Source organism: Nocardia donostiensis, from assembly GCF_002081715.1.
GTDB classification, from domain to species: domain Bacteria; phylum Actinomycetota; class Actinomycetes; order Mycobacteriales; family Mycobacteriaceae; genus Nocardia; species Nocardia donostiensis.
On sequence record NZ_MUKP01000015.1, the window covers coordinates 1 to 57,481 of the forward strand.

Genomic DNA, 57,481 nt, shown 5'->3' on the forward strand with positions numbered 1-57,481 from the left:
CTCGGCCTGCCCGACCGGGTGCTCGACCAGGCGCTGCGCACCCTGTCCGGTGGTCAGCGTCGCCGAATCGAATTGGCACGCATCCTGTTCGCCGCCTCCGACGGCAGCGGCGGCCGCTCCGATACCATTCTGCTGCTGGACGAGCCGACCAACCACCTCGACGCCGACTCCATCACCTGGCTGCGCGGGTTCCTGCAAAACCACGACGGCGGTTTGATCGTCATCAGTCACGATGTCGAGCTGCTCGCCGATGTGGTGAACAAGGTGTGGTTCCTCGACGCGGTGCGCGGCGAGGCCGACGTCTACAACATGGCTTGGCACAAGTACCTCGACGCCCGCGCCACCGACGAACAGCGCCGCCGTCGCGAGCGCGCCAACGCCGAGAAGAAGGCGTCCGCGCTGCGCGCTCAAGCTGCCAAACTCGGCGCCAAGGCAACGAAAGCCGTTGCCGCACAGAACATGGTGAAACGCGCCGACCGGATGCTTGCCGAACTGGACGAGGTGCGGGTGGCCGACAAGGTCGCCAAGATCAAATTCCCCGAACCCGCAGCCTGCGGCAAAACGCCGCTGATGGCCGAAAACCTCACCAAGTTGTACGGCTCGCTGGAGATCTTCACCGGCGTCGACCTGGCGATCGACCGGGGTAGCCGGGTCGTGGTGCTCGGCCTCAACGGTGCGGGTAAGACGACCCTGCTGCGGCTGTTGGCCGGAGAGGAGCAGCCGACCAGCGGAATCCTCGTGCCGGGGCACGGTCTGAAGGTGGGGTATTTCGCCCAGGAACACGACACCCTCGACGACAACGCGTCGGTGTGGGAGAACATCCGCCATGCCGCCCCTGATGCCGGTGAACAGGATCTGCGTGGGTTGCTGGGCGCGTTCATGTTCAGCGGTCCGCAACTGGACCAGCCCGCGGGCACCCTGTCCGGCGGTGAGAAGACCCGCCTCGCGCTCGCGGGCCTGGTGTCCTCAGCCGCGAATGTGCTGCTGCTGGATGAACCCACCAACAACCTGGACCCGGTCTCGCGTGAGCAGGTGCTCGACGCGTTGCGCACCTACGCGGGCGCGGTCGTGCTCGTGACCCACGATCCCGGCGCGGCCGAGGCGCTGTCGCCCGAGCGGGTGATCCTGCTCCCCGACGGCACCGAGGACCACTGGTCGGCCGACTATCTGGAATTGATTCAGCTCGCGTGAGTTTCATCACAAGATTCCGTTGCCGACGGCCCGCAGAGTGCTTAGCCTGAGAGGGACGCTGCTCGGCGACTCGGAGGAAGCCATGGGCGACAGGCCGGCACAGACCAAGGCCACATTGAGTAAAGGCACCCGCGTCACAGGAAAGTCACGCGACCGCCTGCAATCTCAGTTGAAGAAGCAATACGAGGCGGGCGCGAGCATCCGCTCGCTGGCCCGGGCCACCGGACGCTCGTACGGGTTCATTCACAACGTGCTCGTGGAGTCGCATGTGCAGCTCCGCAGCCGGGGCGGGGCAAACCGCCGCAAGGCCCGCTGACCGGCTTCGGTCGGTGATCCGGCGCCGGTCGCTCGTACCGGCGCCGCGATGATTTCCGCCCGTTCATCCCGTCTCTGTCGGTAGGACGAACGTAGGAAGGGACCGGACGGTGCGGGAATTGATCGTGCAGATGATGGTGACCGTGGACGGCTACGCCGCGGGCGCCGACGGCGGCTTGGACTGGATCGAGGTCGACGACCCGGAACTCGACGACTATCTGGCCGGCCTGCTCGGCAGTGTGGGCGGCCAAATCTTCGGACGTACCTCCTACGACCTGCTCGCCCAGTACTGGCCCGATGCCGAACACCGCCCGGCAACACCCGGCGACGCCCGTCTGGCGCCCCTGGTGAACGGACTGCCGAAGATCGTCGTCACTACCCGTAGAGAGCCCGAGCTGCCCTGGCAGCCCGCGACGAGCATCGGCACCGACTTCGCCGAACAGGTGGCCCGCTTGAAGGCGGCCGAGGGCAAACCGCTGGTCGTCTTCGCCGGCATCACCACCGCCCGCGCCTTCTTGCAGCTGAACGCGGTCGACGAACTGCGCCTCCTCGTCTTCCCACTACTGCTCGGCGCCGGCCAACGGCTCTTCGAAGACGGCCCCCGCATCCCCTTGCACCTGATCGAAGCCCGCCCGTTCCCCACCTCCGGAGTGGTCCTACAGCGCTACCGCCACTGACTCAGGTAGCCGCCTGCACCTCGTGCCCAGTCCGCGACCCGCACAGGTGCCCACGCTCTGCACGGCCCGGTTCGCGTTTCCTGCCCTCGCACCACATCCGCCGAAGGCGCGGCCATAAATACAGCCATAGATACAATCCCTACACATTCCCGTCACCGTGGACGAGGAGGTTTCCGAGGCTGGTGAAAATGGGTAGTCCGGTTTTGATCTCCAGGTAGGCGAACTGGCCCTGCGGGTTGACTTCCAGGAAGTAGTACTCGCCGTCGCGGCCGAGTCGCAGGTCGAGTACGCCGAAGCTCAGGCCTAGTGCGCCCATCAGGGTGGCGAGGGATTTGCTGACCGAGGCGGGCAGGTGGGCGGGAGTGAAGTCGACGGAGGTATCGAGCCGGGAGTCGACTCGGCCGACGCCGGCTTGGGAGTCGATGCGTACCACCCATTCGACTCCGTCGACCCATACCACGCGTAGGTCGCAGTCGGCGTCGATGTAGTCCTGGAATGTGGTGGGCGAAGCACGGATACCGGTGAGCCGGTTCAGGTCGGTGGGGCCGACGATTCTGGTTTCGGCGAATTCGGCGCGGCTGGTGCCGGTCCGTTTGAACACCACGGGGCCGGGCCGGGATTCGATGAAGCCACGCGCCTCGGCGGGGTCGTTGGTGATCAGGGTTTCCGGGATCGCGAAACCGGCGCGGTAGGCGGTTTCCAGTTGCACGATCTTGCGGTTGGCGGTGCGGTCGCTGCCGGGATCGTTGACCCAGTGTGCCGGCATCGACCACAGCAGCCCCTGGAGGAACCCGTCGCATTCGGCCTGCCGGTAGGCGTCGTCATCGGCGCGCACCCCGGCGGGCACCGCGCTCGGGTGCGGACGGCGCCACCACACCGACCGCACATCGTCGAGCCCGATCAGATGCGACAACGATCGGGTGGTGCCGACCCGGTCGAGGCGGAAACTGCCGGTTTCCCGGGGGAAGTCACGCAGGTCGAGGTGGAGTGGGTTGACCCCGTGGTGTTCCCGCAGGGTCACCGCCATGGCGGTGGCGTGTAGATCGTCGGACTCGGAGACGATCAGTACCGAACTGGTCCGCGGGGCGGCCATTCGTCCGGCCGCTCAGTCGAGGCTGTCGCAATTGATGCCGTCGTCGCTGCCCGCGAGCGATTTGGTCTGGCAGTAGGTAAATGTGGCGCCGGTGTCGGGGGAGTCGATCAGCTGCAGCTGATCGGCCCACGACGCGGTGAGCTGTCGTAGCAGTTCGTCACCGAGTGCGGGGGAGGGGGGACCGGCCAGGGTCATCGGCCGGTCCACCACATCGATGCGCAGGGTGCGGGTGAAGTCGGCGGTGGCGCCGGGGCGGATATCGATCAGCACGGGTCGGCCGGGGGCCGGGGCGTTGCTGTCGGATTCGAGGACACGGAGCACGTCGTCGCGCCGGAAAGTCCATGTCCCCTCGGCGACCCGCACGGTGATATCGCGTTCCGATTCGGCGACGAGCATTCCGCGAAGTGCGGGAATCCGGTCGCCGACGCGGGTGGTGCAGGGGACGTGGATGGCATCGATCATGGTGGTTTCTCCGATCTGCTACGAATCTGCTCGCGATTTGCCAGAACCCCCGAGCGTGCGGTGAATCATATCGCGGGGGGTTGCCGTAACGGTCCGGATCGACGGATTTCCGGGCTCCGGCCTATGGCTCCAGAGCCCGGGAAGTGCTAGCGCCGAAAGATTTTCGGCGATCTGCCGATCGCCGATGCGCTCTCGGAGAGTTATCCGCCGGGAAAGCGGGAACGGCTCATTGCCGGATGTTGGCGGCGAGTGCGCCGCTGAGTTCCGATCCGAGCAGGCGCGGATCGTCGGCAAGCCCGCGGAAGCGGGAGTGTGGATCGGGGACGAGTTTACGTGCGTCGAGGTCGAGCAGGCCGCCGACTGCGTCGATCTCGGCCGACAGGGTGCCGTCGAGGGTACGGATCTGCTGGTGGACTCGGAAGGTCTTGCCATCGCCCCAGACGAATTCGCAGGTAACGCGCGCCTCGTCGCCGCCACGCAGTTCGCGTCGGTATCTGATCGTTGTTTCCAGCACCACCGGACCTACTCGGGCGGCGAGCAGTTTGTCCGGGTTGATCCCGGCCGCCCGCAGCAGTTCCCATCGCGCGTGCTCGGCATACTGCAGATACACCGCCTGGTTCAGGTGGCCCTGGACATCCAGTTCGTAGCCGCGGACCGTGACGGGGATTGAGAAGGTCATGTCTTGGGCGAACCCTCGGCGGACTCCGATTGTTCCCGGAAACGTGCGTTGGAAGCGGGTTTCTCGGTTCCGCATCATGAACTCATAGCTTATCGCCATAATTAAAGGATTAGTCAGGTGATCGCGCTGCGGCGAGTGAGGAGGACACGATGATCGATGTCATCACACTCCGAGGCACCGGGGAGCCGCGCGATTCCAGCGGTTCACCCACCGGAATGCTGCGCGAGGTGACCCGGCTGCTCGACCCGCAGCGTTTCCGCTGTTACGAACCGGACTGGCCGGCTTCGATCGGCCCCGTACCGCAGGTGTGGGGTCCCTCGCTGGAGACCTCGGTACGGATCGGTGTGGCGGCAGGAATCCGCGCGATTCGGGATTCCCCGAACGTGTGTGGCCTGCTGAGTTATTCGCTCGGCGGGATCTGCGCAAGCCGCATCCTCGAAGGTGTGCACCGCGGCGAATACACCGATACCGACGGCAGCCCGCTCGAGATCGCCTTCACCGTGAACATCGCCAATCCGCTGCGCCGGGCCGGGCAGTCGGTCGGGGATCTGTGCCCGCCATCGACGTTCGGGCTGCACGGCCAACGCGGTGCCTGGCCCGCGATCGACATACAGGAATACGCCAATCCCGGCGATATCATCACCGCATCGCCCGCGGACTCGCCGCTGCGCATCATCGACGTCGGAATATCGCCGTTCTCGTTCCTCGAAGGAGCGCGCTTCGGTGACGCCACCCCGTTGATCTTCGCCGAACTGCTGCGATTCCTGCTGCTGAACCCGCTCGCCAACACGCGGCGCTACGCCGAAACCGTGCACGGAGTGATCGGGTATCTGACCCCGTGGCCGGACGGCCAGCATGTGCTGTATTCCGGGCATCGGATGCCGGGGACGGACGTGCTGTGGACCACGCATGCCGCCGAGTACCTCAACGCCACATATTGATTCGACTCGGTGCCGAGAGCCGGTGCGGCCGCTGCGCCGGTGCCGGTCGCTCAGATGCGGCGGCGTACCGATGCTTCGACCAGATCCAGGACGGCGGAAAGGTTCTCGTTGGTGTGGCCCGACGCGATCCGGGCGATCAGCCCGTCGAGGACCAGATCCAGATAGCCGAGCAGCACGTCGGTCGGTACGTCGTCGCGCAACGCGCCTGCGGCTTTACGGCGTTCCAGCCGGGCCAGGGTGGCAGTGGTCAACTCCGCCGAACGCTGAGTCCAACTGGCCCGGAACTCCGGGTCGGTGCGCAGTCTGCGGGCTATCTCGAGCCGGGTGCCCAGCCAGTTGAACTGTTCGGGATCGGCGAGCATATCCCGCATCACCTGCACGATGCCCTCGTTGGCTGCTACCTCGGCCATCCGCCCGGCATCTTCTTGGGCCAGAGCGAGGAACAGTGCGTCCTTGTCCCGGAAATGATGAAAGATCGCGCCGCGCGACAATCCGATGGCCTCTTCCAGCCTGCGCACGGTGGCGCCTTCGTACCCGTATTCGGCGAAGCAGCGGCGGGCGCCGTCGAGTATCTGGCTGCGCCGGGCGGCCAGGTGATCGTCGCTGACCTTGGGCATGCGAACTCCTGTGGAGAGGGCGGGGTGGCGAGAACTGTAGATGCCGCACGTGTGGCCGCGTACCGGTGCCCGGTGCGGCGGAGTCGCCGCCCGGGCGGGATAGAGTCCGGCGGCGTTGCGCGCCGCCGGACTCACCGGTTTCAGCTGCGAATCATATTCCGCAGCACATACTGCAGGATGCCGCCGTTGCGGTAGTAGTCCGCCTCACCGGGGGTGTCGATGCGGACGATCGCGTCGAAGGTGATCGGCTCGGCGCCGTCCTTCGTGGCGGTGACCTTCATGGTCTGCGGGGTGGTGCCCTCGTTGAGCGCGGTGATCCCTTCGATATCGAAGGTCTCGGTGCCGTCGAGGCCCAGTGTTCCGGCGGTCTCGCCCTCCGGGAACTGCAGCGGGATGACGCCCATGCCGATCAGGTTCGACCGGTGGATCCGCTCGAACGATTCGGCGATCACCGCGCGCACCCCCAGCAGGCGGGTGCCCTTGGCGGCCCAGTCACGCGAGGAGCCCGAACCGTACTCCTTACCGCCCAGCACGACCAGCGGGATGCCCGCGGCCGCGTAGTTCTGCGCGGCGTCGTAGATGAACGCCTGCGGGCCGCCGTCCTGGGTGAAGTCGCGGGTGTAGCCACCGGAGACATCGTCGAGCAGCTGGTTGCGCAGCCGGATGTTGGCGAAGGTGCCGCGGATCATCACCTCGTGGTTGCCGCGGCGCGAGCCGTAGGAGTTGTAGTCCTTGCGCTCGACACCGTTGGCCTCGAGGTACTGCGCGGCAGGGGTGCCCGGCTTGATGTTGCCCGCAGGGGAGATGTGGTCGGTGGTGACCGAATCGCCCAGCAGTGCTAGCACCCGCGCGCCGGTGATATCGCCGACCGGCTCCGGTGTCCGCGGCATGCCGTCGAAGTACGGTGGCTTGCGCACGTAGGTGGAGTTCGGGTCCCACTCGAAGGTCTTGCCTTCCGGGGTGGGCAGGCTGCGCCAGCGTTCGTCGCCCTTGAAGACGTCGGCGTAGTCCTCCAGGAACATGTCCCGGCTGATGACCCGGTCGATGGTGTCCTGGATCTCCTGCGGCGAGGGCCAGATGTCTTTCAGATAGACATCGTTGCCGTCTTTGTCCTTGCCCAGCGGGTCGTTTTCGAAATCGAAGTCCATTGTGCCCGCGAGCGCGTAGGCGATGACCAGCGGCGGCGACGCCAGGTAGTTCATCTTCACGTCAGGGGAGATGCGTCCCTCGAAGTTGCGGTTACCCGACAGCACCGCGGTGACGGTCAGATCGTTGTCGTTGACCGCCTGGGAGATCTCCTCCGGCAGCGGGCCGGTGTTGCCGATGCAGGTGGCGCAACCGAAGGCAACCAGGTGGAAGCCGAGCTTCTCCAGGTACGGCCACAGGCCTGCCTTTTCGTAGTAGCCGTTGACGACCTGGGAACCCGGCGCCATGGAGGTCTTCACCCACGGTTTGGAGGACAGGCCTTTGTCGACGGCGTTGCGGGCCAGCAGCGCGGCGCCGAGCATGACCGACGGGTTGGAGGTGTTGGTGCACGAGGTGATCGAGGCGACCACCACCGCGCCGTGGTCGAGCACGAACTCGCCGCGCTCGGAGCTGGTCACCTTGACCGGCTTGGACGGACGGCCCTCGGCGTGCTCGGCGGCCGAATGGATGTTCACCGCATCGTCGTCGGCGAACGAGAGCGCGGCCGGGTCGCTGGCCGGGAAGGACTCTTCGACGGCCTCGTCCAGCTGGCTGTGCGGTGTGGCGACGGTGTCGTCGGTGTAGTCGCAGATGTCCTTGCGGAAGGCGACCTTGGATTCGCTCAGCAGGATCCGGTCCTGTGGGCGCTTCGGGCCGGCGATCGAGGGCACCACGGTGCTCAGATCGAGCTCCAGGTACTCGGAGTACTCGACTTCACGCTCGGGGTCGTGCCACAGGCCCTGCTCCTTGGCGTAGGCCTCGACCAGGGCGATCTGCTCGTCGCTGCGGCCGGTCAGGCGCAGGTAGTCGACGGTCACCTGGTCGATCGGGAAGATGGCGGCGGTGGAACCGAACTCGGGGCTCATATTGCCCAGGGTGGCGCGGTTTGCCAGCGGCACCTCGGCCACGCCCTTGCCGTAGAACTCGACGAACTTGCCGACCACACCGTGCTTGCGCAGCATATCGGTGACGGTGAGCACGACGTCGGTGGCGGTGACACCCGGCTTGATCTCACCGGTCAGTTTGAAGCCGACCACACGCGGGATGAGCATCGAGACCGGCTGGCCGAGCATGGCGGCCTCGGCCTCGATACCGCCGACGCCCCAGCCGAGCACCCCGAGACCGTTGACCATGGTGGTGTGCGAGTCGGTGCCTACACAGGTGTCGGGGTAAGCCTGCCCGTTACGGACCATCACGGTGCGGGCCAGGTGCTCGATGTTGACCTGGTGCACGATGCCGGTGCTCGGCGGTACGACCTTGAAATCGTCGAACGCGCTCTGACCCCAGCGCAGGAACTGGTAGCGCTCACCGTTGCGCTGGTATTCGATATCGACGTTGCGCTCGAAGGCGTCCTCGCGGCCGAACACGTCGATGATGACGGAGTGGTCGATGACCATCTCGGCCGGAGCAAGCGGATTGACCTTGTTCGGGTCGCCGCCGAGGGTGGCGACGGCCTCGCGCATGGTGGCCAGGTCGACGATGCAGGGCACGCCGGTGAAGTCCTGCATGATGACGCGGGCCGGGGTGAACTGGATCTCGATGCTCGGCTGAGCTGAGGCATCCCAGTCGGCGAGGGCCCGGATGTGGTCGGCGGTGATGTTGGCGCCGTCCTCGGTGCGCAGCAGGTTCTCCGCCAGAACCTTGAGTGCGTAGGGCAGCTTCTCGGTGCCTGGCACGGCCGAGAGCCGGAAGATCTCGTAGGAGTTGCTTCCGACCTCGAGCGTGCTCTTGGCGCCGAACGTATCAATACTTGTCGTCACGTCAGCTCCACTCGTCGGTGTGGGCCGCCATCGGCGGGCTGTGCCGACAGCGGTACGTTTTCGGAGGGCTCCGGCGCCGGTGAGGTGCCGGTTCCTCGCAGCTTCGACTCTAACAGTACGCTTGTCCTGTGAACCGTGTGGGGCAGTGCAGGCGTTGCCGGTTGTCACGGCGTGGCCTCGCCGGAGATGAGGCCGTCCCGGTGTGACGTGTCCGAGGCTACCGAGCCGGGCTGTGGTGTGGCGCGTGACATCGGTTTGCCACCGAGTCGCGTACTGTGCCTGTCGAGCTATCGCAAGTGGCCGGTTTTCGAAGCTCGACCGTGCCGCCGTAGCTCATCGCAGTTGTTGGATGCCCCGTCGCCTCGCGTACCGATGCGGCTCGACAAGACCGGATGGAAGATGACCGTCTCGCACACCTCGGCTTTCCCCCCCATGGCCGCAAAGCTGCCGCCGAACGTCGACGACGACGCGCTGCAGGAGCTGCGGGAAGATCTGGCCGACAATGCGGTGGCCACCCTGGAGGACACCGACCAGTCTGATCTGGCGAAGATTGTCGCCGAGGCACGCGACCACGGTATTCCGCTGAGCATCGTGGTGATTCCGGGCAATCCCGGACATGATTCCGAGTTGCGTGACCTGGCCACCGAGGTCGCGAAATTCCAGCACGGCACCATCGCGGTGTTCAGCGACGATTGGATCGGCACGACCAGCGATTCGATCAGCCGGGTGCGGCTGGAGTGGGCCGAAGACACCGCCAAGTGGAAAGGCGGCCGCTCGGAGGAGGCGGCGCAGATCTTCGTCGACCGGCTCGAACAGCCGGAGGCGGTGTCGTGGACTGCGATAACCAGCGTGCTGCTGGCCGGTACCGCCCTGCTGGTCGCCGGTCTCTACTGGGTCAAGCGCAAGCGCTCGGTGTCCGCCGTGGCCGGCGCGGACACGACCGCGTCATCGGTGCGACGGTAACGGTTCGCCCGCGATTCTCGGGTGAATCTTTTCCTCTCCGAGACCACTTCGGGCTCTCGATTCGGCAAATAACAGGCAACTGAGAAATTGTCCTCTGTGTAATTCTGTTACCTGTGTTCTTTTTGTGACCCAAGTGTCGTACGGTTCCCGTGAGCACTGCTGTGGAATGAGTGTTTGCAGTGATGCCAGCCGACTGTGGAGCCACATGGTTCGGCTGGTGTTCGTGATGCGAAGCCACAGTCGGATCCGCTGGAGGTGCGATGCGCGTCGCTCGGCAAACCGGTCACCGTCCGCCGCTGTGGGTCGCCCTGGGTTTGCTGATCAGCGCGACCGTCCTCGTTTCCAGTCCCTCGGCCGCTGTGCCCCCGCCGCCGGCGAACCCCAGTGACAGCGATATCGCCGCCGCGGGCGCCCAGGCCGATGCCAGGCTCGGTGAAGTCGGCGCCTTGATCAACCAGGTCGCGGTCGTCGACCAGCAGATACAGCACCTGGACGACACCGTCGCGCGCACCCGTGAGCAGGTGAACAAAGCGCTCGTCGACCTGCAGAACGCGCGTGCCGCCGCCGATGCCGCGGCCGCGTATGTGACCGCGACCACCGCCGAATTGGCCAGCGCCGGAACTCGAATCCAGCAGGCCCGTCATAATTTCGACCGCTTCGCCGTCGCGGCCTACACTCGGCCCGCCTCCGATTCGGTCCTCACCTACCTCGCGCCCGGCGGACCGGACGTCGCGCTCGACCGCGCCCAACTGCTCGGGCTGACGACGAAGAACCAGCAGCACGTCCTCGACCAACTGCACCGCGCGCAGATCGAGCAGGGCAACAAGAACTCCGCCGCACGCCGAGCCGAAGCCGCCGCCGATGCCGCCGTCGACGACGCCGAACGACAGCAGGCCGCCGCCGAACAGGCAGTGCGGACAGCCACCGACGAACTGCACCGCCACGCCGCCCGCCGCGACGATCTGCTGCGCAGCCGCGACGACGCCCAGGCCAGACTGGACGCGGCCCGCAGCCGGGTAGCGGGTCTGGAGCAGCAGCGCGACACCTATTCGGCCTGGGACCGCCAGCGCCGGGCTGAACAAGCCGCGCTCGCCGCTGCGGCTTCCGCTGCCGCCGCGCGGGCCGCCGCCGACCGAGCCGCGCGGGAACGGGCGGCGCAATTGGGCGAGGGCACTCGCCCGCATACCCAGCTGGAGAATTCGCCGCCGCGTGCGGGGAAGGTGAAGCCGCTCCCGCGCGCGGGCAGCGACGAGGAAGGCAACCGCGGGGACAGCGGCGATGCGCAGACCCCGTCGGTCACCGGAGCCGCCGCCGTCGAGATCGTCGTCGACCGCGCCCTGTCCCAGCTCGGTGTCACCTACGCCTGGGGCGGTGGCGACGAAGCAGGACCGACCCTCGGCATCCGCGACGGCGGCGTCGCCGACCGGCACGGCGACTACCGGAAGGTCGGCTTCGACTGCTCCGGACTGATGGTCTACGCCTTCGCCGGGATCGGGGTCCTGCTGCCGCACTACAGCGGCTATCAGTACAACGCAGGCATCCGGGTGCCCGTGTCCCAGCGGGCCCGCGGCGACATGCTGTTCTGGGGCCCCGGCGGCAGCCGCCATGTGGCGCTGTACCTGGGAGACGGCGCAATGGTGGAGGCACCGCAGTCCGGTGGTGTGGTCCGGGTTTCACCGGTCCGGGAAGCGGGCATCATGCCGTATGCGGTGCGTATCGTCAGCTGATACCGGGTGATACCGGCAAAACGGAATTCCCACGTCAGGCGATCGCGCGCCCACGGCGGCCCCGGCGGATTCCCGTCAGGGCGGAGCCGGTTGCGGCGGATGCGGCCATTACCTGGAATAGTTGTGGCAACACGCACAGGACCAAGGCGAAAGCGGGGATGTTGGTGACTTCGACGGACGGTGTCAGCGGGGCGGATGTGGCGAAGAAAACGCCTGCGCCCAACCCCGACACCCTCGAGCGTGACGTCCAGACCCTGGAAAAGGCGATCTACGAGGTCAAGCGGGTCATCGTCGGACAGGACCGGCTGGTCGAGCGGCTGCTCGTCGGCGTACTCGCCCGCGGCCACGTACTGCTGGAAGGCGTTCCCGGTATCGCCAAGACGCTGGCGGTGGAAACCTTCGCCAAGGTCGTCGGCGGCACGTTCTCCCGCGTCCAGTTCACCCCCGATCTGGTGCCCACCGACCTGATCGGCACCAGGATCTACCGGCAGGGCCGCGAGGAGTTCGACACCGAACTCGGCCCCGTGGTAGCCAATTTCGTGCTCGCCGACGAAATCAACCGCGCCCCGGCGAAGGTGCAGTCGGCGCTGCTCGAGGTGATGGCCGAACGGCATGTCTCGATCGGCGGCAAAACCTACAAGATGCCCGATCCGTTCCTGGTCATGGCAACCCAGAACCCGATCGAAAGCGAAGGCGTGTACCCGCTGCCGGAGGCGCAGCGCGACCGCTTCCTGTTCAAGGTGGTCGTCGACTACCCGTCGGTGGAAGAAGAACGCGAGATCATCTACCGGATGGGTGTCGCCCCGCCGGAGCCCAAGCAGATCCTCGAACCCGCCGAGCTGCTGCGCTTGCAACAGCTCGCCTCGACTACCTTCGTGCACCACGCGCTGGTCGATTATGTGGTCCGAGTGATCTCGGCGACCCGCGCTCCCGCCGAATTCGGGATGCCCGATGTGGCCGGCTGGATCTCCTACGGTGCCTCGCCGCGCGCCAGCCTCGGCATCATCGCCGCGGCCCGTGCCGTCGCACTGATCCGCGGCCGCGACTATGTGGTGCCGCAGGACGTGGTCGAGGTGATCCCGGATGTGCTGCGTCACCGCCTGGTGCTGTCCTACGATGCGCTGGCCGACGAGGTGAGCCCCGAGGATGTGATCAAGCGCGTGCTGCAGACCGTCGGCCTGCCGCAGGTCGCGCCGCAGGCTGTCGCGCCGGGCGCGCCCGCGCCCGCGAGCGATAACGGTGCCGGTCAGCAGCCGCCCCAGCTCCAGCAGCCGCCCCAGCAGCAGAGCAGGCCCGGGCCGCAACCCGCGCAGCGGCAGGCGCCGCAGCCGCCTGTCGGGCAGATGCCGCAGGCCGCCGTGAACAACCAGTCCAAGTGACCCGGCCACCGGAGCCGGGCGCGTCAGAACCGATGCCATCACACGCACCACCGTCGTTCCGTTCAGGAGAGCTGTCCGACCCGCGATTGTCGGCGGCACTGAAAACACTGGAGCTCACCGTGCGCCGCCGCCTCGACGGCGTGCTGCACGGCGACCATCTGGGCCTGATCCCCGGCCCGGGCTCGGAGCCGGGGGAGGCGCGCGCCTATCAGCCCGGCGACGATGTGCGCCAGATGGATTGGTCGGTCACCGCCCGCACCACGCATCCACATGTGCGGCAGATGATCGCCGACCGCGAGCTGGAAACCTGGATGGTGGTCGACCTGTCGGCCAGCCTCGATTTCGGGACAGCAGCCTGTCAGAAACGCGATCTGGCGATCGCGGCCGCCGCGGCCATCACCCACCTCACCAGCGGCGGCGGCAACCGGATCGGCGCCGTGGTCGCCACCGGCGAACACCTCGTCCGTATCCCGGCGCGTACCGGCCGAGTACATGCCCAGTCGCTGCTGCGCAGTATCGCCACCACCCCGCATGCCCGCGACGGTGTGCGCGGCGACCTGCGGGGGGCGATCGAATCGCTGCGGCGTCCCCAGCGTAAACGCGGGCTGGCAGTGGTCATCAGCGATTTTCTCGGCGATATCGACTGGCAGCGTTCGCTGCGTGCCATCTCGGCCCGCCACGACCTGCTGGCGGTGCAGGTGCTCGACCCGCGCGATCTGACGCTGCCCGATATGGGCGATGTGGTGCTGCACGATCCGGAGACCGGGCGCACCCGCGAATTCAGCGTGACGCCCGCACTGCGCGCCGACTACGCCGCCGCCGCCCAGCGGCACCGCGAACAGGTCGAACAGGCCCTGCGCAACTGCGGCGCACCGGTGCTGACCCTGCGAACAGATCGGGACTGGATCGCCGATGTGGTCCGGTTCGTGTCCACCCGGCGCCACAGCCTCGGCGCCTCGACCGGGCGGGTGCCACGTCAGTGAGTATTTCGCATTTCACCGCACAGATCTGGCTCGGATTCCTCGCCGTCATCGCGCTGATCGCGCTCGGCTACATCCTGGTCCAGCGCAGCAGGCACCGCCATATGCTGCGGTTCAGCAATATGGAGCAGCTCGAGAAGGTCGCCCCGTCGCGGCCGAGCCAGTTCCGGCATGTACCGGTCGCGCTGATGCTGGTCGGCCTGGTGTTCCTGACCATCGCCGCGGCAGGTCCCACCTCGGTGCAGAAAGTGCCGCGCAACCGGGCGACGGTGGTGCTGGTGATGGACGTGTCGCTGTCCATGGAAGCCACCGATGTCCCGCCGAGCCGCCTGGAAGTGGCGCAGGAGGCGGGCAAGGATTTCGTCGACGGCCTCACCCCCGGGATCAACCTCGGGTTCGTGACATTCGCAGGTACGGCATCGGTGATGGTGTCCCCGACGACGAACCGGGAAGCCGCCAAGGCCGCCATCGACAACATCAAACTGGCCGAACGCACCGCCACCGGTGAGGGCATCCACACCGCGATTCAGTCCATCGAAACCCTGGCCAGCGTGCTGGGCGGGGCAGAAACACCGCCGCCCGCGCGGATCGTGCTGATGTCCGACGGCAAGCAGACCGTGCCCGACGACAAGGACGTGGACAATCCGCGGCACGCGTTCACCGCCGCCCGGCTGGCCAAGAGCAAGAACATCCCCGTGTCGACCATCTCGTTCGGCACCGAATGGGGTGCGGTCGAGATCCCAGACGAGGAAGGCGGCGGTTCCCAGCGGGTCCGGGTGCCCGTGGACAACGATTCACTACGCGAGATCGCGAAACTGTCCGGCGGTGATTTCTACACCGCGGCCAGCCTCGCCGAACTCAAGGCCGTTTACGACACCCTCGAGGAGCAGATCGGTTACGAGACCAGGCGCGGCGACGCCAGCAGACCGTGGCTACTGCTCGGCATGCTGCTCGTCGCCACCGGTGTGGTCAGCGGTCTGCTCTATCGTCAACGACTGCCCTGACACTGCTTGACACTGTCCTGCCATGGCGTTGCTGTGGGATCACACAAGGCGCGTGGTCCCCGCATGCCCGATGAACTCGAACAGATAGGTTGGTTCTCATGTCGAACTTCACAGCCCGCTCGGTCCTGGTGACCGGTGGTAACCGCGGCATCGGTCTCGCGGTCGCGCAGCGTCTGCTCGCCGACGGTCACAAGGTGGCCGTCACCCATCGCGGTTCCGGGGTTCCCGAGGGGCTTTTCGGAGTGAAGTGCGATGTCACCGACACCGAGTCGGTGGATCGTGCGTTCTCCGAGGTCGAGGCCCATCAGGGTCCGGTCGAGGTCCTGGTGGCCAATGCGGGCATTACCGACGACACCCTGCTCATGCGGATGACCGAGGAGCAGTTCGAGAAGGTCGTCGACGCAAACCTCACCGGCGCGTTCCGCTGCGCCAAGCGCGCCAACCGAGCCATGCTGCGCGCACGATGGGGCCGGATGATCTTCCTGGGTTCCGTTGTCGGTATGGCCGGTCAGGCCGGTCAGATCAACTATGCCGCATCGAAGGCCGGTGTTATCGGCTTGGCCCGTTCGGTCACCCGTGAGCTGGGTTCGCGTTCGATCACCGCCAATGTCGTCGCGCCGGGTTTCATCGAGACGGATATGACCAAGGATCTGCCGGATGATCTGCGGGACATGGCCAAGAAGTTCATTCCGCTGCAGCGTCTCGGCAAGGCCGAGGACGTGGCGGCGGTTGTCAGCTTCCTCGCCTCCGAGGACTCGGCCTATGTTTCCGGCGCAGTGATCCCCGTCGACGGCGGTATGGGCATGGGCCACTGACCCGCACCTAGTCACCCGACCACACGAAAGCCGCGCTGACGGCCGTAGTGCGCGGGCCGGCGATCTTGCCGGACGCGGCACACATTCACACTCGAGGGAGAACCGAGAACTCATGAGCGGACTGCTCGACGGCAAGACCATCCTGGTCACCGGCATCATCACCGACGCGTCGATCGCGTTCCACGCGGCGGCTATCGCGCAGGAACAGGGCGCGAAGGTGATCATCACTGGTATCTCGGAGCGTCTGCGGCTGATCGACCGTATCGCCAAACGGCTACCGAAAGAAGTGCCGCCCGCCATTGGGCTCGATGTCACCAGCGACGAGGACCTGCGTAAGCTTCCCGACGAGATCCGTCGCCTCGCGCCCGAGGGCCTCGACGGGGTGCTGCATTCGATCGCGTTCGCTCCCAAAACCCTGATGGGTCCGGACGCGCTGCCGTTCCTTGACGGCCCGAGCGCGGACGCGGCGAAATCGTTCGAGATCTCGGCGTGGAGCTATGCGGCGCTGGCCCGCGCGGTGCTGCCCGTGATGAACGAGCGCGGTTCGATCGTCGGTATGGATTTCGATCCTCGGACCGCCATGCCGTACTACAACTGGATGGGGGTGGCCAAGGCCGCTCTGGAATCGGTGAACCGATACGTGGCACGGGAAGTCGGGTACGCGAAGAAGATCCGGTCCAACCTGATCGCCGCCGGTCCGGTCAAGACGCTCGCTGCCAAGGCGATCGCCGGCACTGCCACCGATGACGCGAAGCAGCTCAAGCAACTGGACACCTACTGGGACGGTGCCTCGCCGATCGGCTGGGACGGCGGTGCCGAGGTGGTCGGTAAATCGATCGTCGCGCTGCTGTCGGACTGGTTGCCCGCGACTACCGGTTCGATCATCTACGTCGACGGCGGCGCAAGCCACAACACCTGGTTCCCCGAGAACGCGCCGCTGGACTGACCGAATCGACCGAGGAGGAGACATCGTGGCCCGCGCGGCCCATGCGTTACTGCTGCTGTCGTTCGGCGGGCCGGAACGGCCCGAGGATGTGATGCCGTTCCTGGAGAACGTCACCCGCGGCCGTGATGTGCCACCCGAACGCCTCGCCGAAGTCGCCGAGCACTATCTGCACTTCGGCGGGGTGTCGCCGATCAATGCCCTCAACCGCGACATCCTCGCGTCGGTGACGGCAGAACTGACGGCTGCGGGGATCGATCTGCCGGTGTACTTCGGCAACCGCAACTGGCATCCGATGGTGGAGGACACCGTCGCGCGGATGGCTGACGACGGTATCGATTCTGCACTGGTGTTTCCCACCTCGGCCTGGGGCGGCTATTCGGGGTGTCGTCAATACGACGAAGATATCGCCCGCGCCCGCGATGCGGTGGGCGCCGCCGCCCCGGAAATGGTGAAGCTGCGCCATTATTTCGACCACCCGTTACTGATCGAAGCGTTCGCCGACGCGATTCGCGCTGCGCGGCAACGGCTTCCGCAGGAGCGCCGCGACAGCGCGCGATTGGTGTTCACCGCGCATTCGGTGCCGATATCCGCCGACGCTGCTGCTGGGCCGCCCGCAGACGGCGGTGGTCTGTACAGCCGTCAGGTCGCCGAGGCTGCCCGGTTGTGTGCCGCTGCGACCGGTGCCGCCGACTACGATCTGGTGTGGCAGTCTCGGTCGGGTCCCCCGCAGGTGCCGTGGCTCGAGCCCGATATCGTGGACCATCTTGCGGCGCTGTCGGCGCGGGGCGTCGATGCGGTAGTGCTGTGCCCGGTCGGTTTCGTCTCCGACCATCTCGAAGTGATCTGGGACCTCGACAACGAAGCCGCCGATAAGGCCGAGGAGCTCGGTATGGCCTTCGCCAGGGCAGCCACACCGGGCACCGACCCCCGGTTCTCCCGGATGGTGGTGGAACTGATCAGCGAGCATCTCACCGACCAGCCGGTGCGCCGGCTCGGGCAGGTCCCCGGTTACGGCTGCACCGTCAACGGCGCACCGTGCGCACCCGGCTGCTGCGCACCGCCCGCCCGCACCCGGCCACGATAGGCGGTCGGCGGATCCACCACACTGGGATCGCGGCGGGGAGGCGTCGCGTCACAGCTGGTTCCGATGGACGCAACGAGCAACGGCGACAGGGAACGCCGTGCCGGTCAACAGGTGTACTCGTCCTCAGCTCAGGCCGCGGGCGGCGCTGCGAACGGCGACAAGGCGGGCGGCGCGAATAACGTCCCACAGTGGGCGCAGCAGGGATTCTTGGGCGGTGGCTGCGCTGGCCGAGGTCGGGGAGGAAGCCGGTTCCCGTTGCGCGACCGTGAGTATCGCCGCCACATGATCGGCGGTGTCGAGGATGCGCTTGGCGCGTAACGGAATCGAATCCGGATAGCTGTGCCGGCAGTAGGCGGCGAGTTCGGCTTCGATGAGTTCGCGCGGGTCGGCCTCGCCGGTGCCGATACCGGTGGTATGCAATCGCATCAGGGCATCGGCGGCGTCGCGGACGGCTTCGCGCATGGCGTATTCGGCTTCACCCAGCGTCATATCGGGGCCGGGCATAGGCGGGATCGGGGCGGTGTAAACGGTCCACTGCAGGGTCTCGTCATCGACCCGCTGGGGAATGAGCCCGGTGCCTTCGGTGCCTGGAACCCCGATGAGCAGACCCTCCCCGGCCTCCACGGCATCGGCGGCGAACGCGGTGCCCACCGGCAGGCCGCGCACATCACCGGGAACGGGCAGCACCAGCCGCAGTTGCGCACCGGGCACCGCCATCGTTTCCCGAATCACTTTGAGCAATGACATGACCGCGGTGCTCGGCGGATTGCTGTGCGATGACCACGGCAGATCGGTGCGTCCCCCGGTGATCGGGTCGCCCGCTGCAATGGTGTGCCGCGGCGCCCAGGCGTGCATGGCCTCGAGAATATCGTCGGGCGCGCTGCAGCCGGCCAGCCAGGAACCGGCCCACACCGTCAACGTGGCACTGGGAGAGCACATAATCTTCGAGCATAAAGGCTCGCGGCTACTCGCGGGCAGCCTCGTGCCCAGCAGGCTCGGTGACGAAGTCGATGAGCCGTTCCACCGCACCGATGAGCGGTGACTCGATATCGCGGAACGATTCCACCGCTGTGTACACTCGCCGCCACCCGTCCTGCGGCGTTCCCCAGCCCAGACGCTCGCACACCCCGGTTTTCCAGTCCTGGCCGTGCGGGATTTGCGGCCACTGCGCGATCCCGACCGTCGCGGGCCGCACCGCCTGCCAGATATCGACGAACGGGTGCCCGGTCACCAGCACGTGCGGGCCGAGACCGGTGGTGAGCTGGGTTTCCTTCGACCCGGAGACCAAATGGTCCACCAGCACCCCGACCCGCCTGCCCGGCCCGGGCACGAACTCGGCGAGCCGGGAACCGAGGTTGTCCAGACCCTCCAGATACTCCACCACCACCCCTTCGACCCGCAGGTCATGGCCCCACACTCGCTCCACCAGTGCGGCGTCGTGCACACCCTCCACCCAGATGCGGCTGGCCGCGGCCACCCGGGCCCGCAGACCCGCGACCCGGGTGGAACCGGACGCCGACCGGGCGCTCGGCTTCGCAGCGGTAGCCTCGGGCCGGACCAGGGTCACCGGTTCACCGTCGATCAGGAAGGCCGCCTCCCGCATCGCGAACAACCGCACCAGCCCGCGCGCATCCTCCAGCTTCACGAAATCACCGTCGTAGCTGCGGTCGAACCCGACCACCGCCCCGCAGAAACCGCTGGCCGCATCCTCGGCTACCAGATCACGCTCGGCTACCACCCGTGGCACCTGTCTACGCTGGGTGCGCGGATGCCCGGAGAAGATGTCGCTGCCGTACCTGTCGCCAGAGCTCATGCGCCGAAACTACTGCACCGACCGGTGTTCGGCCGATCGCGACGCAGGTGCGGGCACTACGCAGGTCCGAAAGCGTCCCGCGAGAAGTGGCGTAGACCGTTAGAGTGGAGGCGTGGCCGCAATTTTCTGGCTCGTCGCCGGCATTCTGCTGACGGCGGCCGAGATGTTCGTCGGTGAGCTGACGCTGCTGATGCTCGGTGGGGGCGCGCTGATCACCGCCGGAATCAGTTTCGCGGCAGACACCTCGGTGGTGCTCGATGCGGTGATTTTCGCGGTCGTTTCGATAGCACTGATGTTGCTGGTGCGGCCGATGTTGTTGCGCCGCTTCGCCACTCCGCCGCCGACCCCAACCAATGTCGACGCGCTGACCGGCAAAACCGCACTGGTGCTGGAACCTGTCGCCGCGCACAGCGGGCAGGTCAAACTCGACGGCGAGGTCTGGACGGCGCGGCCGTTCGACCCGGCTGAAGAGTATCCGGAGGGAACCACGGTGTACGTGATGAAGATCGACGGCGCGACAGCCGTCGTCTGGAAAGGGCCGTAATGGCTGTTCTGATCCTTGCCGCCGTCCTCGTCCTGTTGGTCGTGGTGGTGGTGTTCAAGTCGATCGCACTGGTACCACAGGCCGAAGCAGCGGTCATCGAGCGGTTGGGGCGGTATTCGCGGACCGTCTCGGGCCAGCTGACCTTCCTGGTGCCTTTCGCCGACCGAATTCGCGCGAAGGTCGATCTACGGGAACGGGTGGTGTCGTTCCCGCCGCAGCCGGTGATCACCCAGGACAACCTGACCCTGCAGATCGATTCGGTGGTCTACTTCCAGGTGACCAGCCCGCAGGCCGCTGTATACGAGATCAGCAACTATATCGCCGCCGTCGAGCAGTTGACCGTCACCACGTTGCGTAACGTCGTCGGCGGTATGACACTCGAGGACACCCTCACCTCCCGCGATCAGATCAACAGCCAGCTGCGCGGGGTACTGGACGAAGCCACCGGCCGCTGGGGCCTGCGGGTCGCTCGCGTGGAGCTGAAAGCGATCGATCCTCCGCCGTCGATCCAGGAATCGATGGAAAAGCAGATGAAGGCCGACCGTGAGAAGCGGGCGATGATCCTCACCGCAGAAGGCACCAGGGAATCGCAGATCAAAACGGCCGAGGGCGCCAAACAGGCGCAGATCCTGGCGGCTGAGGGCGCCAAGCAATCGGCGATCCTGTCCGCCGAAGGTGAGCGGCAGAGCCGCATCCTGCGAGCCCAAGGTGAGCGCGCCGCATCCTATCTGCAGGCGCAAGGCCAGGCCAAGGCCATCGAAAAAGTCTTCGCCGCCATCAAATCCGGTAAGCCGACCCCGGAACTGCTGGCCTACCAGTACATGCAGACCCTACCCATGGTCGCCCGCGGTGATGCGAACAAGGTGTGGCTGGTGCCGAGCGATTTCGGCAAGGCGCTGGAAGGATTCGCGAAGAACTTCGCCACCAAGGGCGAGGACGGTGTGTTCCGCTACGAGCCGCCCGCCGACGACGGCGCGACCAGCAAACCCGAGGACGACTCCGACGACGTCGCCGAATGGTTCGACACCGCACCGGATCCCGCGATCGAGCGTGCTGTCCGTGCGGCCGAAGCCACCGCCCGCACCCCTGTCGACACTCTGGCGCCGAGCACACCGTCGCGCGGTACCGAACCCTCCCCGCACAAACCGGTGATCCCGCAGCAGGAAGCGTTCCCGCCGAACCAGCCGCCGGAGAACTTCACCGCGTCCGAGGCTCCGCAACAGCCCCATCCGCCGGGGCCGACCGCTGAGGAGATCCACGGCCGCCCTTGGCAGCCGCCGCAATTCCCACAGCAGTAACCGAAAACGCCGCTGCCGCCCCGGAACCCGCTGGTTCCGGGGCGGGCTTGTGTGCAGGCTCGTCGTCGACGGCTCGTACACCAGTGCTGGCTATCCTGCCCGGTTCGCGAGGAAAGCTGTGCCACAAGCCTTTCGGGTGTCCCTTTTGCGCTACGTATGAACCTGCGTTCGATCTCGGGTCGTAGGAACTTGTGTGTACGCCGTACCGCGCCGAACGCCACGAAGCCGAGTAGCCGGGGCCAGTCCGAATAGCGTCTCCCGGGAGGCCCGGTGATGCAGCGGAATTCGGACAGGCTGGCACAAGACCGCCCCGTGCGGCGCGCGGTGGAACACAATCGGAATCAGCTGGCGAACAAGGGTTACGGGGGGTCGATGCGGTCACGCAGAGTGGTGCTGCAGGCAGCGCTGGTCGCGCCGTTCGTCGCGGCATGTGCCCCCGGGCTGCTGCTCGGTAATCCTGGCTCGGTGCGGATCGCGGTGTCCTGGAGCGGGCTGGAATTGACGGCGTTCAACGCGGTACTGGCCGGTCTGAGATTTCCGCATCCGGTGGAAGTGGTGCCGCTGGGCGACGAGATAGGCACCGCATTCACGGCAGACGGCCGCTCCGCTCCCGATATCGTCATGCTGCCGCATGCCGGGCGGGTACGGGAACTGGCCGAACGCCGCCGGGTGCGGCCGGTCGCCGAGAAACTGTGGCACGACGAACACGGTGCGCGATACCCGGAAACGTGGCGGCGGCTGGCCTATCACCAGGGAAAGCCGTATGCGGTGCCGTTCAAAGCGGCTGCGAAGTCGCTGGTGTGGTACGACCGCGAATCCGTCGCCGAACACGATCTGGGGGACCCGGCGAGCTGGACGCTGCCGCAGTGGCGGGATCGGATGACAGCACTGGCAGGCAGTGGGCGGCGGCTGCTCGCGCTGGGCGCCGCCGATGGCTGGGTGCTCACCGATATGTTCGAAAACGTGCTGCTCGCCGAGTCGCCGCCGGAATACGAGGCGATGGGACAGGCGCAGGGTGAACGTGACTGGGACCGGGACGGGGTACGCGCCGCATTCGCCCGATCAGGGGAGCTGTGGTCGCATCCCGACGCGTTAGCAGGCGGAGTGGGACCGGCACTGACCAGGCAGTTCCCCGATGCGGTGCGCGAGGTGTTCCAGCATCGGCGGGCAGTCATGGTGGCGGCGCCGGATTTCGCCGAACCCGTGGTCCGCGATGGGCTGCGCCTGGCCGGCCGCGGCGACGACGTTGTCGGGGTCGTGCCGTTCCCCGCCGTCGAACGGGGTGTGCCCGGTCCGCGGATCCTCGGCGGCGATGTCATGGTTCTTACCGAATCAGCGGGCCCACGCGCAGACGCGCTGGTTGCCGCGCTCGCGGCGCCGCAGGCCCCGCTGCCCTGGATGCGGCGGTACGGCGGTTTCCTCGGTCCCAATCTCCGCACTCGGGGTGAATATTCGAGCTGGCTGGCTCCGTTGGCAGCCGAACAGGGCAGCGGGGAGATCTTCGATCTGTCCGACCGGCTCGGTGCGGTAGGCGGCCGCGACGGGCTCTGGCGGGTGCTCACCGATTTCCTGATCGAAGTCGGCGCGCAGGTCTGCGATGTCGGCGCGGCAAGCGAACGGGCGGTGGCGGCGTTGAACCGCTTCGAGCGGAGGCAACGGTGACGCATCCCCCCGATTTCCGGGCCCACGGCTTGCGGATCGAGCTGGCCACCCGGCGTATCCGCGGACCCTTGGTCTCCGGGCGTCCACCGCGGCGGGGTCTGGGCTGGCCTGCCTGCCTGCCTGCGGCGGCGTTGCTGGCGCTGCTGGTCGTACCCGCCGGGTGGACGGTGATACTGGCGGTGCGAACCCGGCCCGATATCGCCGGATGGTGCCTCGGTGTCGCGGTGGCGGCAGTCGCGCTCGTCCGGCTCACCCGGCGTCTCCTGCCCGACCGGGAGCCCGGCTCGGCCCCGGGGCAGGCGACCGGCCCCACTCCCGGATCCGCGTCGGTTACCGTACGAGGTCATGCTGGTGTTTCCGCGCCGGAACCTTCGCAGAGTTCGGCGCAGGCTCCTGCACCGGTCCCTACGAGCAACCGCGCCCCGGGCTCGGGTAACGGCCACGCTGCCAGCGGCTCCGCCGTGGTCTCCGGGGATACGTCTGGGGCGGATTCAGCGGCTGATCGTGCTGCGAATGCTGCGACCGGCCCGGTTAGCGACTCCGCACGCGCAGACGGCGATCCACCACAGCGGGATGCCCGGATACCCGAACTCCGTGCGACGTTCCAGGCCGAACATCCGCCTCTGCGCCCGGATCGAACTCCTGTCGCCGGACAGCGCACCCACTCGGACAGCCGATGGGAGTTGCCGCGCCCACTGCTTGGCGTGCTGTTGTTCATCGGCGCAGCGATGGCGGCCCTTTCCGTATGGGGACTGGGCCGCGCGCTCGGCCCCGGCAGCGGCTGGTCGTATCTGCGCACCCTGGTGTGGGTGGTGTTCGCGCTGGTGCTGCTGGTCGGCGCGCTGCTGCTGGCGTGGTTCAGCCGCAGCGCCCGGTGGCTGTGGCTACCGCTGATCGTGCCGTTCGGGGTGTCGGCGTTCGTGTCAGGGGTGGCGTTCCGGTTGAGTTTCCAGTACATCGGTCCGCTGTGGGGGACCGGCGTCACGGCCTACCGCTGGTGGTTCGTTTTCCTGCTCGGGTCGGCGTTCCTGTGGACCTGGCTGGGTTTTCTCACCTGTCTGTTCCGCGCCGGAATCGCCGCGATACAAGCGGATCCGGTGCGGGGCTGGTACCTGCACAACGGCGAGGGATGGTTGCTGTGGCGGCTGTTTCTCCTGTTGCGGCCGATCGTACTGGTGGCGGGGCTGATCGTCGCTGTGGCTGCGGCGCGGGTTTTCGATGTGGTGCTCATCGGTGTGCCGGGTGCGATGCAGTACCAACTGGACAGCGCCACCGTGCACTGGTGGCGGCTGGTGACCGACCCGGACCTGCCCGCCGGGCAGGCAGCAGCGTATTCACTGCCGCTGGCGGTGCTGGTCGGCGTCCTCGCCTGGGTGCTGCAGACCGGGCTGCGCCGCTATCCGATCTGGATGCTGCCGACAACGATCGATCACCTCTACACCCGGCGCAGCCCGCGTTTCCAGCTGAGCGCAGTGCGCCTGGTCCGGGCCATCGGTATCGGGGCGGTGTGGACATTGGCGCTGCTCCCGGTCGCGGTGCTGGGCTACGCCGCCGTGCGGAACCCACAGGGGCCTGCCATCGCCGCGTTCTCCGGCACCTGGGGCGACCGGGCGTTGATGCGGTCGCTGCTGGCCACCGGACTCGTCGCTGCCCTGGTCACCTTCGTGGTGATCGTCGCGGCTGCCCCGCTGGCATACCGGCTCGCCGCGCCCCGCACCGCGCCTGTGTTCGCGCGCGCCGTGGTCATCGTGCTGGTGGTGTTCGCGGTGCTGCCGGTGCAGAGCTATATGGGACCGCTGGATGCATTGATCGACGACTATGGTCTGTCCGGCACCCGGATTCCGCTGATCCTGGTACACGCCGCCGCCGGCCTGCCGATCGCGATCCTGATCCTGCGCGGCGCGATACTCGCCCCGCCGGGCAGCTCGGCCACCGATGCGTTACACGGTCTGGCCGCACCCGGCGCGGTCGCCGGAAGGCTGCTGGTGTCGGCGGGACCTTCGCTGGGTGCGGTGGCGGTGCTCGAATTCGTGCAGGTGTGGAACGATTTCGTGATCGGGTTGCTGGTCAGCGGGGCCGGGGCGTCGCCGTGGTCGCTGCTGCTGTGGGGTGAGGCGCGACAGTTCGGGGAAAACACCGCCCAGCTCGCCGCCGGTTCGCTGCTTGCCGCGGTCGTCCCGGTGACGCTGGTATTGCTCACCTGGCGGCGCTGGCTGCTGCCCGGTCTGACCGGAGGGGTGCTGCGATGAACCGCCACCGGCCGCCTGCAGTGGACCTGCGCGGATTTCTGCACTACCTGTCGGCGTCGGATCCGCAGCGCATACTGTCCAGTTCGGCGGTGGTCGTGGGCGCCGTGCTGCTGGAACTGGTGCGCAACATAGTGGTGAGCTCGTTCGAGGAGACCAGCGCGGTGCAGTTGGTCGCCGATCGCCTGTGGTGGCTGTGGTTGCTGGTCGGCGTGGGACCACTCATCTGGTATGCCTACCAGTTCCGCAACGGGCGGCGCGCGCGGGCACAACTGGCACGCAGGCAGGATCGGCTCGCTGAACTCATCGCGCCTCCGGCCGCAGAGACGGCAGCGCGGGCGATCGTGCCACCGCCGGTGGTGGAAGAGGAGCTGGAAGACGATCTGAGAGCGGCAGTGCTGCGGGAGCTGCCGGTGGCCGAATACGAACCGGCCACGCTGCTGGCGGTGCTGACCGCGATACTCGAGGCGCCCTCGCTACTGCCGCCGGACCACCAGCCCGAACTGTCGCCGAACCACCAGCCCGACCCCACCACCCCGGGGGAGTTGCAGGCGGTGCTGGAACGCCGACGCGTGCTCGTCTGCCGGGATACGCACCGCTATTGGGTATTCCGGGTGCCGGAGAAGCCACTCCGGGAGGAAGTGCTGACCAGGCCGGAGTGGAAGGCCGCCCTGACCGTGCTGGCCCGCCACCGCGCCGACCAGGCCGCCGATTGGGCGCTGGCCCTGGAAACCGTGCCTTTCGCGTCCGATGCGCGGCGCTGGTTCGACGCCGAGGAACCGTTGCTGTGCAGGCTGGTCACCGCCTGTGCCGCCGACGGGGCCGCAGCGGAGGTTCCGGTCGCGGCGGTGGCGCACCTGGCGAGAATCAGCGACGCTCTGGATGTCTGGTACGCGTGCAGCGGCCGCGTTCCACACGAGACCGCGGTGCCGTCGGCCCTGTGCCGGATGAAGCAGATCGATCAACTCGTGATTACTCGTGATCTGGCTCTGCTGCGGTCGCAGCCGCTCGGTAAACGGCCGAAAAACTACCGGCCGCGCCGCTGGTCCACCGTTGTCGCGGCCCGCTGGGAACACCACCAGGCGCTCGAACAGCTCGATGATCTATCGGACAGCACCCAGCTGGCCAAGGCAGTCGCCGGTTTCGAGAGGGCTTGGTGGTTGCTGCCGCGCGCCGATATCGACGCCGAAGTCTGCACTCTGATCGATCTCGCGGTGGCCCATATCCGGCAAGGCCGCCTCGACGCCGCCCTGGACCGGCTGGAACTGGCCGAAATCCGTACCCGGGGTGGCTGGTATCCGAGCGGTCGCGCCCACGTGCACGAGGTGACCGGTGTGCTCTGGTGGGCGCGTGGCGAATCGCAGCGGGCGCTGCGCTGCTGGCAGCGGGCGCTGACCGGCTACCGCGACATCGACGACGATCACGGTATCGGGCGCTGCCTGCAACATCTGGGCTCGGCCGTTGTGCTCGCCCCCGAGCACGGCGCGTTGCTGCTGGGCGACGACCCGCCCGAGGTGCGCGAGGTGCTGCGCCAGGCGTGCGGCTGGCTGGTCGAGGCCGCGCGCCGATATCCGGATGCAGCGTATGCGCGGTATTACGCCGACCGCGCTCGCTCGGCTCTCGATGCAGGCCGGAGAGAGCGGGGAAGAGGGCAAACCCTTTTCTCGTCCGAACCCGCCGACATCCCATCCTCGGGTGTCGACCGCTGGCCGCTGTCCGTGCCGGACGAGCCGGAACCGGTTCCCTGACCCAGACTCGGCCAGCTCTCGAGGCTCGGCTTGTTGTTCGGGTGCGTGTCGCCGAGTTTTCGACCCCCTCTGCTCCCTGAAGGGATGGGATTCCAACTCTCGCGAGTGAGGTTTGGTGTTTCACCGCAGGCAGCTGGAATATCGAGCCTTGTACAGTCTTACGTCCGTTCCGCGGGCGTTGGTATCTCCACCGGCCCGGCGGCGACAGTTCAGGGCTGTATCCGACGCGCTGCTCTCCGCCTGAACGCGGAGATTTGCGCGCTACGTCCACTGGGTTACCCGTCCCGCTGTCCACCCGCATGGCGCAGCAATGCGGCGGCCAGTTCGACCGGCCCGGGCAATCCGGGCTCCGAGTGCGGGTACTTCGTGTTCGAGCACCCGCTGCTGGCCGCCGTTCCGCGGGTTCGTCATCGTATCGGGTACGGAAGGCTAGCCCGTGTCGTTCCGGCGCTCGCCACGCTCGCCCTTGATGGATGAGGGCATACCGTATGTTCCGAACTGGTGCGGGGCCGAGCCGATTGTGGAACGGCACCCGCTCCCGTGCGCTACTGATCCCGCGCCTGCGCCGGGCCGGACACGACCGGATCACCGGCGGAAGCTGCGTCTGCTTCCGCCTGCGGCGCCCAGCGCATATCGACGAGCAGCCCGATGACACCGATGGCGACGCAGACCGCGGAGACGACGAGCATCGCCGGATGGGTGCCGCCGGCCAGCGCGTCGGCCAAGATCACCGTCGCCACCGTGCCCGGCATAATCCCGGCGATACTGGCGAGCAGATACGGCCAGAAACGAACCGAGGACAGCCCGCAGCAATAGTTGACCACCGAGAACGGCGCGAACGCGATCAGCCGCAGCGAACCCACGGCAAGCCACCCGCGCCGCCGCAGGCGTTCGTCGATGGCGCGGACCGCCGGATGCCGTAACCGTGCGGCGACCTGATCACGGTCCACCGCCCTGATCAGCAGGAAAGCCAGCGCGGCGCTGATCGTCGTTGCGGTAACGGCGATACCGATACCCAGCGCGGGACCGAACAGTACTCCGGCGCCGACGGTGAACACCGTGCGCGGAATCGGCGCCACCGTGATGAGCGCATGCGCTACCAAGAACAGCAGCGGGAAGACCGGCCCCACCGTGCCCGCCCACTCCTGCATCTGGGCCGGAGTCGGCAGCGGGACCAGGAATGTCGCGGCGAACAGCAGCACGACGCCGAGCAGCAGGACGGCGAATCGCCGGTCGCGGATCAGTCTGGGCACCGGGTGAGGTTACCCGTTGGTAGCGGCAGGCACCGGTGGGTGGCACGGAGCGTCCCGCTAGCATCGGAGGGGAACGTGCTGAATGCTCGTTAACCTAAGTATCTGCTGAGCTGGGCAGATACACAGGTACCGGCGCGCGCAAGTGGTGCGCCCGTACTCGAATGGAAGAGGGAAAGCAGCTTATGGCGATAGCTTCAGAGCCCGCGGCTGGAGGGAACCCCGGGCCGCCCGCCGAAGTGCCCGAGTACTCCGCATGGCGTACGGGCGTGGCGGGCGTGCTGGCCAAGACCCGCAAGGTCGACGCCGCCGAACTCGGCGACGAACCGGAAAAGCTGCTGGATCAGGTGACCTACGACGGCCTGACCGTCGCACCGTTGTACACCCGGCGCAACGAACTGCCGGAACAGCCGCTGCCCGGCGCGTTTCCGTTCGTCCGCGGCCGCGAGGCGACACGCGACGTGCACCGCGGCTGGTACGTCAGCGCCCGGGTCGCGGCCCGCACCGGCACCGCCGCCAACACCGAGATCCTGACCGGTCTGGAGAACGGGATCAGCTCGATATGGCTCGGCGTGGGCGAGCACGGCGTACCGGCAGCCGAACTGCCCGCCGCGCTGGCCGGGCTGCTGTTCGAACTGGCGCCGTTGACGCTGGACGCAGGCACCGCCACGGCCGAGGCCGCGGCACAACTGTTCTCCGTGCTCGACGACTACACCGCACCCGAGCGTGCCGATATCCGCGTCGCACTCGGCGCCGCGCCGCTGACGAGCAGTTTCGCCGGTCGCGCCGATATCGGTTTCGCCGAGGCTATTGCCCTGGCCGGGCAGGCAGCTGCCAGAACGGAAAGCGTACGGGCGATCACCGTGGACGGCACGGCCTTCCACGACGCGGGCGCCGCCGACGCGCAGGAACTGGGCGCGGCGGTCGCGGCCGGGCTCGAATACCTGCGCGGCCTCACCGGTGACCTGCCTGCCGCGGATGCGCTGGAGCAGGTGGATTTCCGTTTCGCCGCCACCGACGACCAGTTCGCCACGATCGCCAAGTTCCGTGCCGCCCGGCAACTGTGGGCGCGTGTCGCGCACGTCTGCGGAGCGCCGGAGTCGGGTAACGCCCCGCAGCACGCGGTGTCCTCGGCGGCGATGATGAGCCAGCGTGATCCGTGGGTGAACCTGCTGCGCACCACGCTCGCCGCGTTCGGTGCGGGTGTGGGCGGCGCCGACACGGTGACGGTGCTGCCGTTCGATTCGGCGCTGCCCCCGGGCGAGCTCGGCGTTTCCGCCGCATTCTCCGAACGGATGGCCCGTAACACCCAGCTGCTGCTGCTCGAGGAATCCCACCTCGGTCACGTACAGGACCCCGGTGCCGGCTCCTGGTACGTCGAGGACTTCACCGCCGCGCTGGCGGCGAAGGCATGGGAGTTCATGCAGGAGATCGAGGCCGCGGGTGGTTATCTGGCTGCACTGGACTCCGGCCTGATCGCCGAGCGTATCGCCGAGACCAAGGCGGCCCGCGACGCCGATGTCGCCCACCGCCGCACCGCGGTCACCGGCGTGAACGAATTCCCGAACCTGGCCGAGAAGCCGCTGTCGGCGGCGGCTCGCGAACCGGGGCGGGTCGCCCGCTACGGCGCGGCATTCGAGGCGCTGCGCGACCGTTCTGACGCCTATCTGGCCGAACACGGCGCGCGCCCGCAGGCGCTGCTGGTGCCGCTGGGCACGGTGGCCGAGCACAATGTGCGGGTCACCTTCATCGCCAACCTGCTCGCGTCCGGCGGTATCGAATCGGTCAACCCCGGTCCGCTGGACATCGACGGAGTCCGAGCAGCGGCAACAGGATCCGGCGCGAAGATCGCCGTGCTGTGTGGTTCGGATGCCCGTTACGGAACCGACGCCGGTCCGGCCGTGACGCAGTTGCGCGCGGCAGGCGTGCAGACCGTGCTGCTGGCCGGTCCGGAAAAAGCGGTCGCCGGGCTGAGTGACGACCAGCGTCCCGACGGGTTCCTGACGGCGCGTATCGACGCGGTCGCGGCATTGACCAGCCTGCTGGAGAAGGTGGGAGCCTGATGACGACACCGAAGATCGAACACCTGATCGGCAGTTTCGCCGATGTGCCGCTGACCGAGCGCGCGCCGCAAGCCGCCGCTGTGGACACCGCACAGGTCGATGCCTTCCTGAAGGCTTCGGCCGCCGCCAACAACTACGCGCCCGAACAGCTGGTGTGGTCGACGCCCGAAGGTATCGACGTCCCACCGGTGTTCACCAAGGCCGATCGCGACGCCGCCGTTGCCGAGGGCTTCCCCCTCGACAGTGTGCCCGGTATCGCGCCGTTCGTTCGCGGCCCGTACCCGACGATGTATGTCAACCAGCCGTGGACCATCCGCCAGTACGCGGGCTTCTCCACCGCCGCCGATTCCAACGCCTTCTACCGACGCAACCTGCAGGCAGGCCAGAAGGGCCTGTCGGTGGCGTTCGACCTGGCCACCCACCGCGGCTACGACTCCGACCATCCACGAGTGCAGGGCGATGTCGGTATGGCCGGGGTGGCGATCGACTCGATCCTGGACATGCGCCAGCTCTTCGATCACATTCCGCTGGACCAGGTCAGCGTGTCGATGACGATGAACGGCGCGGTGCTGCCGATCCTGGCACTGTACGTGGTCGCCGCCGAGGAACAGGGCGTCACTCCCGAACAGCTGGCCGGAACCATTCAGAACGACATTCTGAAAGAGTTCATGGTCCGCAACACCTACATTTATCCGCCGAAACCGTCGATGCGGATCATCTCCGATATCTTCGCCTACACCAGCGCGAAGATGCCGAAGTTCAACTCGATCTCGATCTCCGGCTACCACATCCAGGAAGCAGGCGCGACCGCCGACCTGGAGCTGGCCTACACCCTCGCCGACGGCGTCGAATACATCCGCGCCGGTATCGACGCGGGGATGGCGGTGGACAAGTTCGCGCCGCGGCTGTCGTTCTTCTGGGCGATCGGGATGAACTTCTTCATGGAGGTCGCCAAACTGCGTGCCGGGCGCTTGCTGTGGAGCGAACTGGTGGCGAAGTTCGACCCGAAGAACCCGAAATCGCTGTCGTTGCGCACCCATTCGCAAACCTCCGGCTGGTCGCTGACCGCCCAGGACGCCTACAACAATGTGGCGCGCACCTGCATCGAGGCGATGGCCGCGACCCAGGGGCACACCCAGTCGCTGCACACCAACGCCCTCGACGAGGCGCTGGCCCTGCCGACGGATTTCTCCGCCCGCATCGCCCGCAACACCCAGCTGCTGATCCAGCAGGAGTCCAACACCACCCGGCCGATCGACCCCTGGGGCGGCTCCTACTACGTCGAATGGCTCACCCACCAGCTGGCCAACCGGGCCCGCGCGCATATCGCCGAGGTGGAGGCGCACGGCGGTATGGCCCAAGCCATCGGCGAGGGTATTCCGAAGCTGCGGATCGAGGAGGCCGCCGCCCGCACCCAGGCCCGTATCGACACCGGCCAGCAGCCGGTGATCGGTGTGAACAAATACCAGGTGGCCGAGGACCACGAGGTGGAAGTTCTCAAGGTCGAGAACTCCCGGGTGCGCGCCGAGCAGCTGGAGAAGCTGCGGAAACTGCGCGCCGAACGCGACCAGGACGCGGTGGACCGGGCGTTGCACGCGTTGACCCGCGCCGCGGCCGCCACCGAAGGCGGGATGGAAAACAATCTGCTCGCGCTGGCCATCGACGCTGCCCGCGCCAAGGCGACCGTCGGTGAGATCTCCGACGCGCTGGAAAAGGTCTACGGCCGCCATCAAGCCGAGATCCGTACGCTGTCCGGTGTGTACCGCGACGAGGCAGGCAAGGTCACCAACATCACCACGGCCGGTGACCTGGTCGAAGAATTCGCCGAGGCCGAGGGCCGTCGTCCGCGCATCCTGGTCGCCAAGATGGGCCAGGACGGCCACGACCGCGGTCAGAAGGTGATCGCGACGGCCTTCGCCGATCTGGGTTTCGACGTCGACGTGGGCCCGCTGTTCCAGACCCCGGAAGAGGTGGCGCGCCAGGCCGCCGACAACGACGTGCACGTTGTCGGTGTGTCGTCGCTGGCGGCCGGTCACCTCACGCTGGTGCCCGCCCTGCGGCAGGCACTGGCCGATGTCGGCAGGCCCGACATCATGGTCATCGTCGGTGGTGTCATCCCGCCCGGTGACTTCGACGAGTTGTACGCCGCCGGGGCTGCCGCGATCTTCCCGCCGGGCACGGTCATCGCCGATGCGGCGATCGATCTGCTGCGCAAGCTGGCCGCCGAACTCGGCCACGAGATCGGGGCGGCGGGCAGCTCGACCGAGACAGACAACTCGTAATGAGCAGGCGCGTCATCGATGTGGACGCGCTCGCGCAGGCGGTCCGCCAGGGGGAGCGGGCCGCTGTGGCGCGGGCGATCACCTTGGTCGAATCGACCAGGGCCGATCACCGGGAGCAGGCTCAGCGGCTGCTGCTGCAGCTGACCCCGGCGACCGGGGCGGTGGTGTCGAACCGGGTCGGCATCACCGGTGTTCCTGGCGTCGGGAAGTCGACGTTCATCGACGCGCTCGGCATGTACCTGATCGGTCAGGGTCACCGCGTCGCCGTACTGGCCGTTGACCCGTCGTCCACCCGCACCGGTGGCTCCATTCTCGGTGACAAGACCCGGATGGCTCGCCTGTCGGTGGAACCGGATGCCTATATCCGTCCCTCACCCACCGCGGGCACGCTCGGCGGCGTGGCCAAAGCAACCCGCGAGACGATCGTGCTGCTCGAAGCCGCGGGCTACGACGTGATCCTGGTGGAAACCGTCGGCGTCGGCCAGTCCGAGGTGACGGTGGCGAATATGGTCGACGTGTTCTGCTTCCTCACCCTGGCCCGCACCGGCGATCAGTTGCAGGGCATCAAGAAAGGTGTGCTCGAGCTGGCCGACCTGGTCGCGGTGAACAAGGCCGACGGCAAACATCAGATGGAGGCCAAGTCCGCGGCACGGGAATTGAGCGGCGCGATGCGGCTGATTCATCCGCATGACGCGCTGTGGCGTCCGCCGGTGCTCACCATGAGCGGGCTGGAAGGCACCGGGCTGGAGAAATTCTGGTCTACCGTGCTCGAGCACCGCAGAGTGCTCACCGACGCGGGCGAATTCGCCGAAAAACGCCGCCGCCAGCAGGTCGATTGGACCTGGACCATGGTCCACGATCAGTTGCTGCGCCGGCTGGCCGATAACCCGAAGGTGCAAGCCATTCGCGGCGACGTCGAGCAGCAGGTGCGTGCGGGAACCCTGACCGCAGCTCTGGCAGCCGAGCAGCTCTTGGACGCATTCGACAGCTGAACAACCGAGGCAGGACGACCGGCCGGCGGACAGCGCACGTTGCTGTCCGCCGGCCGCGTACGCACCTGCCATGCCCGTCCGTCAACTTGCGGCAAAAATATTGCTGCCACAGAAATATTGCCGGTACGGAAATATTCTGTGAGGCTATCTACATGGATGGAGATGCCCTCGGCCTGCGGGAACGTAAGAAGGCTGAGAAGCGGCTGGAGTTGAGTCTGGCCACGATCCGGTTGGTGATCGACAACGGCTGGAATACGGTCTCCGTCGCCGATATCGCCGCTGCGGCAGGCGTTTCCGAACGCACCTTCCGCAACTACTTCAGCAGCAAAGCGGAAGCTGTGGCCTCCCGGCACCTGGACCGGATGCGCCGGATCTGCGAGGAGCTTCGCTCTCGCCCTGTTGGGGAGCCGTTGTGGGCGGCGCTACCCGGTGCGGTGCTCGCTGAGTTCGAACTGGGTGAAGGCGGTGTCGCTGCCGGTCCGGGGACCGGTTCGCACTGGGCGGAGGGGGTGCGGCGAATGGTCGCTGAGCCAGCGGTGCGGGGCGCGATTCTCGAAGCCGACGCAGTAGCTCGGGACGAACTGGCCGCTGTGATCGCCGAACGCGTCGGTGCCGACGTACAGCGCGATGTGTACCCGAAACTGGTGGCCGCCGTAGTCAGCACCGCCTGCTCGGTCGCCGCCGAACACGCGATCACTACCGAAACTCCCGATTCTGATGCCGTGATCCTGCGCGACATTCTGACGATGCTGGCGGCGGGGCTGCCGTGAGTCCGAACAGCGCCGCCGCATTGTGGTGACAGACGTGTCGTAGCCAGTCGTCGCCGAGACCGAGGCGCTCCAGTGCGGCCAGTGCGTGCTGGTACGGGTAGGGGATGTTCGGGAAATCGCTGCCGAACAGGATGCGGTCGCCCAGATCGAGCAGCCGGCCGCGGTCGCTGGCCGGGAACGGGATATCGGCTTCGGTGAAATCGGTGAACGCCATGGTGGTGTCCAGGTGTACGCCCGGGTATCGCTGCGCCAAGTCGAGGAAGTCGCGGTACTCGGGCATACCCATATGCGCGATGATCAGCCGCAGTCGCGGGAACCGGCGCAGCAGTTCGGTGATCGGTTCCGGTCCGGTGAACGTGCCCGGCGCCGGACCCGAACCGCAATGGATCAGCACCGGGACACCGGCGTCCGCCAGGGCGCCCCAGACCAGGTCGAGCAGCGGGTCGTTCGGATCATAATCGCCGACCTGGATGTGACACTTGAAGATCCGGGCACCCCGCGAGAGCGCGGTTGCCACATACTCGGCCGCATCCGGTTCCGGATAGAAGGTCGCGGTGTGCAGGCAGTCGGGTACTCGTCCGGCGAAGTCGGCGGCCCAATCGTTTAGCCATGCAGCCATCGCCGGTTTGTGCGGATACACCAGCGACGTGAACGCACGCACACCGAAACCGCGCAACGTCGCCAACCGCACCGATTCCTCGTCGCGATAGGTGATCGGCCACGGCCGCCCGGTCAGCGGCCCCGCCGAATCGAAATACGCCCACACCTTGCGCAACACCCGCTCCGGCATGAAATGCGTATGTATGTCGATGAGCCCGGGCAGGCCGAGCCTGCGGTACAACTCGTCGGAAGAGGTGTGCGTGCCGGTCACCGAGCCTCCCCGATTACCGTGGCAACAGGGCTGGTAGCGCCGCCGGACGGGTACACCAACTCGTAGGTAAGAGTGTGCGCGCCGGTCATCGCGCCTGCCCGGAGACCGCCGTAACAGGGCTGGGAGCGGCGCTGGGCGGGTATACGCGGCGGGCGAAATCGCCGACCCGTTCGATCAGCCGGTCGAAGAACCGTTCCTGATCGGTGCCGACCACGATATCGGCGTTGGGTGGGCGGCCCCACATACCCGCCCAGTCGGCCACCGTGGTGGCGCGCGTGAGCGTGCCTGCCAGTTCGACGCCCACCGTCGCGGGCCGCATCCGGGCCAGGCTCGGGTCCAGCGCGACGGCCGCGGCGAACGGGTCGTGCATATGCGCCAGATAACCCTGGTCGTAGGCGTGGTGGAAATCGAAGTAGAACCGCACCGCGTCGGTGAGATGCCGAATGATCGGGTTGCTCGTCACCGAGGATGCGCCCGGTGCATCGTTCGGCGACACCGTCTCCACCGGGAAACTCCCGGCGCGGGCAGCCAGGCGAGTCAGGTGCGCGGGACGCATCTCGATGGTTTCGGTGATGTCGAGTGCGCAGACGATGGGCCGCCGGTCCGCCGGTGCCGCGGAGAAGGCATCGAACACCTCCTTGGCGGCCTCGGGGTCCACATGCACATTCCACTCGTTGGTCGGTGTGGTGTTACCAGGATGGTTGAACGCACCGCCCATGATCACCAGACGACGCAGCAGCCGCGGCAGTCGCGGCTCCGCGCGCAACGCCAGCGCCAGATTCGTCAGCGGCCCGGTGCACAACCCGATGAGCTGCCCCGGACGCTCCCGCGCAAGTTCCACCCACATCCGCGCCGCATCGCGTCTGGACACCGCGCGCGTAGGCGTGGGCAGTTCGGCGTACCCGACACCGCACGGCCCGTGGGTGTCCTCGGTGGTGCGCAGCGGTATCGCCAGCGGTTCGGCCGCGCCGAGAGCCACCTCGATCTCCGGCGCCCGGCACACCTGCAGCCACGCCAGATTGTTCACCGCGACCTGCGCCGCCCCCACATTCCCCGCGGTCGACGCGATCCCCACGATCTCGGCCTCGGGGCTGGCCAGCAGGTACAGCAATGCCAGCGAGTCGTCCACCCCGGTGTCCACATCGACGATGATCTGCTGTCGCACGGCTCGAGCCTAGCCAGCGCCCCGCAGGCTCCTGCCGCGGCCCATCCTCGCGGGTATCAGCCGCGGCCAGAAGCGGCGAGCAGCGCCCACATCGGCAGCGTCGCGGCCAGACGGCGTGCGGCCATTGTCAGGCCAGGCGAAATACCGGCGCCAACGCCACTTGCTGCCCGGGTGCGGGGTAGAGCGGTATTGGTGGTGCAGCTGCCCACACCGAGTACACCGCAATGATGTACCGGCGATCTCAGCGAGGTAAGGGCTGGCAGCTTTGCGTTTTCGTTCTTCACGCGCATGTGGTTTTCACCACCGGGCATCGGGTGTTCACGGCGCGGTACCTGTCACGGTTGGCTCAAAGGCGTTTCCTCGCGGTGGTTGCGGCAGGAGTTCCTCGAACTGGTCCAGCACTACCGGCGGGCACAACACTTGTGGTTCGGCTCCTACTTCGCGGGGCCGGTCGATGGCGCTGCGATCTCGGTGCTGTGGCAGTACATCGAACAGCAGAACCGTCCGGTTCAGCTCACACTCGACCCTGGCGGGGTCCCGCGTGGGCCTTCACCACCGCCCCTGAAGTACGGCACAATAGCCTACCTTCCGGTAGCCGATCGAGATGGTGCCGAAACCACACCCGCCGGCTACCAGGTGTAGCCGAGGAACAGCAGGTGCACGACGGTCGGGTCGGCGAATACCCGGTACAGCACTTTGCCAGGGTAAGCCGCGGTTTCACCAGGGCGAGGGCCGGTAGTCCTTGAGGAAGCAGCCGAACAGGTCGACGCCGTTCTCGCCCTGCACGATCGGGTCGTAGACGCGGGCGGCGCCGTCGACCAGGTCCAGCGGCGCGCGGAATCCTTCTTCGGCGAGCCGGATCTTGGTGTAGTGCGGGCGTTCGTCGGTGATCCACCCGGTGTCCACGGCGGTCATCAGGATGCCGTCGGACTCGAACATCTCCCTGGCGCTGGTGCGGGTCAGCATGTTCAGGGCCGCTTTGGCCATATTCGTGTGCGGATGGCCTGGCCCCTTGTAGCCGCGACCGAACTGGCCCTCCATCGCCGAAACATTGACCACATATTTACGTCGCGCCTGCGCGGCAGCCATCGCTGGACGCAGCCGCGACACCAGGATGAACGGGGCGACCGAATTGCACAGTTGCACCTCCAGCAGTTCGGTCGGATCGACCTCGCCGACGGTTTGCACCCAGCTGTTGGTGTGTGCCAGATCCGGGACCAGCCCGCCGGCATCGATCGCTACACCGCGCGAAATACGTTCCGGGGTGGCGGATCCGGCGATCAAGGCGAGTTCGGCTACCTCGGCGCCGGACAGCGTCGGCGTGAGCGAGCTGGTGAGCGCGCTCGGATGCGCCTGCATGGTCTTGCCGAAGGTCACCGTCTCGGGCAGCTGCCCGGCGGGCAGTGGCGCGGATTCGGCTTCCACCAGGGCGCTGTAGGCGCCGGGGGAGCGGCGCACGGTCTGCGCCGCGTTGTTGATGAGGATATCGAGCGGACCCGCGGCGGCCACATCGTCGGCGAGGGCGACCACCTGGGATGGGTCGCGCAGATCGATACCGACGATGCGCAGCCGGTGCAGCCAATCCGCACTGTCGGGCTGGGCCGCGAACCGGCGGATCGCGTCGTTGGGGAAACGGGTGGTGATGGTGGTGTGCGCGCCGTCGCGCAGCAGCCGCAACGCGATGTACATGCCGATTTTCGCGCGCCCGCCGGTCAGCAGTGCCCGCCTGCCGGTCAGGTCGGTGCTGGCGTCGCGGCGCGCATGGCTCATGGCCGCGCAGTCCGGGCACAGCTGGTGGTAGAAGGCGTCGACCCTGGTGTATTTCTCTTTGCAGATGTAGCAGGGACGCGGCCGCAGCAGGGTGCCCGCGCTGGCCCCGGTCGCCGTCGAGCTGATCGGGATGCCCGCGGTCTCGTCATCGATCCGAGTCGGGGAGCCGGTTGCGGTGGCGGCCACCACGGCGCGGTCGGCGGCGGCCACCGCGGCACGGGCGGTCGCGCGCCTGCGCTGCTTGAGCTTTTTGAACATATGACCGACGGCGTGCTGCACCGCCACCGCGTCCGGATGGTCCTTGTCCAGCGCCGCGGCCTGGTCCAGTACACGTAAGCAGGTGGTGAGGTCGTCCGGATCGATATTCGTTTCGGCCATCTGGAGTGGAGGCGTCCTTCATGAGCTGGGCAAGCAACCGAGCCATTCTGACAAACAGTGCGGTCCCGTCGGCCGGTCGCCCTGCTCGGAAGACAGTTTCCGACACTTGTTGACAGAGCGCCAATAGTTCGGAAGAGTTCGACGCGAACGCCTCCGGCGACGACCGCGCCGGGATGGGCAGACGAGCAGAGGACGCGATGATGGCACGCCCAGCATGGAGTGACGACGAGGTCGAGGCGGTACGGGATCTGGCCCGCAGCTATTTCGAGCGCGAGGTAGTCCCGCACGAGGAGAAGTTCATCGAACAAGGCCACCCCGACCGCGAACTGTACCGGCGCGCAGGCGAACTCGGATTGCTGTGCGCTGCGCTGCCAGAGGAGTTCGGTGGTGGCGGCGGCACCTTCGCCCACGAGACCGCGATCATGGAAGAGCAGGTGCGCGCCGGTGACAGCGCGATGGGCATGCCCGTGCACAGCGCGATCATCGCCCCCTACCTGGCCGAATTCGGGTCCGAGGAACTGAAGCAGCGGTATCTGCCCAAGGCCGCGAGCGGCGAGATGGTGCTCTCGATCGGGATGACCGAACCCGGCACCGGCTCCGACCTGCAGAACATCAAGACCCGCGCGGTACGCGAAGGCGACGAATACGTCATCACCGGTTCGAAGATCTTCATCACCAACGGCTGGCTGTGCGACGGCATCGTCATCGCGGCCAAAACCGACCCGGACAAGGGCGCGGCGGGTGTTTCGCTGATCTTCGCCGAGGTCGGCGACGACACCCCCGGCTTCACCCGCGGCCGCATCCTGTCCAAGATCGGCGGCAAGGGCCAGGACACCGCCGAATTGTTCTTCGACGGTCTGCGGGTGCCCGCCGCGAATCTGCTCGGCGGCGTCGAGGGGCAGGGCTTCTACCAGATGATGCAGCTGCTCGCCCAGGAGCGGCTGGTCACCGCGGTGATGGCGGTCGTGATGGCCGAGCGCGCGGTCGAGTTGACCGTCGAATACACCAAGGGCAGGGAAGCATTCGGCAAACCGCTGTTCGCGATGCAGAACACCAAGTTCGAACTCGCCGAATGCGCCACCCTGGCCCGGGTCGGCCGCACCTTCCTCGACGACTGCGTGAGCAAGCACCTGCGCGGCGAACTCGATATTCCCACTGCTGCAATGGCCAAGTACTGGCTGACCGATCAACTCGGTATCGTTGTCGACCGCTGCCTACAGTTGTTCGGCGGCTACGGCTATATGACGGAGTATCCGATTTCCCAGATCTACACCGGCGCTCGCGTACTGCGCATCCTCGCGGGCAGCAACGAGGTGATGAAGGATCTCATTGCCCGCTCACTCTGACACCACCACCGGACACCTGGACGCCGTCGCACCCGGCGCGGGTGTTCCGGCTCGACGCCGCAGGCTCGAACCCGACCAGCGGCGCGCCCAGATCCTGAACCAGGCCATCGAGATGTTCGGCGAGCGCCCGTACGCGGCTGTGTCCACCGCCGAACTGGCGCAGCGGGCAGGTGTGGCCCGCGGGCTGATCAACCACTACTTCGGTAATAAACGCGACCTGTACCTGGCGGTGGTGCGGCGGATGGTGACATTGCCGAAACCCGATCAGATGGCCGTGCCCGCGGGCAGCGACCAGGAGCGGATCGAGGCCAGCGTGCGCTGGCTGCTCGATACCATCTCCGAGCACGGCAGCACCTGGGTGAAGGTGACCAGCCACGAAGGCGTCGGCGACGACCCGGAAGTGCAGCAGATCCTCGATCAGGCCGACGACGCGGCCGCCGAACGGCTGCTGCAGATGGTCGGCCGAGCCGATTCGGCGCACAGCGAGGCCATGCGGGCGATGGTGCGCGGGTTCGGTGGTTTGGTGAAAGTCGCCGGGCGGGAATGGATCACCCGCGGCACCCTCAGCCGCGAGCAGGTGCATCAACTGCTGGTGGACATGCTGCGGACATTGGTCACCGAATCGCTGCCGAAAGCCGATCGGACCAACTGAACCGTTATGGGTTTCCACGGCGCGTCGTGTTGATCTGTCGGGCTCGGTGACAATCTGATCGGCGGGACGTCGCACGGGAACGGCCTTATCCTTCCTGATGTCGGCGCAGGCCGCGGCCAGCTGCCGCCCCGCCCGGCCGATGGATGTGGAGGAAATCTGGCGATGGCTTATTCGCAGCGCTGGGTGAGTGAACGCTGGCCGGAGGTTCGCAACGACGGCCGCACGGCCCGGTCCGGCCGTGGTAGCAGACCCGACGAGGACCCCGACGACTACGACGAGGCCGAGTATCGCGAGCCGCGGCCGATCGTGAACCCGTACGCGGTCGTGGCGCTGGTCGCCGCGCTGCTGTTGTTGTTCCCCGTGGCGCTCGTTTTCGGTCTCATCGCCTTCAGCCATCCCAAGGGCCGCGTGATGGCGTTGTTCGCGCTGCTGCTCGGCCTCGCCGAAGCCGCTGCCGTGGTGGCGCTGGTGGTGCTGCCCGGTGATGTGGTTTCGGAGGTGAGGTCCCGAGTCGACGCCGCGGCAGCGCAGGTGACCGGCACCGCTGACGCCACACGCACCGGGGAACACGAACAGCCCGCGCCCCCGTCCACCACGCCCGCCCCGGTGCACACGGCGACCGGCCCAGGCACCGCAGCCGAAACGCCGCCCGCGACCAGAGCCACGCCCCTGGTCCCGGTCGCCGCACTGGATACCGCCTGCCCCGAGGCGGGCCTGATCGGGAGCACCGCTACGGGCGCGACCCTGCTGTGCCTGGCCGACGCCACCTCGAGCACCGGATACCAGTGGTCCGGCCCCCATACCGTCGCGACCCAGGTGCAGGAGGGCGGCACCAGCTGCGACGCGGCGGACACGCTGACCGCCAGAACCGCGGACGGCCGGGCTCTGGTGTGCGAGCGGTCGGTGTGGGTGCTGTGGACCAATTGACCTCCGCCTCCCTGAAGAAAGAGGGTCCAATCCTCGCGAGTTGGGTTTCGGTGTTTCACCGCAGACAGCTGGAAGATCGAGCCTTGTGCAGTCTTACGTCCGCTCCACAGGCGCTCATGTCTCCGCTGGCCCGACGGGGACAGTTCGGGACTGGACCATATGCGCTGACCTCCGCCTGAAAGGCGGAAGCTTGCGCACTACGTTCGCTGGGTCACTCCGGTCCCGCGACAGCGACCTTGCCGACGCCTGTCGCGCACCGCTGCAGCGGTTGCGGAGGTACGCATAGAGCGCATGGCCGGAGCGAAGGCGGAGGTACGCATAGAGCGCACGGCCGGAGCGAAGGCGGAGGTACGCCTTAGCCCTGTTCGGCTTTCCTGGCCCGGCTCGGCTGCACACGTGGCGGCTCATTGGGCATCTTCGGATATTGCGGCGGCCACGGCGCATCCATCAGTCCTGCCGCCAGGTCCCGTTCGGACATCTCCAGCAGCGGTGCTATCGATTGCGGCGGCCGGTCGGCCCACGGGTCGCCGCGTTCGGCCAGTCGGGTGGGGACAGTGGCGATGGTCAGCTCGTCGGGGACGACGGTGTCGAGTTCGGACCAGTCGATGGGCGTCGACACCTGGGCCCCGACCTTCGGCCGCACACACCACGCGCCGAAAACCGTTTTATGTGGCGCGTTCTGGTTGTAGTCGACGAAAACCCGCTGACCGCGCTCCTCTTTCCACCAGTGCGCGGTGATCTCGTCGGGATAGCGCCGCTCCAGTTCCCGGGCCAGCGCCACGGCCGCGGACCGCACCTGGTATCCGTCCCAACGCGGCTCCAGTGCCACATACAGGTGCAGACCGCGCGACCCGGAGGTTTTGATCCGGGTATCGATGCCGAGTTCGGTACACAACTCCCGGACGAGCACGGCTGCCCGGCGCAGTTCGTCGAACCCGATACCAGGGGAGGGATCGAGGTCGATGCGGAGCTCGTCGCTGATCCGCAGGTCGGTGACTCGGTTGGGCCAGACGTGGAAACCGAGGCAACCCTGGTTGACCGCCCACAGGATATGCGCCAGATCGTGGGCGACCAGCGCGTCGCTGGTGGTGCCGTTGGGGGTGGACACCTGCACGGTGTGCAGCCAGTCCGGCGCGGATTTCGGCACCCGTTTCTGGAACCACGATTTGCCCGACGCGCCGTCGGGATAGCGTTCCAGCAGCAGCGGCCGGTCGCCCACGACCCGCAGGAACGGTTCGGCGACGGCCTGGTAGTAGCGCACCAGATCCAGTTTCGTCTCCCCGCGCTTACTGAAATACACCTTGTCGGGGTGGCTGATGGTGACGGTGCGCCCGTCGGTATCGATATCGATCGAATCGCTCACCGCGCCACCTCGCTGCCGAAGATCGCGGCGAGTTCGGCGGGCGCCACCTCGTCGAGCTGGCCATAGGTGCACGATTCGGGGGTGCGGTCGGGGCGGAACCGCACCAGCCGCCCGCCGTGGCGGAACCGGCCCGACTGCACATGTTCGTAACGGACCTCGGCGACCAGTTCCGGCCGCAGCGCCTCCCAGGACAGGTCCTTGCCGCCGGTCCAGCGGCTCACCCCGCCCGGCATCTTCCCGCTCGCCGTAGCCTGCGCGGCGGCGTCGGCCCAGTCCCGCCACGGATGGTCGTCCAGGGCACCGGCGCGATACGGTTCCAGCTCACCGAGCAGTTCCTTGCGACGGTCTGCAGTGAAACTGCTGGCCACCCCCACGTGATGCAGGTTGCTTTCCTCGTCGTAGAGGCCGAGCAACAGCGAGCCGACGCCCTGGCCATCCTTGTGGATCCGGTATCCGGCCACCACACAGTCAGCGGTGCGTTCGTGTTTGACCTTGAGCATCACCCGCTTGTCCTGCAAATACTCCAGATCGTTGCCCTTGACCATCACCCCGTCGAAACCGGCACCTTCGAAGCGGGTGAACCAGTCCTGTGCCACCGCCGGGTCGTGGGTGACCGGGGTGAGGTGCACGCGGGCTGGTTCGGTGTTCAGGATCGTCTCGAGCAGCCGTCTGCGTTCGATGAACGGCTCGGCGGTCAGGTCACGGTCGTCGAGCGCGAGCAGGTCGAACGCCACGAAACTGGCCGGTGTCTCTGCGGCCAGTTTCGCTACCCGCGACGCGGCCGGATGCAGTCGCAGCTGCAGAGCATCGAAATCCAGGCCGTTCTCGGTGACGATGACAATCTCCCCGTCCACGACGCACCGTTGCGGCAGCGCCTGTTTCAACAGCTCGGCGACCTCCGGGAAATACCTGGTCAGCGGGCGGTCGTTACGGGAACCGAGTTCGACTTCGGCGCCGTCGCGGAACACCACGCAGCGGAAGCCGTCCCATTTGGGTTCATAGCTCAGGCCCGGCTCGCGCGGGATGGCGGGCGCGGTCTTGGCCAGCATCGGTCGGACGGGCGGCAGCACCGGTAGGTCCACGGTCCTCCTCGGGTCGGTCTCACCGATATCGACGTCGCGGCCGACGGTGATTCATCGGTGCGGCGATCGTATGCGGCCCCACCGACACATCGATGCCCAAGCGCCGCGACGCACCGAACGCCCGAGATTCGGCGACCGGATCGTGCCGGCTCAGCCGTCGAGCCACCCGTGTTCGTCGGCGAAAGCGGTGAGCCGTGCCCGGATGGTGACGATCTCCCCTGCGGTGAGGGCGGGACTGGCATCCAGCAGCAGTTCGGTGATCAGGCGGGTGTGTTCGGCGGCGGTCAGCACTACCGCGCCGCCGGACCGGTCTCTGCCCCGATGCCGCGCGCCGGAACTCGCCGCGCCACCCGCGGTGGTGAGGTTGATCGCCTTCGGGCCGCGGTCGCCTTCGGTGATATCGAATTCGAACACCCGTCCTTGGCGAAGTTCGTCTTCGTCGAGACCGATATCGTTGACGTGGACGAATACATCGGGCCCGCCGTCGTCGGGGCGGATGAAACCGAAACCCCGCGAGCCGTCGAACGATACCAATTTCCCGATGGACACCACACCCGCTCCTCGCGCCGACGCTACCCGGTCACTGTAGCCCCGGCTCCTGCTTGTCGTCGGTGGAAAGCGCCTTTTGCAGTGAATTGAATACAGTCAGGCCTTGCCCCACCATCCCGTTGAGCAGTTCGCCCACCCCGTCGGGGCCGTTGAGCACCGTGAGGTTGGCGTTGGACAGCCCGCGCGCGGCCTGTTCCACGATCAGCGGCAGCTGCTCGATGAGCATCTGATCCAGCGCGATCCGGTTGTGCGAGGCGGCGGCTTCGGCCTGGATACGGGTGCGATCCGCTTCGGCTTCGGCCAGAATCCGCACGCGCTCGGCCTCGGCCTCCGCCGGTTTCACCACCTCGGCCTGCAGCTGTTGTTCGCGCAGCTCGGCTTCTTTGCGGGCCTGCTCGGAGAGGGCGCTGAGGACCTGTTGCTGGGCGAGCGCTTGGGCGAGCGGCCCTGCCGCGGCGGCCTCGGCTTCGGCCTTATCGATATCGCGCTGATACCCGGCCTTCAAGATGGCGGTTTCCCGCTCGTACTCGGCCCGTTTGCGCAGCGATTCCTGTTCGGCCTCCGCCGAGCGTTGCGCGGCCTGCGATTGCGCGATCTGGGCGTCACGTTGCACGGCCGCGTTGTGCGGGGCGGCCAGCGCGGAGATGTAGCCCAGGTTGCCGTCGTCGATGGACTGGATCTGGAACGAATCGACCCACAGGCCGATATTGCCCATCTCCACCTTCGATGCCACCAGCACTTCGTCGGCCAGCCGCTGGCGTTCGCGGATGATCTCCTCGACGGTCATCGAACCGATGATCGATCGCAGATGCCCGGAGAAGATGCGCCCGGTCAGCACCGACATCTCCTGCTCCTGTTCGGACAGGAACCGCTGCGCCGCGTTGACGATCGAGGCGGTGTCGTTGGCTACCTTGAATGCGATCACCGCGCGCACCTGTAGCTGGATCGCCTGCTTGGTGACGCAGCGCTCCATGATTTCGGCCTCGAACATGGCCAGCGACAGGTAGCGAACCTTGCGGAAGAACGGCATCACCCACGTGCCGCGGCCGATGATCACCCGAAACGGTGCGCTGTCCTTGCTCTTGGCGCCACTGACCAGCATTGCCTCGTCAGGATTCGGCACATGGTAGCCGAGCACGTCTGTCTCCCTTGCTGTTACGTCGTCACTCCCGCTGATCCGTGACGAGAGGGATCCACGGCACCACATCGGCGATGCGCCCGGAATCCACGGCGACGATCAGCACGCTGTCTCCGGCCGCGATCGGCTCGGTGGCGCGTGCGATATACAGCTCGGTTCCCCCTCGGACGGCGACCCGGACTTCGCCCAGCATCCCGCTTTCTCGGATCGGCGACACCAGCTTACCGGTCGAACCCACTACGTCGTCGGTCAATGCGCGAACCTCCTTGCCGCAAGCTTATGTTCGTAACACGGCTTGCTCGCCGGAACGAAACCAGATGGGGCGCAAGAGCTGTGCGTATCGGCGGTCAGCGGACCGGAATTCCGGCGTGTGGCAAGGCCGCTGGGGCAGCGGTACCGACCGGTGTCAGTCGCGGTACAGCGCGCGGTAGGCGGTGATCATCGCGACAATGTGGTCGACGATCTGTTCCCGGCTCGCCCGCAGCGACCCGTTCAACCAGGCCGAGAACATACCGGCGTTGCCGCTGGCCATGGTGACCGCGGCCAGTCTGCGCCGCACCGGGTCGGCGATATGGGCGAACAAATGGTCCTGGATGAGCCGGGTGAACGCGGGCATCACCGCGATGGTGGTCTGGCCGAGGCCGGTGCTGGAATACGGCTCGACCAGGAACAGCCGCGATTTACGCGGATCCTCCAGCACCTTGTCCACCAAAACCTCGGACAGGGCGCGGTCGCGGGAGGGATCGTCGGCCACCGCGAAAGCGGTCATCGGCTCCAGGAATTCCTCGGCCACCTGCCGGTAGAGCACGTCGAGCAGCTCGTCGCGGCTGGCGAAACTCTCGTAGAAGTAGCGGTCGGTGAGGTTGGCGCGACGGCACACCGCGCGCATGGTCACCCCGGCCGCCCCGGACTCGCCGATCAGATCCAGTGCGGCCTCGAGCAGCGCCGCACGCCGCGCCTGCTTGCGCTCGGTGAGCGTGGTTCCGCCCCAGATGCGGGGCCCTGCCTCGTCTGATCGCTGATCTGTCTGCACCTTTCCACACTAAATGGCGCCGCCGAACCGCCGCCGAAGTCCGCCCCGCCGCACCGATCCAGCCGAGGTCCCCGGCTATCAGCCACGCCCAGAGCTATGCCCGGCGAAACCACCCGGAGCTGTCACAACTAGGGTGAACCCAGTGCTGGTGCCTGCGTTCTTGCTGGCCGCGACGGCGGCGATCATCACCGGATACGTCCTCTTCGGTGATGCCCGCACCCGTTCGGATATGCCCGTTGTCGACTGGGTGGCCTCCTGGCGGGGCGAACCACTCACCACGGTCGCGACCGTCATCACCCATCTCGGCGGCTCGCTGGCCATGTGGATTCTCGCGTTGACAGTGTGCGCCTGGTGTTACCGGCGCGGGCGACGGCCGGAGTTGACTGCGATCGCTGTCGCGGGGCTGGGTGCCTTGGTCACCGTCCAGCCGCTCAAACACGCGATCGGGCGGGAACGCCCGCCCGTGGATGGGCGGTTGGTGACCGTTATCGATCCGGCGTATCCATCGGGCCACAGTCTCGGTTCCGCCGCGGTCGTCGGGACCGTGGCCGCCCTGGCCGTGATACACGCCCGGAGCAGGAGGATCGCGGTGACCGCGGCAACGGCGGCGAGCTGTTTCGTCGCGCTGGTCGGACTCTCCCGCATCTACCTGGGAGTGCACTGGCCGACGGACGTCCTCGCAGGCTGGGCAATCGGCGGCCTGTGGGTACTCGCTGCCCTGGCCGTTCACCGCCGGGTCGGCCGGACGAGCGTCCCGACGGACTCCCACGCAGGCACCGAAACGGCTGCCGCGTCCATGACGAGCTCGAGCGCTGAAACCGATACGTCTACGGCCATCTGCACCGACACGCCCGAGGACAAGGGCATGAGCAGGAACGGCGAGACCCCGCGGGCTCACGGTTACGAGCAGGGAAGGTGAACCAGCGCCTGCACTAGCGTGACGTCATGCTCGTATGGATCAACGGCCCTTTCGGCGGCGGGAAAACCCAGACGGCGTTCGAAATCCACCGGCGGCTACCCGGCAGCGTGGTCTGCGATCCGGAGGAGGTCGGTTACGGCTTGCACCGCACCATGCCCGGTTATCTGCGTGACGACTTCCAGCACCTGCAATCGTGGCGTGCCGGTGTCGTCGAGGTTCTGGACCTGGTTCTCGCTCGCCACGAGGGCACGGTCATCGCTCCGATGACTGTCGTCGAACCCGGCTATTTCACCGAAACCGTCGGCGAGTTGCGGGAGCGTGGACACGATGTCCGTCATTTCGCACTGCTCGCCCGGCACGACACCGTGCGACGACGGTTGCGGGAACGCGAGCTGTTCGGGCTGCGGCACGACAGTTTCGCCGTAGACCGGATCGACCACTGCCTGCACCGATTGCGCGCCCCCGAGTTCGCCGACCACATCTGGACCGACGAGCTGCCCATCCCGGACGTCGCCGACCGGATCGCCGCCGCGTGCGAGCTCACCCTGGCGCCGAACACAGCGGGTGCACTGCGCAACCGTTATCGCCGGATCGTCACCGGCCTGCGCCATATCCGGATCGGGTAGCCGGCCTTCACGCGCCCCGCTCCATCGGCAACCCCGCCGCCCGCCATGCCGCGACACCACCGGTGAGGCTGTAGGCGGTGTGCCCGGTATGCCGGGCGGTGGCGGCGAAACGCTGCGACAGGTCCCCGGTGGGGCAGACGAACACCACCGGATGCGCGCGTGAGAACGGGGTGCCGTGGGCTAGTTGGTCGTCGAGCACATCGTCGGGGAAGTTGACCGAGCCGGGGATATGCGCGATCCGGTAGGCCATCGCGCCGCGGGTGTCGATGATCACCGGCCTGCCGGTGCGGTCCAGTTCCGCCAGTTCCTCCGGCGCCAGGGCGGGGACGGCGGCGATATCGCTGTCGGTGGGGGAGTAGCGGCGGCTGCTGCGGCCGAACAGTTCCGGTCTGCGTTTCTTGATATAGGACAGATACGGTTCGATTCGGTCACAGACGATGAACACCGCGACCAGCGGGGCCGCGCCCGAACGGGGTGCGGCGGCGAGAGTATCGAGCGCGGCAGCGTAGGCGGCGCCGCTGGTGGGCCCGGCGAGGATGCCGTAACCGGCGGCGAGTTCGAGGGTGGCGTCGACGGCACGGCCCGATTCGATACTGACGATGCCGTCGTAGAACTCCGGCTGGAACAGTCCCACATCCCACATTTCTCGCTCCGAGCGGATCCCGGGAATGAAATCGCTGCGCTCGGAAACCACAGCCACCGTGCGCAGCTCGGGATGGTGTTTGCGCAGATATGTGGCGGCTCCGCGGGTGGAGCCGGTGGTGCCGAGCCCGCCGAACAGATAGTCGATGCCGCTGTCGCCGTCACTGCACAGGTCGTCGTGGATTTCGCGGCCGGTGTCGAAGTGCGCCTGGATGTTCTTGTCGTTGGTGTACTGCGACAGGTGATGAAACGCGCCCGGCTCGGCAGCCATGGTCGCGTCGATCGCCGAATAGACGTCGTTGGGAGTGGTCGGGTCCGGGCATTCCGACAGGCCGGGTAACTCGACGATATCGGTACCGAACAACTGCAGCAGGTCCCGCACCTCGCCGACCTTGATCCGGTTGGTCACCGCCCGCAACCCCACCCCGTGTACCGCGCCGAGGATCCGCAGCGCCTTGGCAGTGTTACCGCTGGACGCCTCGATCAGGGTGCGGTCCTCGGCGATCACGGTGTCCAGATCGTCGCGCAGCATCCCCCACGCTACCCGGTCCTTCACCGAGCCGAACGGGTTCTGCGATTCGAGTTTGGCGTACAACTCCACCCCGGCGAGCCCGTGCACCGACGGGTCCAGTCGCAGCAGCGGAGTGTTGCCGATCAGTTCGGTGACGTGGTTGTAGCGCATCAGTTGGCCTCGGGTGAATAGTCGGCATCGGGGCACATCCGGAAGGCGGCGCCGTCTGTACTGACGGCCACTTTCTCCGGCAGCGGATGCATAGCGGCGCCGGCGGCGGACAAATCCATGTGATAGCCGGCGGTGTTCGGGAACACCACCAGATCACCGGGTCGCGGCAGCCACGGCAACCACACCTTGTGGTTGGTGATCAGGTCCCGTTCCAGGCATAGTCGGCCGGCGAAGTACACACCCACTGGGGCGCCTGCGGCAGAGGGCGGCCGCTCACCCGGCAGTACGAGCGGGTCGACCATCACCTCCTGATCGGCCGGGGTCACCGAATCACGACTGAGGTCCACCGCGACCAGCACGCTGCCGTCGGCGGCTTCCTTGACGAACTCCACCCGGGCCACGGTCGCGCCGGCGTGATCGACCAGCGCCTTACCCGGCTCCACCCAGATATCGAGCAGGTTGTCGGCCGCGACCTGGGCGACGCTGCGCCCGCCGTGGCCCTCCAGCGGCGCCGCTAGCAGATCCGCCAGCATCCGCTGGGCCGCAACGGTATTGGCGTACTTGTGGAACACCGGCGTCCCGCGCACCTTTGCGCCGTCGATCTGGTAGCCGAAGGTGTTGTTGCCCCAGCTCATCGGCTCGCCGCGCCCGGTCAGCGCCGCCCGCAACGCCAGTACGTACCGGTCGAACTCGTCGGCGTCGGCGGTGAACACCTGCCGCAACCCGCCACCGATATCGAGTACCGACGGCGACAAACCGTGCTCGTATGCCTGCTCGACCAGCGTCAGGCAGGCGCCGACCGCGCGTAGCCGATCCGAGGTCTCCCCGGAATCCAGATGGAAGGCAGGCCCCAGAAAAGTAAGCCGGTCGCGGTAACGGGACAGTATCTTCAGCGCCGCACCGACCTGCCGCAACGGCACCCCGAACCGGCTCACCTGGGTGCCTGTGAACCCGGAGACGCGCAACAACACCGGCACAGGAGCCACGTCACCGACGAGCTCGGCCAGGGTCTGCAGCTCCCACAGGTTGTCGATATTGACGGTGACACCGGAGCCCGTCAGCTGCCGCAGGAACGCCTCGCCTTTGGGGCCGGTCACCTCGATCCGGTCCGGCGGGAACCCGGCGCGCCCCGCCGACGCCAGTTCCTGCGGTGACGCCACATCCACCGCGATCCCCGCGGCCGCGGCAGTGCGGACGAACGCCTGCGACTTGTTCACCTTGTGCGCATAACAGATCCGGTACCCGACCGGATGGTCGTCGAACACCGCGCGCAACGCGTCCAGGTTGTCGGCGAACACCTGCGGGAACACCAGGTGCACCGGCGAGCCGTAGCGGGCGAGGACCGCGGCGAGCGCTATTGGGTCGTCGAGGTAGGCGCGCACCAGCGGATGCCAGCGTGCGGGCAACGCGGGCGGGGAATCGGTCATCCGGCGGTACCCGTGACGGTGGTACCGCGGGCGGCGGGCTGCGGTTGTTCGGCGACCGGGTTGTAGCCGCCGTCGCGGATGATCTCGAAGGCGCGCGCCCGGTTGCGGGGGCTGCGGAACTCCGCGATCACCCGTTTGCTGTCCAGGTCGATATCGACCACCTGGATGCCCATGGATTCGAGTACCCCGCCGATGGTGCGCACACAGTGCTTGCACGTCATATCGGGCACGTAGAACACCCGGTCCTCGGCCGAAGCCGGGCCGTCGTCGAGTGCATCGGGATCAGCGAAGACTTCCACCAGTTCGTATCGCGGCACGAGTGCGGCGAACGTGTCGACCAACCGCTGCGCCACCACCGGCAGCACGCTGACATGCTCGCCGCCGATCCGATGCGGCATCGCCGCCAGACAGGTGGGCCGCACGCCCGGCGGCAGCAGCGCGTATTGGCGGGAGATCAGGTCCAGATCGTCGTGGTATTTCGCGATCGCGTCCGCCGTGCTCAACCCCTCCTCGGTGGTGGCGCGGCGCATCACTTCGTGTGCGTCGGCGATGGTGGCGTCTTTCATCGCGCGTAGCGTGGCCACCGTTTCCGGCGTGTACCGCACGGTGCCGTCGGGTTCGGCGCGCAGCGTCACCGGGATCATTCCGCGCCGGTAGGTGGAGGCTTGCAGCTCCCAGAACCAGCGGGTTGCCACCGCGGCGAAGATACCGGAATCGTGCAGCGCCCAGGCGAATTCGGTCGCGTCCTGGCATTGTACCTGCCGGGCCAGCAGGGCATGCTGGGCCAGTGCGCGCCCGGCCGACTCCACCCCGACCCGGAAAATATCGATCGGATCGTGGTCGGTGGTGGTCCCGGCGAGGACGGCGTGCTCGCCGGGACCCAGATCACGGATCCGTTCGGACAGCTCTTCGTTCGCGGCGAGCGCATGCCATAGCGCCAGCACCGCCTCCCGGGTCACGATAGGCACCAGCGGGCCGAGCCCGTCCACGCGGTAGTGCCCGGTGTTGGGCACGCCGTCGCTGTCGGTCCAGGTGACGCGGTGGGTGGCGCTGGTGACCTGGTCCGCCCGGCACGGACGCAGGAAACGCTCCAGGTACAGGCGCTGGGAGAACGTCAGATGACTATCCGCTTCCGGAGTCAACGGGGCAGCGGTGAACTCGATCCGGTGTGGCATCACCGCATCGGGCGCTGCGAAGGTATCGGCGAACAGCCCGGGCTCGGCGAGTTCGGCCAGGACCCGGGACGCGGCGCGCCGGTCGTAGCGCGCGTCGTTGTCGGTGTTCACAGGAGCTCCTCGGCGATGGTGCGAACGCAGTCGATGAAGCGGCCGATTTCGGCGGCGGTGTTGTAGATCTGGGTGCTGACGCGCACCGATTCCGGGTCCGGGTCGCTGCGGTTCGGTACGCAGTGCGCGCCGGCGCGCACCAGGAACCCGTACTCGCCGAGCACGAATCCGAGGTCTGCTGCGCTCATGCCGTCGAGAGTGAAGGAGACGATGCCGTAGCCGGTCGCACACGGCGCGTAGGCGGGCCCGGGCAGGAAGTCGAGTCCCGGAACGCCGCGCAGACCGTCGATCAGGCGCAATGTCAGCGCACGGTTGTGCGCGGTGATCGTCGCCATGCCCAGCGACTCCAGCACCTCCAGTGCCGCGCCGAGCGCGAGGATGCCCGGAATATTCGGCGTGCCGCCCTCGAGCGCCTCCGGCATGCCGAGGGGCTCGAGGCCGGTGCCGGTGACACGCACCCCGGAATTGCCGCCGGGCAGGAAGGGGAGCAGCTGCTGATGCACCCGGCGGCGGCAGTACAGTATTCCGGTTCCCGGCGCCCCGAACATCTTGTGCCCGGCGAACACCGCGAAATCGGCGCGTAACTCGGTCACGTCCACCGGCAGATGTCCGCCGCTCTGGCTGCAGTCGAAACACAGCAGGATCTCGGGATCGAGTTCGTCGCGCAGTTCCTCGACAGTGCTGACCCCGCCGAAGACGTGATGCAGATGGCTGACGGCGATCAACCGGGTGCGTGGGCCGAGTTTTGTGGCGATATCGGCGGTATCGGCCTCCCCGAGCTCGGTGACCCGGTACGGGACGAGCTCGATATGCCTGCCGAACCGGGCCAGCATCCCGCGCAGCTGATGCCACGGATACACCGCCGAGGCGTGATCGGTTGTGCTGTACAGGATCTGATCACCATCGTTGAGCGCTGCCAGCCCCCACGACAGTGTCACCGCGTTGAGCGCGGCGGTGGCACCGCTGGTGAACACCACCTCGTCGGTGTGCTGTGCGCCGATGAATGCGGCTGCTCTGGCGCGGATCCTGGTGATCTCCCTGGTGAGTTCCGCCGCCCACGGATAGGCACCGCGTGCGATATTGGCGGTGCGGGAACTGTGGTAGCGCTGCACAACGTCGATGACCGGGCGCGGTTTCTGGGTGGTGGAGGCGCTGTCGAGGTACACCTCGTGTGTCGCGGTCAATGCCGGGAACAGTGCCCGCACATCCTGGTGCGGGTTGGGTGCGGTTTCCGGCTCGGCCGGTTCCGGCGGATGCGGTATTGGCGCAGCTGATCGCAACGTGATGCTCCCTCCGCAGAGCCCGCCGAACAACAGTCAACGATACTCATTATCGTTACCGCCTTCGATTCCGCTAGTGCACAAGGGTTTTCGTCGTAACCGGAGCTCTCGCCCGTCGAAGTGAGTCCATGACGGGAGAAACGGTGGCTCATGGTTACCCCTAGTTGTCGGTGGTGGCCGCTAGCCTGCCGTTATGCCATTGAATCCAGAAGAACGTCAGCAGTTCCTGGCGCAGCCGCATATCGCGGCGTTGGCCGTGTCCGCCGGAGCCGACCGCGGCCCGCTGAATGTGCCGATCTGGTATCAGTACGTTCCGGGCGGGGAGGTGTGGGTGCTCACCGGAGCGCAGTCGCAGAAGATGCGGCGGATCACCGAAGCGGGCCGGTTCAGCCTGATGGTGGAGGAGGTGGAGCCGAGGGTCCGCTATGTGAGTGTGGAGGGGCCGGTCACCCGGGTGGAACCGACGACGGACGCGCAGCACCGGGAAATGGTGGCCCGTTACCTGCCCGCCGACAAGGTGGAGGCGTATCTCGCCTATGCCGAAAGCCTCGGTGATCAGGTCACGGTGAGTATGCGGCCCGAGCACTGGCTGTCGGCGGATATGGGTGATATACGCGAAATCTGAGCCGAAGACCAGGCAGCGTCACCGCGCCGCCGGAACCGGCGTGGTGACGAACCCGAGGTCAGTAGCTGCCCTGCAGATATTCGACGAGGTGCTCGCGTTCGGTGGCCAGTTCGGCGATGGCGCTCTTGACGACGTCGCCGATACTGACGATGCCGACCAGGCGTCCGCCGTCGACGACGGGCAGGTGCCGGATGCGGTGGTCGGTCATGACGCGGCGCAGGCCGTCGACCCTGTCCTCGGGAGCGCAGGTGCGCACGGGGGAGGTCATGATCCGGCAGATCGGCGTCTCGAACAGAGCGGCGCCGTGCCGGTGCAGGCTGCGCACCACATCGCGTTCGGAGACGATGCCCTCGATGCCGATACCGTCTCCGGAGACCACCACAGCGCCGATATTGTGTGCCGCCAAGGTAGCGAGCAGGGTACGCACCGTCGCGTCGGGCGGCAGTGTCGCTACTGCGCTGCCCTTGCGACGGAGGATTTCCGCGATTCGCATCGTTCACCGTCCAGAAGGATCGACACCGATTACAGGATCCCTCGTTCCCGAGTAGTTGACCAGCACGAATCGGTATCGGGCGCTACCGGGAGACGGTCATTCGTCGTCGAGACCGGCGGACAGGTAGGCGGCGGCGGCCAGCCACTGTCTGCACTGGGGGCCGTGGACATCATGGACGTAGAGGATTTCGCGTGCCTGCCGATAGGTGAGCACCGGAGGTTCGGAACTGCAGTCGGTGGCCGTGAATTCCGATGGCGGACAGTGATGCAACGGTTCCCGATGGTCAAGGATCTCGACACCGGTTGCGCCGCCGACGGCAGTCCGGTGGGGAGTTCGGAATGGCTGGATCATTCGACTGCCCCTCGCGTGTGACGTGGGGGGAGGTTTTGTGGCGACGCCGGCACGAACTCCCTGCGTACCTCCCCGGCTCTCCCGCCTGAGTTTATCCGTACGTAGCTTGCAGATGCAAGTACATCTGCAAGCTACATTCGAGTGAAAATCGGCGGGGGACCCGAGGCGGCGCTCCGACCGTCGCTGTGTCGCTTGGGGTTTGCGCCGCCCTCGAACCTGGGTGCTGAGGCTATGGCTTCCGAGCGACGGCACCGTAGGCGGAGATGGGCCGTGTCTTCCCGACCTCGGTCGCCTCGGCCCGCCATTCGGTGATCGGCACGAAACCGGGTTCCACCAGCTCCAGGTCGTCGAACACCGCGCGGATCTCGGCCTGCGGGCGCGGGGTGTAGGGGACGCCGCCGGTGTCGGTGTAGTTCTTGCAGAGCGTCACATATGCTTCACTGTCGTCGGTGCCGTCCCACAGCACCAGATAACTTCCCGAGGGCACCGCGTCCAGCACCGTCCCGACGATCCGGCGCATGTCCTGGTAGGAGTGGGCGTGCCCGAGTACCCCCATGAACATCACCGCGACGGGTTCGGTGAAGTCGAGGACAGTGCGCGCCTCGGCGACGATCAGCTCCGGCCGGTGGTAGTCGGAATCGATATAGGTGGTGGCGCCCTTGTCGCTGGTGCTGGTCAGCAGTGCCCTGGCGTGGGTGAGAACCAGCGGATCGTTGTCGACGTAGACGATCGTGGATTCCGGCGCCACGCTCTGGGCGACCTCGTGGGTGTTCTGCATCGTCGGCAGGCCGGTGCCGATATCGAGGAACTGCCGGATCCCCTTCTCTGCGGCCAGGAATCGCACCGCGCGGATCAGGAACTGGCGGGACTGCACTGCCATCCGGGTGATGTCGGGGTCGACCGAGATTCCCGCATCGCCCGCAGCGCGATCTGCCTCGTAGTAGTCCTTGCCGCCCATCCAGTAGTTCCAGATCCGGGCGGAGTGCGGGATATCGGTGCGGATCAGTGGACGCTGCTCTTCGGGCATGGGTTGACTCCTCGGCAAAGCATAGGCGGCACTTGCCGTCACTCGGTGGCGGCGAGTGCCGTGAAAGGGGGCTGGATAGGTCCTTCTTGCCTGGCGACAGTACAAGATCTCAGCCCTTTAATGGGGGCGTATATACACGTGTGACAAGGCTTTTCGTCGTGACGACCAGCGGTGCCCGACGCGGGAAAACCGCCCGGTACGAATCGGCTGCACATCGTGGCGAACTTCGTGCTATCGTCCAGATGCCGGTGCAGATGCAAGAACGTTTGAGCGTGCATCTGCAAGAACTGGCTGTTGCCGGAAAGTGGCGTAGAGCCGTGTCAGCTGTTAACGAGGAGTTGGTCCAATGTCGGAAGCAACCACCAACCGTGTCACCGGAGCCTGGCGCAAGAGCACCTTCAGTAATCCCAGTGGTAATTGCGTCGAGTTCGCCGAGGCCACCAACAACCTGGTCGCCGTGCGCAATTCGCGTTTCCCCGACGGCGGGGTGCTGTTCTATACCCGGCCGGAGATCGATGCGTTCCTGCGTGGCGCCAAGGCCGGGGAGTTCGACGATCTGGCCGGCTGAGGGGTAGCATGAGTCGTCGGTGCGGTGAGTTTGCGGCGATCCCGCGCAGTACACCGCGGTAACCCCGAGTATCGGAGACGACTCCATGATCGCAGAGCCCGGTGCCAGTGGTCTTGTGCAGCCCGGTGCCGCGGAGCGTGGCCCTACAGTGCTGCGTATCGCGCTCGGTAGCCAGCTACGCAAGCTACGGGAGAGTCGCAAGATCTCCCGGGAGGCCGCCGGCGAAGCGATCCGCGGTTCGCATGCGAAGATCAGCCGACTCGAGTTGGGCCGCACCGGTTTCAAGGAACGTGATATCAGCGACCTGCTGACGCTGTACGGCGTCGTCGACGTCGAAGAGCGCGAGGCGTTCCTCGACTTGGCCCGCCGGGCGAACGAACCGGGTTGGTGGCATCGCTACAACGATCTGCTGCCGTCCTGGTTCGGTACCTACCTGGGACTGGAGCAGGCCGCGAACAAGATCCGTACCTACGAATCGCATTTGGTGCCCGGCCTGCTGCAGACACCGGACTATGCGCGGGCCGTGGTCACACTCGGTTACCAGGATGCCGACACCGACCGCCGGGTGGCGTTCCGCCGGCGCAGGCAGGAAATCCTGCATCGCAATGAACCGCCGGTGGTCTGGGCGGTCATCGACGAAGCGGCGCTGCACCGCCCGGTCGGCGGCACGCAGGTGCATCGGGAGCAGATGCGGCATCTGCTGGAGTTGACCGAGCTGCCCAACGTGACCATCCAGGTGGTCCCGTTCTCCGCCGGTGAACATGCCGCAGCCGGTAGCTCTTTCACAATTCTGCG

At 67.0% G+C, this 57,481-nt stretch carries 54 protein-coding genes (1 of these 54 cut by a window edge); 30 read left to right on the forward strand and 24 right to left on the reverse strand.

Features of this window, described 5'->3' with window-relative positions:
• The 3 genes from B0T44_RS12220 to B0T44_RS12230 all read left to right on the forward strand — a co-directional run.
• On the forward strand, positions 1–1,191 hold a 1,191-nt coding region (locus B0T44_RS12220), incomplete at its 5' end, for an ABC-F family ATP-binding cassette domain-containing protein (RefSeq protein ID WP_081512023.1).
• Between the two features lie 82 nt (positions 1,192–1,273).
• The gene (locus tag B0T44_RS12225) at positions 1,274–1,507 is read left to right on the forward strand and encodes a helix-turn-helix domain-containing protein (RefSeq protein WP_077115448.1); all 234 of its coding nucleotides are present in this window, start codon (positions 1,274–1,276) and stop codon (positions 1,505–1,507) included.
• Positions 1,508–1,616: 109 nt separating this feature from the next.
• Entirely contained in the window at positions 1,617–2,183 is a 567-nt protein-coding gene (locus B0T44_RS12230; protein WP_077115217.1) for a dihydrofolate reductase family protein, read from the forward strand.
• A 139-nt stretch (positions 2,184–2,322) separates the two neighbouring features.
• On the opposite strand, the gene B0T44_RS12235 is transcribed toward B0T44_RS12230, so the two are convergent.
• The 3 genes from B0T44_RS12235 to B0T44_RS12245 form a co-directional block, all read right to left on the reverse strand.
• A complete protein-coding gene (locus tag B0T44_RS12235) occupies positions 2,323–3,276 on the reverse strand; it encodes an MvdC/MvdD family ATP grasp protein (protein WP_077115218.1) in 954 nt (317 codons plus the stop codon).
• A 12-nt stretch (positions 3,277–3,288) separates the two neighbouring features.
• Positions 3,289–3,738, reverse strand: a complete 450-nt coding sequence (locus tag B0T44_RS12240) for a hypothetical protein (protein ID WP_077115219.1) — start codon at positions 3,736–3,738, stop codon at positions 3,289–3,291.
• Positions 3,739–3,964: 226 nt separating this feature from the next.
• Entirely contained in the window at positions 3,965–4,417 is a 453-nt protein-coding gene (locus B0T44_RS12245; RefSeq protein WP_077115220.1) for an acyl-CoA thioesterase, read from the reverse strand.
• A gap of 149 nt (positions 4,418–4,566) precedes the next feature.
• Between B0T44_RS12245 and B0T44_RS12250 the strand changes: the two genes are divergently transcribed.
• The gene (locus B0T44_RS12250) at positions 4,567–5,358 is read left to right on the forward strand and encodes a hypothetical protein (protein WP_077115221.1); all 792 of its coding nucleotides are present in this window, start codon (positions 4,567–4,569) and stop codon (positions 5,356–5,358) included.
• A 50-nt stretch (positions 5,359–5,408) separates the two neighbouring features.
• Here B0T44_RS12250 and B0T44_RS12255 read toward each other — a convergent pair whose 3' ends face one another.
• Together B0T44_RS12255 and B0T44_RS12260 are read right to left on the reverse strand one after the other, a co-directional pair.
• The gene (locus B0T44_RS12255) at positions 5,409–5,975 is read right to left on the reverse strand and encodes a TetR/AcrR family transcriptional regulator (protein WP_077115222.1); all 567 of its coding nucleotides are present in this window, start codon (positions 5,973–5,975) and stop codon (positions 5,409–5,411) included.
• A 140-nt stretch (positions 5,976–6,115) separates the two neighbouring features.
• Positions 6,116–8,920: an aconitate hydratase gene (locus B0T44_RS12260; protein WP_077115223.1), complete on the reverse strand. Its 2,805-nt coding sequence runs from the start codon at positions 8,918–8,920 to the stop codon at positions 6,116–6,118.
• 399 nt (positions 8,921–9,319) lie between these two features.
• Between B0T44_RS12260 and B0T44_RS12265 the strand changes: the two genes are divergently transcribed.
• From B0T44_RS12265 to B0T44_RS12300, 8 genes are all read left to right on the forward strand, one after another.
• A complete protein-coding gene (locus B0T44_RS12265; protein WP_077115449.1) occupies positions 9,320–9,883 on the forward strand; it encodes an Rv1476 family membrane protein in 564 nt (187 codons plus the stop codon).
• A gap of 260 nt (positions 9,884–10,143) precedes the next feature.
• Positions 10,144–11,610, forward strand: a complete 1,467-nt coding sequence (locus B0T44_RS12270) for an NlpC/P60 family protein (RefSeq protein WP_077115224.1) — start codon at positions 10,144–10,146, stop codon at positions 11,608–11,610.
• Positions 11,611–11,768: 158 nt separating this feature from the next.
• Positions 11,769–12,989 carry an AAA family ATPase gene (locus tag B0T44_RS12275; RefSeq protein ID WP_077115225.1) on the forward strand — a complete coding sequence of 407 codons (1,221 nt, stop codon included), beginning with the start codon at positions 11,769–11,771 and terminating at the stop codon, positions 12,987–12,989.
• Positions 12,990–13,021: 32 nt separating this feature from the next.
• Positions 13,022–13,972 carry a DUF58 domain-containing protein gene (locus B0T44_RS12280; RefSeq protein WP_077115226.1) on the forward strand — a complete coding sequence of 317 codons (951 nt, stop codon included), beginning with the start codon at positions 13,022–13,024 and terminating at the stop codon, positions 13,970–13,972.
• Positions 13,969–14,973 (forward strand): VWA domain-containing protein, encoded by a 1,005-nt coding sequence (locus tag B0T44_RS12285; protein ID WP_077115227.1) that lies wholly within the window; start codon positions 13,969–13,971, stop codon positions 14,971–14,973. The genes B0T44_RS12280 and B0T44_RS12285 overlap by 4 nt, the downstream gene beginning before the upstream one ends.
• A 98-nt stretch (positions 14,974–15,071) precedes the next feature.
• Entirely contained in the window at positions 15,072–15,788 is a 717-nt protein-coding gene (fabG1, locus tag B0T44_RS12290; RefSeq protein WP_077115228.1) for a 3-oxoacyl-ACP reductase FabG1, read from the forward strand.
• A gap of 112 nt (positions 15,789–15,900) precedes the next feature.
• Entirely contained in the window at positions 15,901–16,734 is an 834-nt protein-coding gene (gene inhA, locus B0T44_RS12295; protein ID WP_077115229.1) for an NADH-dependent enoyl-ACP reductase InhA, read from the forward strand.
• A 25-nt stretch (positions 16,735–16,759) separates the two neighbouring features.
• A complete protein-coding gene (locus tag B0T44_RS12300; RefSeq protein ID WP_077115230.1) occupies positions 16,760–17,818 on the forward strand; it encodes a ferrochelatase in 1,059 nt (352 codons plus the stop codon).
• A gap of 123 nt (positions 17,819–17,941) precedes the next feature.
• On the opposite strand, the gene B0T44_RS12305 is transcribed toward B0T44_RS12300, so the two are convergent.
• Entirely contained in the window at positions 17,942–18,757 is an 816-nt protein-coding gene (locus B0T44_RS12305; RefSeq protein WP_077115231.1) for an Rv1486c family protein, read from the reverse strand.
• A 25-nt stretch (positions 18,758–18,782) separates the two neighbouring features.
• On the reverse strand, positions 18,783–19,631 hold the full coding sequence (locus B0T44_RS12310; protein WP_077115232.1) for a DUF3097 domain-containing protein: 849 nt from the start codon (positions 19,629–19,631) through the stop codon (positions 18,783–18,785).
• A 112-nt stretch (positions 19,632–19,743) separates the two neighbouring features.
• Between B0T44_RS12310 and B0T44_RS12315 the strand changes: the two genes are divergently transcribed.
• The 5 genes from B0T44_RS12315 (at position 19,744) to B0T44_RS12335 (ending at position 27,129) form a co-directional block, all read left to right on the forward strand.
• Positions 19,744–20,175 carry an NfeD family protein gene (locus tag B0T44_RS12315; RefSeq protein WP_077115233.1) on the forward strand — a complete coding sequence of 144 codons (432 nt, stop codon included), beginning with the start codon at positions 19,744–19,746 and terminating at the stop codon, positions 20,173–20,175.
• Entirely contained in the window at positions 20,175–21,473 is a 1,299-nt protein-coding gene (locus tag B0T44_RS12320) for an SPFH domain-containing protein (protein ID WP_077115234.1), read from the forward strand. The genes B0T44_RS12315 and B0T44_RS12320 overlap by 1 nt, the downstream gene beginning before the upstream one ends.
• Positions 21,474–21,845: 372 nt before the next feature.
• The gene (locus tag B0T44_RS12325; RefSeq protein ID WP_077115450.1) at positions 21,846–23,135 is read left to right on the forward strand and encodes an ABC transporter substrate-binding protein; all 1,290 of its coding nucleotides are present in this window, start codon (positions 21,846–21,848) and stop codon (positions 23,133–23,135) included.
• Positions 23,132–25,384, forward strand: a complete 2,253-nt coding sequence (locus B0T44_RS12330; RefSeq protein WP_077115235.1) for an ABC transporter permease family protein — start codon at positions 23,132–23,134, stop codon at positions 25,382–25,384. Before B0T44_RS12325 ends, B0T44_RS12330 begins: the two co-directional genes overlap by 4 nt.
• Positions 25,381–27,129 carry a hypothetical protein gene (locus B0T44_RS12335; protein ID WP_077115236.1) on the forward strand — a complete coding sequence of 583 codons (1,749 nt, stop codon included), beginning with the start codon at positions 25,381–25,383 and terminating at the stop codon, positions 27,127–27,129. The genes B0T44_RS12330 and B0T44_RS12335 overlap by 4 nt, the downstream gene beginning before the upstream one ends.
• A 545-nt stretch (positions 27,130–27,674) precedes the next feature.
• Here B0T44_RS12335 and B0T44_RS12340 read toward each other — a convergent pair.
• Entirely contained in the window at positions 27,675–28,382 is a 708-nt protein-coding gene (locus B0T44_RS12340) for a TVP38/TMEM64 family protein (RefSeq protein ID WP_077115237.1), read from the reverse strand.
• A gap of 182 nt (positions 28,383–28,564) precedes the next feature.
• Between B0T44_RS12340 and B0T44_RS12345 the strand changes: the two genes are divergently transcribed.
• The 4 genes from B0T44_RS12345 (at position 28,565) to B0T44_RS12360 (ending at position 34,486) form a co-directional block, all read left to right on the forward strand.
• On the forward strand, positions 28,565–30,442 hold the full coding sequence (locus tag B0T44_RS12345; RefSeq protein WP_081512027.1) for a methylmalonyl-CoA mutase family protein: 1,878 nt from the start codon (positions 28,565–28,567) through the stop codon (positions 30,440–30,442).
• Positions 30,442–32,724, forward strand: coding sequence for a methylmalonyl-CoA mutase (gene scpA / locus B0T44_RS12350; protein ID WP_077115239.1), 2,283 nt, complete (start codon positions 30,442–30,444; stop codon positions 32,722–32,724). Before B0T44_RS12345 ends, scpA begins: the two co-directional genes overlap by 1 nt.
• The gene (gene meaB, locus B0T44_RS12355) at positions 32,724–33,716 is read left to right on the forward strand and encodes a methylmalonyl Co-A mutase-associated GTPase MeaB (protein WP_077115240.1); all 993 of its coding nucleotides are present in this window, start codon (positions 32,724–32,726) and stop codon (positions 33,714–33,716) included. The genes scpA and meaB overlap by 1 nt, the downstream gene beginning before the upstream one ends.
• Before the next feature lie 152 nt (positions 33,717–33,868).
• Positions 33,869–34,486, forward strand: a complete 618-nt coding sequence (locus B0T44_RS12360; RefSeq protein WP_077115241.1) for a TetR/AcrR family transcriptional regulator — start codon at positions 33,869–33,871, stop codon at positions 34,484–34,486.
• Here the strand turns inward: B0T44_RS12360 and B0T44_RS12365 are convergent.
• Together B0T44_RS12365 and B0T44_RS12370 are read right to left on the reverse strand one after the other, a co-directional pair.
• Positions 34,413–35,357 carry an amidohydrolase family protein gene (locus B0T44_RS12365; RefSeq protein WP_245839201.1) on the reverse strand — a complete coding sequence of 315 codons (945 nt, stop codon included), beginning with the start codon at positions 35,355–35,357 and terminating at the stop codon, positions 34,413–34,415. The genes B0T44_RS12360 and B0T44_RS12365 overlap by 74 nt on opposite strands.
• 85 nt (positions 35,358–35,442) lie before the next feature.
• Positions 35,443–36,522 (reverse strand): nucleoside hydrolase, encoded by a 1,080-nt coding sequence (locus B0T44_RS12370; protein ID WP_077115242.1) that lies wholly within the window; start codon positions 36,520–36,522, stop codon positions 35,443–35,445.
• Between the two features lie 288 nt (positions 36,523–36,810).
• Between B0T44_RS12370 and B0T44_RS12375 the strand changes: the two genes are divergently transcribed.
• The gene (locus B0T44_RS12375) at positions 36,811–37,164 is read left to right on the forward strand and encodes a transposase (RefSeq protein WP_245839200.1); all 354 of its coding nucleotides are present in this window, start codon (positions 36,811–36,813) and stop codon (positions 37,162–37,164) included.
• A 75-nt stretch (positions 37,165–37,239) separates the two neighbouring features.
• On the opposite strand, the gene B0T44_RS12380 is transcribed toward B0T44_RS12375, so the two are convergent.
• Positions 37,240–38,670 carry an SDR family NAD(P)-dependent oxidoreductase gene (locus tag B0T44_RS12380; RefSeq protein ID WP_077115243.1) on the reverse strand — a complete coding sequence of 477 codons (1,431 nt, stop codon included), beginning with the start codon at positions 38,668–38,670 and terminating at the stop codon, positions 37,240–37,242.
• 200 nt (positions 38,671–38,870) lie between these two features.
• On the opposite strand from B0T44_RS12380, the gene B0T44_RS12385 reads away from it, so the two are divergent.
• The 3 genes from B0T44_RS12385 (at position 38,871) to B0T44_RS12395 (ending at position 41,595) form a co-directional block, all read left to right on the forward strand.
• A complete protein-coding gene (locus B0T44_RS12385; RefSeq protein WP_077115451.1) occupies positions 38,871–40,016 on the forward strand; it encodes an acyl-CoA dehydrogenase family protein in 1,146 nt (381 codons plus the stop codon).
• A complete protein-coding gene (locus tag B0T44_RS12390) occupies positions 40,000–40,668 on the forward strand; it encodes a TetR/AcrR family transcriptional regulator (protein WP_081512029.1) in 669 nt (222 codons plus the stop codon). The genes B0T44_RS12385 and B0T44_RS12390 overlap by 17 nt, the downstream gene beginning before the upstream one ends.
• A 162-nt stretch (positions 40,669–40,830) precedes the next feature.
• Entirely contained in the window at positions 40,831–41,595 is a 765-nt protein-coding gene (locus B0T44_RS12395; protein WP_077115244.1) for a hypothetical protein, read from the forward strand.
• 355 nt (positions 41,596–41,950) lie between these two features.
• On the opposite strand, the gene ligD is transcribed toward B0T44_RS12395, so the two are convergent.
• From ligD to B0T44_RS12425, 6 genes are all read right to left on the reverse strand, one after another.
• Positions 41,951–42,958 (reverse strand): non-homologous end-joining DNA ligase, encoded by a 1,008-nt coding sequence (gene ligD, locus B0T44_RS12400; protein ID WP_077115245.1) that lies wholly within the window; start codon positions 42,956–42,958, stop codon positions 41,951–41,953.
• A complete protein-coding gene (locus B0T44_RS12405; protein WP_175647941.1) occupies positions 42,955–44,040 on the reverse strand; it encodes an ATP-dependent DNA ligase in 1,086 nt (361 codons plus the stop codon). The genes ligD and B0T44_RS12405 overlap by 4 nt, the downstream gene beginning before the upstream one ends.
• 150 nt (positions 44,041–44,190) lie before the next feature.
• Entirely contained in the window at positions 44,191–44,589 is a 399-nt protein-coding gene (locus B0T44_RS12410) for a cold-shock protein (protein ID WP_425436832.1), read from the reverse strand.
• 31 nt (positions 44,590–44,620) lie between these two features.
• Complete coding sequence (locus B0T44_RS12415; protein ID WP_077115247.1) at positions 44,621–45,727, reverse strand: SPFH domain-containing protein; 1,107 nt, start codon at positions 45,725–45,727, stop codon at positions 44,621–44,623.
• 25 nt (positions 45,728–45,752) lie between these two features.
• On the reverse strand, positions 45,753–45,980 hold the full coding sequence (locus tag B0T44_RS12420) for an NfeD family protein (protein WP_077115248.1): 228 nt from the start codon (positions 45,978–45,980) through the stop codon (positions 45,753–45,755).
• 153 nt (positions 45,981–46,133) lie between these two features.
• Complete coding sequence (locus tag B0T44_RS12425) at positions 46,134–46,760, reverse strand: TetR/AcrR family transcriptional regulator (RefSeq protein WP_077115249.1); 627 nt, start codon at positions 46,758–46,760, stop codon at positions 46,134–46,136.
• Positions 46,761–46,902: 142 nt separating this feature from the next.
• On the opposite strand from B0T44_RS12425, the gene B0T44_RS12430 reads away from it, so the two are divergent.
• Positions 46,903–47,679, forward strand: coding sequence for a phosphatase PAP2 family protein (locus tag B0T44_RS12430; RefSeq protein ID WP_077115250.1), 777 nt, complete (start codon positions 46,903–46,905; stop codon positions 47,677–47,679).
• Between the two features lie 26 nt (positions 47,680–47,705).
• A complete protein-coding gene (locus B0T44_RS12435) occupies positions 47,706–48,305 on the forward strand; it encodes an AAA family ATPase (protein WP_077115251.1) in 600 nt (199 codons plus the stop codon).
• A gap of 7 nt (positions 48,306–48,312) precedes the next feature.
• On the opposite strand, the gene B0T44_RS12440 is transcribed toward B0T44_RS12435, so the two are convergent.
• From B0T44_RS12440 to B0T44_RS12455, 4 genes are read right to left on the reverse strand one after another with little or no spacing between them, the layout of a single operon-like run.
• Positions 48,313–49,629, reverse strand: a complete 1,317-nt coding sequence (locus tag B0T44_RS12440; protein WP_077115252.1) for a pyridoxal-phosphate dependent enzyme — start codon at positions 49,627–49,629, stop codon at positions 48,313–48,315.
• Entirely contained in the window at positions 49,629–51,056 is a 1,428-nt protein-coding gene (locus B0T44_RS12445) for a Y4yA family PLP-dependent enzyme (protein ID WP_077115253.1), read from the reverse strand. Before B0T44_RS12445 ends, B0T44_RS12440 begins: the two co-directional genes overlap by 1 nt.
• Positions 51,053–52,342 (reverse strand): heavy-metal-associated domain-containing protein, encoded by a 1,290-nt coding sequence (locus B0T44_RS12450; RefSeq protein ID WP_077115254.1) that lies wholly within the window; start codon positions 52,340–52,342, stop codon positions 51,053–51,055. The genes B0T44_RS12445 and B0T44_RS12450 overlap by 4 nt, the downstream gene beginning before the upstream one ends.
• The gene (locus B0T44_RS12455; protein WP_245839199.1) at positions 52,339–53,622 is read right to left on the reverse strand and encodes an aminotransferase class V-fold PLP-dependent enzyme; all 1,284 of its coding nucleotides are present in this window, start codon (positions 53,620–53,622) and stop codon (positions 52,339–52,341) included. The genes B0T44_RS12450 and B0T44_RS12455 overlap by 4 nt, the downstream gene beginning before the upstream one ends.
• A 193-nt stretch (positions 53,623–53,815) precedes the next feature.
• Here B0T44_RS12455 and B0T44_RS12460 point away from each other — a divergent pair, with 193 nt between their 5' ends.
• Positions 53,816–54,247, forward strand: a complete 432-nt coding sequence (locus B0T44_RS12460) for a pyridoxamine 5'-phosphate oxidase family protein (RefSeq protein ID WP_077115255.1) — start codon at positions 53,816–53,818, stop codon at positions 54,245–54,247.
• A gap of 58 nt (positions 54,248–54,305) precedes the next feature.
• Here B0T44_RS12460 and B0T44_RS12465 read toward each other — a convergent pair whose 3' ends face one another.
• The 3 genes from B0T44_RS12465 to B0T44_RS12475 form a co-directional block, all read right to left on the reverse strand.
• The gene (locus B0T44_RS12465; RefSeq protein WP_077115256.1) at positions 54,306–54,740 is read right to left on the reverse strand and encodes a CBS domain-containing protein; all 435 of its coding nucleotides are present in this window, start codon (positions 54,738–54,740) and stop codon (positions 54,306–54,308) included.
• 96 nt (positions 54,741–54,836) lie between these two features.
• The gene (locus B0T44_RS12470; protein WP_077115257.1) at positions 54,837–55,091 is read right to left on the reverse strand and encodes a hypothetical protein; all 255 of its coding nucleotides are present in this window, start codon (positions 55,089–55,091) and stop codon (positions 54,837–54,839) included.
• A 229-nt stretch (positions 55,092–55,320) separates the two neighbouring features.
• Positions 55,321–56,118, reverse strand: coding sequence for an SAM-dependent methyltransferase (locus B0T44_RS12475; RefSeq protein ID WP_077115258.1), 798 nt, complete (start codon positions 56,116–56,118; stop codon positions 55,321–55,323).
• Between the two features lie 346 nt (positions 56,119–56,464).
• On the opposite strand from B0T44_RS12475, the gene B0T44_RS12480 reads away from it, so the two are divergent.
• Positions 56,465–56,686: a DUF397 domain-containing protein gene (locus tag B0T44_RS12480; RefSeq protein ID WP_077115259.1), complete on the forward strand. Its 222-nt coding sequence runs from the start codon at positions 56,465–56,467 to the stop codon at positions 56,684–56,686.
• Positions 56,687–56,771: 85 nt separating this feature from the next.
• Positions 56,772–57,481, forward strand: partial view of a Sco1979 family transcriptional regulator gene (locus tag B0T44_RS12485; RefSeq protein ID WP_077115260.1) — the 5' portion only. Its footprint extends 178 nt past the window's final position; 710 of the gene's 888 nt are visible here — the first part of the coding sequence; its start codon is at positions 56,772–56,774; its stop codon lies beyond the right edge, outside the window.

Bases quoted from the DNA above. Each gene is read 5' to 3' on its own strand.
- B0T44_RS12225 (WP_077115448.1), top strand. From the start codon at position 1,274: ATGGGCGACAGGCCGGCACAGACCAAGGCCACATTGAGTAAAGGCACC.
- B0T44_RS12235 (WP_077115218.1), bottom strand. From the start codon at position 3,276: ATGGCCGCCCCGCGGACCAGTTCGGTACTGATCGTCTCCGAGTCCGAC.
- B0T44_RS12240 (WP_077115219.1), bottom strand. From the start codon at position 3,738: ATGATCGATGCCATCCACGTCCCCTGCACCACCCGCGTCGGCGACCGG.
- B0T44_RS12245 (WP_077115220.1), bottom strand. From the start codon at position 4,417: ATGACCTTCTCAATCCCCGTCACGGTCCGCGGCTACGAACTGGATGTC.
- B0T44_RS12250 (WP_077115221.1), top strand. From the start codon at position 4,567: ATGATCGATGTCATCACACTCCGAGGCACCGGGGAGCCGCGCGATTCC.
- B0T44_RS12255 (WP_077115222.1), bottom strand. From the start codon at position 5,975: ATGCCCAAGGTCAGCGACGATCACCTGGCCGCCCGGCGCAGCCAGATA.
- B0T44_RS12265 (WP_077115449.1), top strand. From the start codon at position 9,320: ATGACCGTCTCGCACACCTCGGCTTTCCCCCCCATGGCCGCAAAGCTG.
- B0T44_RS12270 (WP_077115224.1), top strand. From the start codon at position 10,144: ATGCGCGTCGCTCGGCAAACCGGTCACCGTCCGCCGCTGTGGGTCGCC.
- B0T44_RS12275 (WP_077115225.1), top strand. From the start codon at position 11,769: ATGTTGGTGACTTCGACGGACGGTGTCAGCGGGGCGGATGTGGCGAAG.
- B0T44_RS12280 (WP_077115226.1), top strand. From the start codon at position 13,022: ATGCCATCACACGCACCACCGTCGTTCCGTTCAGGAGAGCTGTCCGAC.
- fabG1 (WP_077115228.1), top strand. From the start codon at position 15,072: ATGTCGAACTTCACAGCCCGCTCGGTCCTGGTGACCGGTGGTAACCGC.
- inhA (WP_077115229.1), top strand. From the start codon at position 15,901: ATGAGCGGACTGCTCGACGGCAAGACCATCCTGGTCACCGGCATCATC.
- B0T44_RS12305 (WP_077115231.1), bottom strand. From the start codon at position 18,757: ATGTGCTCTCCCAGTGCCACGTTGACGGTGTGGGCCGGTTCCTGGCTG.
- B0T44_RS12310 (WP_077115232.1), bottom strand. From the start codon at position 19,631: ATGAGCTCTGGCGACAGGTACGGCAGCGACATCTTCTCCGGGCATCCG.
- B0T44_RS12320 (WP_077115234.1), top strand. From the start codon at position 20,175: ATGGCTGTTCTGATCCTTGCCGCCGTCCTCGTCCTGTTGGTCGTGGTG.
- B0T44_RS12325 (WP_077115450.1), top strand. From the start codon at position 21,846: ATGCGGTCACGCAGAGTGGTGCTGCAGGCAGCGCTGGTCGCGCCGTTC.
- B0T44_RS12335 (WP_077115236.1), top strand. From the start codon at position 25,381: ATGAACCGCCACCGGCCGCCTGCAGTGGACCTGCGCGGATTTCTGCAC.
- B0T44_RS12345 (WP_081512027.1), top strand. From the start codon at position 28,565: ATGGCGATAGCTTCAGAGCCCGCGGCTGGAGGGAACCCCGGGCCGCCC.
- scpA (WP_077115239.1), top strand. From the start codon at position 30,442: ATGACGACACCGAAGATCGAACACCTGATCGGCAGTTTCGCCGATGTG.
- meaB (WP_077115240.1), top strand. From the start codon at position 32,724: ATGAGCAGGCGCGTCATCGATGTGGACGCGCTCGCGCAGGCGGTCCGC.
- B0T44_RS12360 (WP_077115241.1), top strand. From the start codon at position 33,869: ATGGATGGAGATGCCCTCGGCCTGCGGGAACGTAAGAAGGCTGAGAAG.
- B0T44_RS12375 (WP_245839200.1), top strand. From the start codon at position 36,811: ATGTGGTTTTCACCACCGGGCATCGGGTGTTCACGGCGCGGTACCTGT.
- B0T44_RS12380 (WP_077115243.1), bottom strand. From the start codon at position 38,670: ATGGCCGAAACGAATATCGATCCGGACGACCTCACCACCTGCTTACGT.
- B0T44_RS12385 (WP_077115451.1), top strand. From the start codon at position 38,871: ATGGCACGCCCAGCATGGAGTGACGACGAGGTCGAGGCGGTACGGGAT.
- B0T44_RS12395 (WP_077115244.1), top strand. From the start codon at position 40,831: ATGGCTTATTCGCAGCGCTGGGTGAGTGAACGCTGGCCGGAGGTTCGC.
- B0T44_RS12435 (WP_077115251.1), top strand. From the start codon at position 47,706: ATGCTCGTATGGATCAACGGCCCTTTCGGCGGCGGGAAAACCCAGACG.
- B0T44_RS12440 (WP_077115252.1), bottom strand. From the start codon at position 49,629: ATGCGCTACAACCACGTCACCGAACTGATCGGCAACACTCCGCTGCTG.
- B0T44_RS12445 (WP_077115253.1), bottom strand. From the start codon at position 51,056: ATGACCGATTCCCCGCCCGCGTTGCCCGCACGCTGGCATCCGCTGGTG.
- B0T44_RS12460 (WP_077115255.1), top strand. From the start codon at position 53,816: ATGCCATTGAATCCAGAAGAACGTCAGCAGTTCCTGGCGCAGCCGCAT.
- B0T44_RS12465 (WP_077115256.1), bottom strand. From the start codon at position 54,740: ATGCGAATCGCGGAAATCCTCCGTCGCAAGGGCAGCGCAGTAGCGACA.
- B0T44_RS12470 (WP_077115257.1), bottom strand. From the start codon at position 55,091: ATGATCCAGCCATTCCGAACTCCCCACCGGACTGCCGTCGGCGGCGCA.
- B0T44_RS12475 (WP_077115258.1), bottom strand. From the start codon at position 56,118: ATGCCCGAAGAGCAGCGTCCACTGATCCGCACCGATATCCCGCACTCC.
- B0T44_RS12480 (WP_077115259.1), top strand. From the start codon at position 56,465: ATGTCGGAAGCAACCACCAACCGTGTCACCGGAGCCTGGCGCAAGAGC.